47 protein-coding genes, 1 tRNA gene and 2 rRNA genes (1 of these 50 running past the window's edge) are annotated in these 57,671 nt (G+C 73.7%); 29 read left to right on the forward strand and 21 right to left on the reverse strand.

Annotated features, from left to right (window positions below; genetic code table 11):
- Positions 1 to 236 (forward strand): 23S ribosomal RNA (locus CK505_RS08540); the annotation flags it as partial.
- Between the two features lie 226 nt (positions 237 to 462).
- Positions 463 to 579, forward strand: a 5S ribosomal RNA gene (gene rrf, locus CK505_RS08545).
- Positions 580 to 712: 133 nt separating this feature from the next.
- On the opposite strand, the gene CK505_RS08550 is transcribed toward rrf, so the two are convergent.
- From CK505_RS08550 to CK505_RS08560, 3 genes are read right to left on the reverse strand one after another with little or no spacing between them, the layout of a single operon-like run.
- On the reverse strand, positions 713 to 2,386 hold the full coding sequence (locus tag CK505_RS08550) for an FAD-binding oxidoreductase (RefSeq protein WP_095650813.1): 1,674 nt from the start codon (positions 2,384 to 2,386) through the stop codon (positions 713 to 715).
- Between the two features lie 40 nt (positions 2,387 to 2,426).
- Positions 2,427 to 3,212 carry a 1-acyl-sn-glycerol-3-phosphate acyltransferase gene (locus CK505_RS08555; protein ID WP_017832787.1) on the reverse strand — a complete coding sequence of 262 codons (786 nt, stop codon included), beginning with the start codon at positions 3,210 to 3,212 and terminating at the stop codon, positions 2,427 to 2,429.
- Positions 3,209 to 3,997, reverse strand: coding sequence for an SDR family oxidoreductase (locus CK505_RS08560; RefSeq protein ID WP_035930281.1), 789 nt, complete (start codon positions 3,995 to 3,997; stop codon positions 3,209 to 3,211). The genes CK505_RS08555 and CK505_RS08560 overlap by 4 nt, the downstream gene beginning before the upstream one ends.
- A 148-nt stretch (positions 3,998 to 4,145) precedes the next feature.
- Here CK505_RS08560 and CK505_RS08565 point away from each other — a divergent pair, with 148 nt between their 5' ends.
- Positions 4,146 to 6,404 carry an HAD-IB family phosphatase gene (locus CK505_RS08565; protein WP_017832785.1) on the forward strand — a complete coding sequence of 753 codons (2,259 nt, stop codon included), beginning with the start codon at positions 4,146 to 4,148 and terminating at the stop codon, positions 6,402 to 6,404.
- Between the two features lie 36 nt (positions 6,405 to 6,440).
- On the forward strand, positions 6,441 to 7,016 hold the full coding sequence (locus CK505_RS08570; RefSeq protein ID WP_095650814.1) for a TetR/AcrR family transcriptional regulator: 576 nt from the start codon (positions 6,441 to 6,443) through the stop codon (positions 7,014 to 7,016).
- Between the two features lie 22 nt (positions 7,017 to 7,038).
- Here CK505_RS08570 and CK505_RS08575 read toward each other — a convergent pair whose 3' ends face one another.
- Positions 7,039 to 8,241 carry a DUF4032 domain-containing protein gene (locus CK505_RS08575; protein ID WP_095650815.1) on the reverse strand — a complete coding sequence of 401 codons (1,203 nt, stop codon included), beginning with the start codon at positions 8,239 to 8,241 and terminating at the stop codon, positions 7,039 to 7,041.
- Positions 8,242 to 8,402: 161 nt separating this feature from the next.
- Here CK505_RS08575 and CK505_RS08580 point away from each other — a divergent pair, with 161 nt between their 5' ends.
- Both CK505_RS08580 and CK505_RS08585 read left to right on the forward strand, forming a co-directional pair.
- Entirely contained in the window at positions 8,403 to 9,224 is an 822-nt protein-coding gene (locus tag CK505_RS08580) for a MurR/RpiR family transcriptional regulator (protein WP_017832782.1), read from the forward strand.
- Between the two features lie 168 nt (positions 9,225 to 9,392).
- Positions 9,393 to 9,596 (forward strand): hypothetical protein, encoded by a 204-nt coding sequence (locus tag CK505_RS08585; protein ID WP_035930283.1) that lies wholly within the window; start codon positions 9,393 to 9,395, stop codon positions 9,594 to 9,596.
- A gap of 80 nt (positions 9,597 to 9,676) precedes the next feature.
- Here the strand turns inward: CK505_RS08585 and CK505_RS08590 are convergent, their stop codons facing one another.
- The 3 genes from CK505_RS08590 to CK505_RS08600 all read right to left on the reverse strand — a co-directional run bounded on the left by CK505_RS08590 (position 9,677) and on the right by CK505_RS08600 (position 13,212).
- Positions 9,677 to 10,816, reverse strand: a complete 1,140-nt coding sequence (locus CK505_RS08590; RefSeq protein ID WP_095650816.1) for an ABC transporter ATP-binding protein — start codon at positions 10,814 to 10,816, stop codon at positions 9,677 to 9,679.
- Positions 10,817 to 10,951: 135 nt separating this feature from the next.
- Positions 10,952 to 11,758, reverse strand: a complete 807-nt coding sequence (otsB, locus tag CK505_RS08595; RefSeq protein WP_035930291.1) for a trehalose-phosphatase — start codon at positions 11,756 to 11,758, stop codon at positions 10,952 to 10,954.
- The gene (locus tag CK505_RS08600; protein ID WP_272027326.1) at positions 11,758 to 13,212 is read right to left on the reverse strand and encodes a trehalose-6-phosphate synthase; all 1,455 of its coding nucleotides are present in this window, start codon (positions 13,210 to 13,212) and stop codon (positions 11,758 to 11,760) included. Before CK505_RS08600 ends, otsB begins: the two co-directional genes overlap by 1 nt.
- 213 nt (positions 13,213 to 13,425) lie before the next feature.
- On the opposite strand from CK505_RS08600, the gene CK505_RS08605 reads away from it, so the two are divergent.
- From CK505_RS08605 to CK505_RS08635, 7 genes are all read left to right on the forward strand, one after another.
- Positions 13,426 to 14,289 (forward strand): thioredoxin domain-containing protein, encoded by an 864-nt coding sequence (locus tag CK505_RS08605; RefSeq protein ID WP_035930298.1) that lies wholly within the window; start codon positions 13,426 to 13,428, stop codon positions 14,287 to 14,289.
- Positions 14,290 to 14,508: 219 nt separating this feature from the next.
- Positions 14,509 to 14,585: transfer RNA gene (locus CK505_RS08610), tRNA-Thr, on the forward strand.
- A gap of 444 nt (positions 14,586 to 15,029) precedes the next feature.
- Entirely contained in the window at positions 15,030 to 15,614 is a 585-nt protein-coding gene (locus tag CK505_RS18435) for a hypothetical protein (protein ID WP_095650817.1), read from the forward strand.
- 283 nt (positions 15,615 to 15,897) lie between these two features.
- Positions 15,898 to 18,336, forward strand: a complete 2,439-nt coding sequence (gene opgC, locus CK505_RS08620; protein ID WP_095650818.1) for an OpgC domain-containing protein — start codon at positions 15,898 to 15,900, stop codon at positions 18,334 to 18,336.
- A gap of 232 nt (positions 18,337 to 18,568) precedes the next feature.
- Positions 18,569 to 19,624, forward strand: a complete 1,056-nt coding sequence (locus tag CK505_RS08625) for a glycoside hydrolase family 26 protein (protein WP_095650819.1) — start codon at positions 18,569 to 18,571, stop codon at positions 19,622 to 19,624.
- 156 nt (positions 19,625 to 19,780) lie between these two features.
- On the forward strand, positions 19,781 to 20,428 hold the full coding sequence (locus CK505_RS08630) for a hypothetical protein (protein ID WP_095650820.1): 648 nt from the start codon (positions 19,781 to 19,783) through the stop codon (positions 20,426 to 20,428).
- A gap of 20 nt (positions 20,429 to 20,448) precedes the next feature.
- Positions 20,449 to 22,641: a L,D-transpeptidase family protein gene (locus tag CK505_RS08635; protein ID WP_095650821.1), complete on the forward strand. Its 2,193-nt coding sequence runs from the start codon at positions 20,449 to 20,451 to the stop codon at positions 22,639 to 22,641.
- 70 nt (positions 22,642 to 22,711) lie between these two features.
- On the opposite strand, the gene CK505_RS08640 is transcribed toward CK505_RS08635, so the two are convergent.
- The 4 genes from CK505_RS08640 to CK505_RS08655 form a co-directional block, all read right to left on the reverse strand.
- Positions 22,712 to 23,314, reverse strand: a complete 603-nt coding sequence (locus CK505_RS08640; protein WP_017832772.1) for a TIGR03085 family metal-binding protein — start codon at positions 23,312 to 23,314, stop codon at positions 22,712 to 22,714.
- Positions 23,315 to 23,416: 102 nt separating this feature from the next.
- Positions 23,417 to 23,872, reverse strand: a complete 456-nt coding sequence (locus tag CK505_RS08645) for a DUF3817 domain-containing protein (RefSeq protein WP_095650822.1) — start codon at positions 23,870 to 23,872, stop codon at positions 23,417 to 23,419.
- Positions 23,859 to 25,817 (reverse strand): ABC transporter ATP-binding protein, encoded by a 1,959-nt coding sequence (locus CK505_RS08650; protein ID WP_017832770.1) that lies wholly within the window; start codon positions 25,815 to 25,817, stop codon positions 23,859 to 23,861. The genes CK505_RS08645 and CK505_RS08650 overlap by 14 nt, the downstream gene beginning before the upstream one ends.
- Positions 25,817 to 27,550, reverse strand: a complete 1,734-nt coding sequence (locus tag CK505_RS08655; RefSeq protein ID WP_095650823.1) for an ABC transporter ATP-binding protein — start codon at positions 27,548 to 27,550, stop codon at positions 25,817 to 25,819. Before CK505_RS08655 ends, CK505_RS08650 begins: the two co-directional genes overlap by 1 nt.
- A gap of 227 nt (positions 27,551 to 27,777) precedes the next feature.
- On the opposite strand from CK505_RS08655, the gene CK505_RS08660 reads away from it, so the two are divergent.
- From CK505_RS08660 to CK505_RS08685, 6 genes are all read left to right on the forward strand, one after another.
- On the forward strand, positions 27,778 to 28,569 hold the full coding sequence (locus CK505_RS08660; protein ID WP_017832768.1) for a DeoR/GlpR family DNA-binding transcription regulator: 792 nt from the start codon (positions 27,778 to 27,780) through the stop codon (positions 28,567 to 28,569).
- The gene (locus tag CK505_RS08665; RefSeq protein WP_095650824.1) at positions 28,566 to 29,540 is read left to right on the forward strand and encodes a 1-phosphofructokinase family hexose kinase; all 975 of its coding nucleotides are present in this window, start codon (positions 28,566 to 28,568) and stop codon (positions 29,538 to 29,540) included. Before CK505_RS08660 ends, CK505_RS08665 begins: the two co-directional genes overlap by 4 nt.
- A gap of 69 nt (positions 29,541 to 29,609) precedes the next feature.
- Complete coding sequence (locus CK505_RS08670) at positions 29,610 to 31,733, forward strand: fructose-specific PTS transporter subunit EIIC (protein WP_095650825.1); 2,124 nt, start codon at positions 29,610 to 29,612, stop codon at positions 31,731 to 31,733.
- Between the two features lie 69 nt (positions 31,734 to 31,802).
- On the forward strand, positions 31,803 to 33,503 hold the full coding sequence (gene ptsP / locus CK505_RS08675) for a phosphoenolpyruvate--protein phosphotransferase (protein ID WP_031282639.1): 1,701 nt from the start codon (positions 31,803 to 31,805) through the stop codon (positions 33,501 to 33,503).
- Between the two features lie 81 nt (positions 33,504 to 33,584).
- Positions 33,585 to 33,863: an HPr family phosphocarrier protein gene (locus CK505_RS08680; protein WP_017832764.1), complete on the forward strand. Its 279-nt coding sequence runs from the start codon at positions 33,585 to 33,587 to the stop codon at positions 33,861 to 33,863.
- 141 nt (positions 33,864 to 34,004) lie between these two features.
- A complete protein-coding gene (locus CK505_RS08685; protein ID WP_095650826.1) occupies positions 34,005 to 35,207 on the forward strand; it encodes a hypothetical protein in 1,203 nt (400 codons plus the stop codon).
- A 12-nt stretch (positions 35,208 to 35,219) separates the two neighbouring features.
- Here the strand turns inward: CK505_RS08685 and murJ are convergent, their stop codons facing one another.
- A complete protein-coding gene (murJ, locus tag CK505_RS08690) occupies positions 35,220 to 36,767 on the reverse strand; it encodes a murein biosynthesis integral membrane protein MurJ (protein WP_095650827.1) in 1,548 nt (515 codons plus the stop codon).
- Positions 36,768 to 37,071: 304 nt separating this feature from the next.
- On the opposite strand from murJ, the gene CK505_RS08695 reads away from it, so the two are divergent.
- Positions 37,072 to 38,154 carry a peptidoglycan bridge formation glycyltransferase FemA/FemB family protein gene (locus CK505_RS08695; RefSeq protein ID WP_095650828.1) on the forward strand — a complete coding sequence of 361 codons (1,083 nt, stop codon included), beginning with the start codon at positions 37,072 to 37,074 and terminating at the stop codon, positions 38,152 to 38,154.
- An 82-nt stretch (positions 38,155 to 38,236) separates the two neighbouring features.
- Complete coding sequence (locus tag CK505_RS08700; RefSeq protein ID WP_095650829.1) at positions 38,237 to 40,195, forward strand: threonine/serine exporter ThrE family protein; 1,959 nt, start codon at positions 38,237 to 38,239, stop codon at positions 40,193 to 40,195.
- 99 nt (positions 40,196 to 40,294) lie between these two features.
- On the opposite strand, the gene CK505_RS08705 is transcribed toward CK505_RS08700, so the two are convergent.
- The 4 genes from CK505_RS08705 to CK505_RS08720 all read right to left on the reverse strand — a co-directional run bounded on the left by CK505_RS08705 (position 40,295) and on the right by CK505_RS08720 (position 45,143).
- Positions 40,295 to 42,100 (reverse strand): HNH endonuclease signature motif containing protein, encoded by a 1,806-nt coding sequence (locus tag CK505_RS08705; RefSeq protein WP_095650830.1) that lies wholly within the window; start codon positions 42,098 to 42,100, stop codon positions 40,295 to 40,297.
- Positions 42,101 to 42,313: 213 nt separating this feature from the next.
- Positions 42,314 to 43,249: a siderophore-interacting protein gene (locus CK505_RS08710; protein ID WP_095650863.1), complete on the reverse strand. Its 936-nt coding sequence runs from the start codon at positions 43,247 to 43,249 to the stop codon at positions 42,314 to 42,316.
- Between the two features lie 30 nt (positions 43,250 to 43,279).
- The gene (locus CK505_RS08715; protein ID WP_095650831.1) at positions 43,280 to 43,957 is read right to left on the reverse strand and encodes a uracil-DNA glycosylase; all 678 of its coding nucleotides are present in this window, start codon (positions 43,955 to 43,957) and stop codon (positions 43,280 to 43,282) included.
- Positions 43,958 to 44,045: 88 nt separating this feature from the next.
- Positions 44,046 to 45,143, reverse strand: coding sequence for a YihY/virulence factor BrkB family protein (locus tag CK505_RS08720; RefSeq protein WP_095650832.1), 1,098 nt, complete (start codon positions 45,141 to 45,143; stop codon positions 44,046 to 44,048).
- Positions 45,144 to 45,253: 110 nt separating this feature from the next.
- Between CK505_RS08720 and CK505_RS08725 the strand changes: the two genes are divergently transcribed.
- From CK505_RS08725 to CK505_RS08755, 7 genes are all read left to right on the forward strand, one after another.
- The gene (locus CK505_RS08725; protein WP_017832753.1) at positions 45,254 to 45,961 is read left to right on the forward strand and encodes an SDR family oxidoreductase; all 708 of its coding nucleotides are present in this window, start codon (positions 45,254 to 45,256) and stop codon (positions 45,959 to 45,961) included.
- Positions 45,962 to 45,975: 14 nt separating this feature from the next.
- The gene (locus CK505_RS08730) at positions 45,976 to 46,305 is read left to right on the forward strand and encodes a DUF3263 domain-containing protein (protein WP_095650864.1); all 330 of its coding nucleotides are present in this window, start codon (positions 45,976 to 45,978) and stop codon (positions 46,303 to 46,305) included.
- Entirely contained in the window at positions 46,302 to 46,520 is a 219-nt protein-coding gene (locus CK505_RS08735; protein WP_017832751.1) for a hypothetical protein, read from the forward strand. The genes CK505_RS08730 and CK505_RS08735 overlap by 4 nt, the downstream gene beginning before the upstream one ends.
- Positions 46,521 to 46,647: 127 nt before the next feature.
- Positions 46,648 to 47,247, forward strand: a complete 600-nt coding sequence (locus CK505_RS08740; RefSeq protein ID WP_095650833.1) for a GNAT family N-acetyltransferase — start codon at positions 46,648 to 46,650, stop codon at positions 47,245 to 47,247.
- A 250-nt stretch (positions 47,248 to 47,497) separates the two neighbouring features.
- Positions 47,498 to 49,129: a chaperonin GroEL gene (groL, locus tag CK505_RS08745; RefSeq protein WP_035926880.1), complete on the forward strand. Its 1,632-nt coding sequence runs from the start codon at positions 47,498 to 47,500 to the stop codon at positions 49,127 to 49,129.
- Between the two features lie 150 nt (positions 49,130 to 49,279).
- Positions 49,280 to 49,987, forward strand: a complete 708-nt coding sequence (locus CK505_RS08750; protein WP_232035338.1) for an MgtC/SapB family protein — start codon at positions 49,280 to 49,282, stop codon at positions 49,985 to 49,987.
- A 60-nt stretch (positions 49,988 to 50,047) separates the two neighbouring features.
- Positions 50,048 to 51,070 (forward strand): RNase H family protein, encoded by a 1,023-nt coding sequence (locus CK505_RS08755; protein ID WP_095650834.1) that lies wholly within the window; start codon positions 50,048 to 50,050, stop codon positions 51,068 to 51,070.
- Positions 51,071 to 51,079: 9 nt separating this feature from the next.
- Here CK505_RS08755 and CK505_RS08760 read toward each other — a convergent pair whose 3' ends face one another.
- The 5 genes from CK505_RS08760 to CK505_RS08780 are packed head-to-tail and all read right to left on the reverse strand — an operon-like array spanning position 51,080 to position 57,363.
- A complete protein-coding gene (locus CK505_RS08760) occupies positions 51,080 to 52,546 on the reverse strand; it encodes a cell wall metabolism sensor histidine kinase WalK (RefSeq protein ID WP_017832746.1) in 1,467 nt (488 codons plus the stop codon).
- 12 nt (positions 52,547 to 52,558) lie between these two features.
- Positions 52,559 to 53,281: a response regulator transcription factor gene (locus tag CK505_RS08765; RefSeq protein WP_017832745.1), complete on the reverse strand. Its 723-nt coding sequence runs from the start codon at positions 53,279 to 53,281 to the stop codon at positions 52,559 to 52,561.
- A gap of 36 nt (positions 53,282 to 53,317) precedes the next feature.
- Positions 53,318 to 54,994: a DNA repair helicase XPB gene (locus tag CK505_RS08770; RefSeq protein ID WP_017832744.1), complete on the reverse strand. Its 1,677-nt coding sequence runs from the start codon at positions 54,992 to 54,994 to the stop codon at positions 53,318 to 53,320.
- Positions 54,982 to 57,108, reverse strand: a complete 2,127-nt coding sequence (locus CK505_RS08775; RefSeq protein ID WP_095650835.1) for a helicase-associated domain-containing protein — start codon at positions 57,106 to 57,108, stop codon at positions 54,982 to 54,984. Before CK505_RS08775 ends, CK505_RS08770 begins: the two co-directional genes overlap by 13 nt.
- Before the next feature lie 3 nt (positions 57,109 to 57,111).
- On the reverse strand, positions 57,112 to 57,363 hold the full coding sequence (locus CK505_RS08780) for a hypothetical protein (protein ID WP_081615734.1): 252 nt from the start codon (positions 57,361 to 57,363) through the stop codon (positions 57,112 to 57,114).
- Between the two features lie 154 nt (positions 57,364 to 57,517).
- Between CK505_RS08780 and CK505_RS08785 the strand changes: the two genes are divergently transcribed.
- Positions 57,518 to 57,671: the beginning of a cold-shock protein gene (locus CK505_RS08785; RefSeq protein WP_017832742.1), read on the forward strand. Its footprint extends 230 nt past the window's final position; the window shows 154 of its 384 coding nt (coding positions 1-154); the start codon lies at positions 57,518 to 57,520; its stop codon lies off the right edge, out of view.

Consider the following 57,671-nt stretch of genomic DNA (forward strand, 5'->3'; position numbering starts at 1 on the left):
CGGACGAACCTCTGGTATGGCAGTTGTACCGCCAGGTGCACCGCTGCTTCGCTACGTTCGGAAGAGATAACCGCTGAAAGCATCTAAGCGGGAAGCTCGCTTCGAGATGAGATTTCCACGCACCTAGTGTGTGAGAGGCCCCCAGCTAGACCACTGGGTTGATAGGCCGGAGGTGGAAGCACGAACCAACGACGTGTGCAGCCGACCGGTACTAATAAGCCGACAACTTACACCACACCCCCACCCCCAACACGTGTTGGGAACATGGGTGGGGTCACCACAGAACACCGCGTCCACTATACGGCTCCCAACCAACAACCCACCCGTCGCTTACGCGGCGGGCACAGGGAACCGCAATTGAATACCGCCCACCACGGGCGGACAACCACAGTGACTTACCCACCCCGTACACCGGCCCACGGCCGGCACGCCCCAGCGGCGCACGGGGTCGGGCACCAGAGTTACGGCGGTCATAGCGTGGGGGAAACGCCCGGTCCCATCCCGAACCCGGAAGCTAAGACCCGCAGCGCCGATGGTACTGCACCCGGAAGGGTGTGGGAGAGTAGGACACCGCCGGACCACACCACAAAGGGTCGAGCCCCCGCACCACACGGTGCGGGGGCTCCCCGCATTTAACACCCCGAACAACAACAGAGCAGGCCCCCACCGGCAACGGTGGGGGCCTGCTCTGCTCTGTACGGACCCGGGAGGGTCAGCCGACGATCTTGCCGGGGTTGAAGTTGCCGCCCGGGTCCGCCGCGGCGAACAGGCTGCGCAGGAGCTGCACGCCCTCGGGGGAGACGTCCTGCTCCATCCAGGGGCTGTGCTCGAGTCCCACCCCGTGGTGGTGGGACAGCGTGGCGCCGGCGTCGATGAACGCCTGCTGGATCGCGCTCTTGATCACGGCGTACTCGGCGTGGGGGTCCTCGCCGATCTCGTAGCCGAAGGTGAAGTAGAGGCAGGCGCCGGCGTGGTACGAGTGGGACATGTGGGACATGATCCACCCGGTCTTGCCCTGCGCCTCGAAGGCCCGGTGCGCGGCGTCGTAGACAGCCTGGTGCACCGTGGTGAGCTTGGACCACGGTGCGGCGGTCTCGGAGACGTCGCCGATGGTGTTCTGCTCGAGCAGGAAGTCGCGCAGGTACGGAGTGTCGAACTTCTTCTGGTCGTAGAGCGCGCCGGGGCCCGCACCGAGCACCAGGGCGCCCTGCTTCTTGACGATGCCGGCCACGGCCTTCTTCCGGCGCTCCACCTCGGGCTTGGCGCCCTCGAAGCAGACGTAGGCGATGCACATGGCGTCGGTGTCCCAGCCGCGGCGCCGCATCAGCTCCCACAGCACGTCCTGGCCCTTGGCCGTGACCTTCTTCTTCAGCGTGGCGGGGGCCTTCTGGGTGGAGAGCGAGAACGCGGTCTCGTGCGCGTCGGAGACGCGGGCGAACGTGGTGCTGATGCCGGACCGGGCGATCTCGCGCATCGCAACGAGCGCCTGCTGCCACGTGGGGAACATGTACGCGATGACCTCGCGGTGCTCGGCGATGCGGTGCACGTGCACGTCCAGCTGGGTGATCACGCCCAGCCTGCCCTCGGAGCCGATCATCATCTCCCGCAGGCTCGGACCCGTGGAGGTCGAGGGGAGGGGGCGCAGCACCACGGTGCCGCCCGGGCGCACCACGCGCAGCCCGCGCACGATGTCGGCGATGTCCCCGTACTTGTCCGACTGCATCCCCGAGGAGCGTGTGGCGGCCCAGCCGCCGAGGGTCGAGTGCGTGAAGGAGTCCGGGAAGTGGCCCAGCGTCCACCCGCGGGCGTTGAGCTGCTCCTCCATGTCCGGGCCCAGCACGCCGGCCTGGATGGTGGCCAGCCCCGACGTCTCGTCGAGCGAGAGGACCTGGTTCATCCGGCCCAGATCAAGGGAAACGATCGTTCGTTCCTCATGGGGATCCGGCTGGAGACTCCGCGAGATGCTCGTGCCGCCGCCGAAGGGGATGACCACGAGGTCGCGCTCCACCGCGAGCCGCAGCACCTGGGCGACCTCCTCCTCCGTGCCGGGGTACACGACCACGTCGGGCACCCGCGCGAAGTCCCCGGCCCGGGTGAGCAGCAGCTCGGTGACGGACTTGCCGGCCCAGTGCACGATCCGCAGCTCGTCGTCGAGGGTCAGGTGCTCTGCCCCGGTGATGGCGGCCAGCGCCTCCAGGAGGGGCTCCCCGGCGCGGGAGGCGGGGACGCTGACCGTGGAGAAGTCGATGGTGTCGCCCTGCCGGGGCCGCAGGTCCACGTCCAGGGCGTTCTTGACGAACGGGGCGAAGGCGGGCTTGTTCGCGTACTCGAAGTGCACGCCTTCCTCGCCCCACCCCCACCACTTCATGTGCTTCACGTGTGCCATCTGCGCAGTACTCTCCTGGTTCTCGGGGGGTGACGGTGGTTCAGGCGTCGATGCGCGGACGGTGCTCGGCGTAGAGCGCCCGCACCGAGGCCTCGATGCGGTCGTTGAAGGACGAGGTGGGCTCCTTCTCCCGGGCGACCAGCGGCTCGCCGACGGCCACCACCACGCGGGGGCGGCCGCGGCGCGGCCAGCGGGCGCCGCGGGGCATCGCCTCGTAGGCACCGATCAGGGCGACGGGGACCACTGGCACTCCCACGGCCTTGGCCAGGCCCGCGGCCCCGATCTTGAAGGACCCCATCTTCCCCGTGCGGGACCGGGTGCCCTCCGGGAAGATCAGCAGCGGGACGCCGGCCTTCAGCAGCTGCTTGGACAGCCCCCGGTTCGCTCCGGTGCCCGTCCGGTCCACCGGGAAGGCGTTGAAGATCAGCTCGGTGAACATGCGCTTGTGCGGGGCGGTGAAGAAGTAGTCCGCGGCCACCCCGGTGGCGAGGTCCCGGCGGATGCGGCGGGGCACCGAGCCCAGGACGAGCGGCGCGTCGAGGTGGCTCGAGTGGTTGGCCACCACGATGCACGCCCCGTCCAGGGCGTCGGCCGCGGGGTGCGTCACCACGGTCCGGCGGACCGTGCGGTACGCGAGGCCCTGCAGGAACACCCGCTGGGCGATCCGGCGGGCGAGGCGGCGCCGCGGGTCACGAAAGCGGTCGGGGCTCAGCTGCGCGGAGGACGCGGGCGGGGCCTCCGGCGCGGCCTCGGGGGAGGAGCCGGCGCTGCCGCCGTCGATGGAGCGCTGGACCGGGACCGGGTCCTGGGGGTCGCGGCGGGTCACGAGCCGGCCGCCCGTTCCTTCTGGCGGGCCGAGGCGACGAGCCCCGAGATCCGGCGCACCGCGGAGCGCGGCAGGTGCCGCAGGGCGAACCCGAGGAGCCGGTAGCGCTTGGTGGGCATCGAGAGCACCTTGCCGCGCGCGACGTCGTCGAGGGCCTCCTCGACCACGCGCTCGGGGCTGAGCCACATGAAGGAGGGGATCGAGGAGCCGCTGATGCCGGCGCGCTCGTGGAACTCGGTGCGCACCCAGCCGGGCAGCAGGGCGGTGACGTGGACGCCCGTCCCGTGGAGCTCCACGGCGAGGGCCTCGGTGAACGCGGTCGTGTACGCCTTGATCGCCGAGTACGAGCCCATCGTGACCAGGCCCGCGGTGGAGGAGACGTTGATGATCCAGCCGGAGCCGCGCGCCGTCATCGCCCGTGCCGCGGCCGAGGAGAGCACCAGGACGGCCCGGCACATGACCTCGAACGCGCGGTCGTGGGCGCCGGTGTCCGGATCGGCGAAGCTGGTCTTCACGGAGAACCCGGCGTTGTTCACGAGCACGTCCACGGGTCGCTCGGGGTCCTCGACCCGGGCGGCGACGCGGTCCACGTCGGTGCGGTCGGAGAGGTCCGCGGGCAGGACCTCGACCGGCACGCCGTGCTCCGAGCGCAGCCTGGAGGCCGTCTGCTCGAGGCGGTCCGCGTCGCGGGCCACCAGGACGAGTGCATTTCCCCGGCGGGCCAGGGCTTCGGCGAACGCGGCGCCGATGCCGGACGTCCCCCCGGTCACGAGAGCGGTAAGCATGAGATCTAGGCTACACTACGGTAGCCGTAGCGCAGCCGGGTGCGGTCCGCTCGAGGGCGTCGTCGTCGCCCGCCGGGCAGGGCCCGCCCGCAGCCCCCCCGCCCGCTCCGCACCGGCGGCGGACCAGCACACCACCGGAGGAACACCGTTGACCGAGACCCCCACCACGCGCGTCCTGCTGACGGGAGCCACCGGCTTCCTCGGGCAGGCGGTGCTCGAACGGCTGCTGTCCGCCCACGAGGGTGTGCACGTCACCGCCGTCGTCCGTCCCAAGGGCAGCATCAGCGGTGAGCAGCGGCTGCGGCAGCTGCTGCGCAAACCCGCCTTCCGCACCTGGCGGGAGAGCGTGGGCGACGACGAGGCGAAGCGGGTCTTCGCGGAGCGCACCGCGGTCCTCGAGGGGGACCTGTCGGCACTCGCGGGCATCACGGAGCCGTTCGACGTGGTGATCCACTCGGCCTCCACCGTGTCCTTCGACCCGCCCATCCACGAGGCCTTCAGCACCAACGTCGGCGGCGCCACCGGTCTCTACGACGCGCTCCTGGCCTCCGGGCAGGACCCGCACGTCATCCACGTCTCCACCTGCTACGTCGGCGGGATCGCGAAGGGCCTGCGCCCCGAGGCGGCCGTGGACCACGAGGTCGACTGGGCCGCCGAGTTCGAGGCCGCCCAGCGGGCGCGCGAGGAGGCCGAGATGGCCTCCCGCACCCCGGAGCGGCTGCAGGCCATCATCGACGCCGCCACCGCGGACCACGGCAAGGAGGGGCCCAAGTCGGTGGCCCGCGCCGCGGAGGCCGCGCGCGAGGAGTGGGTCCGCACCCGCCTCGTCGAGTACGGGCGCACCCGGGCGCAGTCCCTCGGCTGGACCGACATCTACACCTTCACGAAGGCCCTGGGCGAGCGGGTCGCCGAGCAGAAGTGGGCGGGCGCCGGCCACCGCCTCTCCGTGGTGCGTCCCTCCATCATCGAGTCCGCGCTGCGCCACCCGTACCCCGGCTGGATCGACGGCTACAAGGTGGCCGACCCGCTGATCATGGCCTACGCCAAGGGCGCCCTGCCGGAGTTCCCGGGGCTGCCGGACTCCGTGCTCGACGTCATCCCCGTCGACTTCGTGGTCAACGCGATCGTGGCGCTGGCCACGGGCGGGCACCGCGCCCCGTCGGGCGCGGCCACCCCCGACGGGCAGGCGGACCCCGCCCCCGCGTACTACCAGGTCTGCTCGGGCGCCTCGAACCCGCTCCCGTTCCACCAGATGTACGAGAACGTCCGCTCCTTCTTCCTCGCCCACCCGCTCGAGGACGCCGACGGCAAGCCCATCCGGGTGCCCGAGTGGAAGTTCCCGGCCAACAACGCCGTGGAGCGCTCGCTGGCGGTCAAGGAGCGGCTCTCCGCCGTGGGCGGCCGGATCACCTCCGCGCTGCCCGCGACCTCCCGCACCCGGGAGTGGTCGACCTCCCTGCACCGGATGCAGTCCGGCCTCGGCTCCCTGCGCACCTACGTGGACCTCTACCAGTCCTACACGCGCACCGAGATGATCTTCGACGACGCCAGCACGCGGCAGCTCAACGACTCGCTGCCCGCCGGCACGCCGGAGGACCGGACCTTCGACGTCCGGTCGATCGACTGGGCCGACTACTGGAAGAACGTGCACCTGCCGGCGCTGACCACGATGACCAAGGCCTACGGCCGGCTCCAGGCGGCGTCCAAGCGGCGCGGCACGACCCGGCGGGGTCTCAGCGAGGGCACGGACGTGCTCGCGGTCTTCGACCTCGAGGGCACCGTCCTGGACTCCACGGTCATCCGCCAGTACCTCCAGCTGCGCCGCCGGACGCTGCACCTGGCGAAGTGGCCCGCGGAGGTCGCCGACCTCGTCTCGAGCGCCCCGACCTACCTCAAGGCCGAGAAGCGGGACCGGGGGGAGTTCATCCGGGCGTTCATGCGCCGCTACCAGGGCGTGCCCGCCGGGACCGTGCGGGAGCAGGTGGCCGGGCCGCTCGGCGAGGACATGCGGCGCCTCCTGCGCCCCGGGGCCCTGAGCCGGATCGAGGAGCACCGCGCCGCGGGGCACCGCACGGTGCTGGTCACCGGGTCCATCGACCTGCTCGTGGAGCCGATCGCGCACCTCTTCGACGAGGTCGTGGCGGGCCGGATGGACGAGCGCGACGGCGTGATGACCGGCTACCTCGCCGCTCCGCCCCTGGTCGACGAGGCGCGGGCCCAGTGGCTCAAGAAGTACGCCGAGCAGGGCGGCTACGACCTCTCCCGCTCCTACGGCTACGGGGACTCCCACGCGGACGCCAGCTGGCTGCTGCTCATGGGCCACCCGTACACGGTCAACCCCGACCTGCCCCTGTACCGGCTGGCCCGGAAGAACCACTGGCCCATCGAGGACTGGAAGACCGCCTGAGCGCTCCGGCGGCGGACGGCGAGCAGGAGGGCACCGATGGGCGACGACGACCGGACCGATCCGCGGACCGTCACCACCGACAAGAAGATCACCGCGGCGGCACTGGCCCTCCTGCGCGAGGGCGGACCGCACCGGGTGACCATCGAAGCGGTCTCGGCGGCCTCCGGCGTGGCCAAGACGTCGATCTACCGCCGCTACGCGAACAGCCTGGAGATGCTCGAGGGGGCCCTCGAGGACGCCGTGGCCACGTACTCGCCGCAACGGCCGAGCGCCCCGGCGAGCTGGGACGAGGGCCTCGCCGAGGCACTGGACTTCCTGCTCCACGACATGGGCATCGGGGTGGCGGTCTCCCTGCTGAGCGACCCGGAATCGGAGACGTCCCGGATCCTGCGCGCGCACCTGGTCCGCCCGCGCGTGGAGCGGCTCAAGGAGCTCCTCGCGGCGGAGACGGCGGCTGGACGGCTGAGCCCGGACCTGGACGTCGACGTCGTGCTGGACTTCGTGCTGGGCTCCGCCTACTCGCACGTGGCCCGGTACGGGAGCCTGGGCGACGACTGGCCCCGGCGGGTGCACCGGACCCTGACCGGGGTCCTCGAGGCGCACCGGCCCTGACCCGTGCGGGCCGGCTCCCGGCTCAGAAGACCTCCCGCTCGTCCGGGCGCTGGGCCAGCTCCGAGGCCACGTAGTCCTCGACCGCCGTGTGCGTCGCCACGTCCTTGCCGGCGCGCTCGGAGAGGAACCACCGGTGCTCGAGCACCTCGTGCACGATCTCGGCGGGCTCGAGCTTGCGGCGCATCGGCGGGGTGACCGCCTCCATGATCGGGGAGAACACCTCGCGCATCCACAGCTGGGCCACGAGCTCCTCGGGCAGGCCGGGGTAGAGGTCCTGCCCGAGCTGGGCGATGTCGGTCAGCAGCCGGCGCGCCTGGTTCTCGTGGGCGCCGAGGCCGGTGAGCCGCTGCAGGCGGCGGGTGTGGTGGCCGGGCTCCACGACCTGCGGGCGCAGCCGGATCCGCCCGTCGACCGTGTCCATGGACGCCTCCTCGACGTCGAAGCCGAGCTCGTTGAGGCGGCGCACCCGCTCGACCACGCGCCAGCGCTCGTCCATGCTGAAGGTCTCCTCGACCGTCAGCTCGCGCCACAGGAACTCGTAGGTGGCCACGAGCCGGTCGGAGACCTCGAAGGGGTCCACCACGTCCGCGATGTCGTGGCCCTCCTCGACGGCGCCCGCGAGCAGGTCCATGATCTCCCCGGCCACGTTGGTGCGGGCCAGCTCGATGTCGTACCCCCGCTGGCCGCGCGTGAGCTCCGGGTGGATCTCGCCGGTCTCGGCGTCCACCAGGTAGGCGGCGAACGCGCCGGCGTCCCGGCGGAACAGGGTGTTCGAGAGCGAGACGTCGCCCCAGTAGAAGCCCGAGAGGTGCAGCTGCACGATGAGGGAGGCCAGCGCGTCCACGAGCCGCTCGACCGTGGCGGCGCTGGGGCCGGCGGAGAAGATGGCCCGGTAGGGCAGGGAGAAGCTCAGGTGGTCGGTCACCAGGGCGGCGGGCAGGGGCTCGCCCTCGGGCGTGTACCGGTCCGTGACCACGGAGTCCGGTACCACGGACGGGATGCCCATGCGCTGCAGCCGGCGCAGGGTGGCGTACTCGTGCCGGGCGTAGTGGGGGACGGTCTCCTTGACGGCGACGATCTTCTCGCCGGCGTGGGCGAAGCGCACCACGTGCCGGGAGATGCCGCGGGGCAGAGCGGCGAGGACGTCCTCCGGCCACTGCTCGAGGGGGGTGTCCCACGGCAGCTCCAGGAGCACGGGGTCCGGGAAGGCCGTCTGGATGGACACGCTCCCGGACCGTCCGCCAGGGGCGGTACCGTCCTGGGGTGCGAGGGGGAAGTGTGGGGCCAGGGAACCCTTCATACCTGGTCATGCTAGCAACCGGCACAGGCCGGAAGTCCCCGCGGGGCCTCCGGCGCCCGATCCCGGCGGTCGCTAGGGTGGGGAGGGTGTCGATCGAACAGCGCATCCATGCGCACTACGCCGGGCTCTCGCCCCAGGAGCAGCGTGCCGCCGACCTGATCCTGGACCACCTGGACGACCTCGCCCTGTACAGCTCGGCGGAGCTGGCGCAGATGAGCGGCGTCTCCCGCGCCACCCTCTCCCGGCTGTACCGGCACCTGGGCTTCGAGTCCTTCACCGACCTCCGGGAGACGGCCCGCACCCTGCGCCAGCAGGGCGTGCCGCTCGGCCCCGACGCGGACCCGGAGCTGAGCCAGCACCTGGAGCAGGAGCTCAAGAACCTGCGCAAGGTCCTGGACCCGGCGGGGGAGGACCGCCCGGCCCGGGCCGTGCGCGCGCTCGCCGACGCGGGAACGGTCCTGGTCGTGGGCCTGCGCAACAGCTACCCGGTCGCCCTGCACCTGAAGCAGCAGCTGCAGCAGGCGCGGGACCGCGTCCGGCTCGCCCCGCTGCCCGGCCAGACCCTCGGCGAGGAGCTCGTGGACGTGGGCGAGGGCGACGTCGTCGTCCTGCTGGGCTTCCGGCGGCGCCCCCGCGGGTTCGAGCGCCTGGTGGAGGTCTGCGCGGCCACGGGGGCGCGGACCGTGCTCGTCGCCGACAGCACGGCCCGGCGCCACGCCTCGGCCGTGGACCTGTGGATCGAGTGCCCCCTCGACGGCGTGGGCCCGTTCGACTCCTACGCGGCGGCCATGAGCCTCGTGTCGGTGCTCGCCGACGGCGTGCTGGCCGCCGCGGGTCCGGACGGGCGACGACGGGTGGGCCGCACCGCCGAGCTCTACGAGGAGCTCGAGGAGCTGGACCTGCGCTGAGCGCCCGGCGGTGCCGAGGAAAGGGCCACCGGGCGCCGCGTCCACCACGGCGGTCCCGGCCCGACCCTGGGTCGGCAGTGCGCGGCCCCGCAGCATCCACTAGAATTCGTCAGTTGGCTGATCACTCCGGGTCCTGAGCGACCCGGTCCGTCCCGAGAGGAACCCGCCATGCATGAACCCCAGGCGCTCGCCCAGGCCGAGACGCACCTTCTCCACGTGCTGGAGCACTCCGATCCGCCGCGCGACGCCAGTCGCTACAACGTGACGGCGGCCGCACGGGACTACCACGACCGCACCGGCACCTGGGACGTGCAGGACGCCGACCCGGACCTCGTCGAGCAGGTGCTCGCCGCTCACCCCGCCGACGGCTGATCCGGCCCCGGACGCGCCACGGCGCCCTCCCCGTCGGGGGAGGGCGCCGTGGCGTCGGTGCGGTCGGTCGGCCGCTGGGGTCAGTCGGGGAGGCGGTTGCCGGTGGCGGTGTCGAACAGGTGCACGTGCTCGAGGTTCGGGGCGACCCAGATCGTGGCCCCGGCCCTGGGCGGGGTGCGGCCCTCGACCCGGACGATGATCTCGTGGGCCCCGGCGGCGTCCTCCTCCACGGTCCCGGTCGGGTCCACCGTCACGACCGTGTTCGCCGCGGTGACCGGGGCGAGGTGGCCGTAGACGAAGGCGTCGGCGCCGAGCTCCTCGACCACGTCGGCCTCGATCGGCAGCCCGGTGCCCTCGGCGGCCGGGTGCAGGTCCTCGGGGCGGATGCCGACGGTGACCTTGTCCCCGGTCAGGGCTGCCTGCTGCTCCCGGGTCAGTTCCAGGCGCATGGTGCCGAAGGTCGCCGCCCCGCCCGCCACGGGCACCCGGAAGAGGTTCATTGCCGGGGAGCCGATGAACCCGGCCACGAACTCCGTGGCCGGCCGGTCGTAGAGCGCCCGCGGGGTGTCGACCTGCATGAGGTGCCCGTCCTTGAGCACCGCGACCCGGTCGCCCATGGTCATCGCCTCGACCTGGTCGTGGGTGACGTAGACGGTGGTGACCCCCAGCCGGCGGGTGAGGGAGGCGATCTGGGTGCGGGTCTGCACCCGCAGCTTCGCGTCCAGGTTCGACAGCGGCTCGTCCATCAGGAACACCTGCGGGGAGCGCACGATGGCACGGCCCATGGCCACGCGCTGGCGCTGCCCGCCGGACAGCGCCTTGGGCTTGCGGTCCAGGTAGTCGGTGAGGTCCAGGATCTTCGCCGCCTCCTCCACCCGCCGGCGGCGCTCCTCGGGGGAGATCTTGGCGATCTTCAGGGCGAAGCCCATGTTCTCGGCCACGGTCATGTGCGGGTAGAGGGCGTAGTTCTGGAAGACCATCGCGATGTCGCGGTCCCGGGAGGGGACGTCGGTGACGTCGCGGTCGCCGATGTAGATGTTGCCCCCGGTGACCTCTTCCAGCCCGGCGAGCATCCGCAGGGTGGTGGACTTCCCGCACCCGGAGGGGCCCACCAGGACGAGGAACTCCCCGTCGGCGATGTCCAGGTTCAGGTCGGTCACCGAGGGCCGCTCGGCCCCGGGGTACTGGCAGGTCACATTGGCGTAGCGCACAGAAGACATGGTTCAAGGCCTCTTTCCCGGCAGGCACGTGCCGGACGATCCGAAGGAGAAGAGCTGCCCCCTCAGGTGATGGGGGCCACAGTGATCCTAATCACCTTCGGGGCGTCTCCGCCATCGGCGCGCCGTCATCCGAGGTCACGGCAGCGCGCCCCGGCGCAGTTCGGACAGCCGGATCAGGGCCGCGGCCAGGTCCTCCGGGGACGCGACCCGGTGCGCGGCCACGCTCTGCCCCGTGCCCACCTTGATGCCGAGATCGGCGGGGCCGAGCTCGCGCATCGCGTTCTCGTCCGTCACGTCGTCGCCGGCGAACAGGGTGACGTCGGCGCCGGTGGCCTGCATGAACGCCGTGATGCCCTCACCCTTGGTCGCGGAGTGCACGGAGGACTCGACCACGTGCTGGCCCGGGGTGATCTTCAGCCCCTCGAGCTGCTCGAACTGCTCGACCATCTCCTGCTCCGCGCGGGCGCACAGGCTCTGGTCCGCCATCGTGCGGGTGTGGAAGGCGGCCCCCGTCGGCTTGAGCTCCAGCCTGGACCCGGGGTACCGGGCCACCTGTGCCTCCACGAGCGCGGTGGCCTGTGCCAGCAGCTCCAGCTGGGCCGGGGAGAGCTGCAGGGCGGTGTCGGCGGCGGCGTCCCCCAGGGCGTCGAGGAGCAGCTCCGCCCCGTGCGAGCCGGAGAGGAGCATCCGGCCGTCCGGGTCCACCACGGAGCGGAGGAACCGCATCGGCCGGCCGGAGATGACGGCCACGTACGTGCGGTCCAGCGTCAGGAGCTCCTCCAGCGCGGACCGGGCCTCCGGCAGCGCGCGGCTGTCGTCCGGGTCGTCCGTGAAGGGCGCCAGGGTGCCGTCGAAGTCGAGGGCGACCAGCAGGGTCCCGGCCTCCGCCGCGCGGGCGAGGGCGTCCTCGAGCGCCGGGCGGGTGTCGTCGTGCGGGGCCATCACTGCTCCTCCTCCTCGGTCGTCCCGGGGCGGGTGCGGGCGAGGTCCCGCAGGAACGCCTCGGACCAGTCGTTGACGTCGTTGCCCAGGACCTGCCGGCGCATCGAGCGCATCCGCTTCTTCGCCTCGGGCGCGGGCATGTCCTTGGCCCGCAGCATCGCGTCCTTGAGTCCGTCGATGTCGTGGGGGTTGACCAGCAGCGCCTGCTTGAGCTGCTCGGCGGCGCCGGTGAACTCCGAGAGGACCAGGGTCCCGGACCCGTCCGTCTTGGCCGCCACGTACTCCTTCGCCACCAGGTTCATGCCGTCCCGGAGGGAGGTCACGAGCATGACGTCGGTCGCCAGGTACAGCGCCACCATCTCCTCGAACGGATAGCCGTGGTGCAGGTAGCGGATCGCAGTGTGCGAGATGGTGTCGTGCTGGCCGTTGAGGTGGCCCACGAGGCCCTCCACGTCCTCCCGCAGCTGGACGTAGGACTCCACGCGCTCCCGGGAGGGGTTCGCCACCTGGATCAGCACCGACGGCCCCACCGTCAGCCTGCCGTCCTCGAGCAGCTCGCCGTAGGCCTTGATGCGGTGCAGGATGCCCTTGGTGTAGTCCAGGCGGTCGACGCCCAGGAACACGGTCTCCGGGTCGCCGAGCTCGTGCCGGATCTCCCGGGCCCGGTCCTTCACCTCCGGCCGGGAGGCCAGCTCCTGGATCGACTGCGCGTCGATGGAGATGGGGTAGGACGCCGCGCGCACGGTCCACGCGTCGTCGTCCGTGCCGAACCGGGCCGCTCCGTTCTTGAACGGCACGTCCAGGAACCGCCGCACGCAGCGCTGGAAGTTCTGGGCGTCACCCGGGCGCTGGAAGCCGATGAGGTCCGCGCCCGAGAGCCCGTCGAGGACGGCCCGCCGCCAGGGCAGCTGCGCGAAGATCTCCAGGGGCGGGAACGGGATGTGGTTGAAGAACCCGATCGTGAGGTCCGGCCGCAGCTCGCGCAGCATCTTGGGGACCAGCTGCAGCTGGTAGTCCTGCACCCACACCGTGGCGTTCTCGGCGGCGATCTCGGCGGTCCGCTCCGCGAAGCGGCGGTTGACCTGGCGGTAGCTGTTCCACCACGTGCGGTGGAACTCCGGCGGCGCGATGACGTCGTGGTAGAGCGGCCAGAGGGTCGCGTTGGAGAAGCCCTCGTAGTAGGCCTGCACCTCCTCGGCGGACAGCGGCACGGGGGCGAGGTGGAAGACGTCGTGGTCGAAGCGCTCGAGCGTCTCGTCAGGGGCCCCGTGCCAGCCCACCCAGGCGCCGGCGTTGCGGGCCATGACGGGGGACAGGGCGGCCACGAGGCCGCCGGGGGAGCGGCGCCAGGAGGACTGCCCGTGCTCGACGACGCGCTCCACCGGCAGCCGGTTGGAGACCACGACGAAGTCGTAACCGGCCTCCTGCGGCACGTCCGTCCGGGGTTCCGGCACCTCCTCCAGGTCGGCCGAGGAGGCGGTGGGGGGATGCTCTGCACTCACGGGATGTCCTTCCGGTAGGTCGTCGTCGTCCTCGTCCCAGTCTATTCATCAGCGTGCTCACGGTTCTGCCTGGGGATCTCCTGAGTCGGCGGCCCGGGAGGGGGTCCGATAATCTGGGCGACGACACCTCCCCGTCCACCCCCCAGGATCTTTCGAAGAGGACCCATGGCAGCCAGCAGCAGCACCACCCCCGATCCCCGGAACCGCGACGCCGCCCGGGAGCGGGCTCGGCAGGTCGCGGACCAGCACGCACGGCAGGACAAGCGCTCCCGCCGGATCCTGCAGCTGGGCATCCTCGCCCTGGTCCTCGTGATCGTCGCGGTGATCGGCGTCGTCGTGGCGCAGAACCGGGCCCAGCAGATCCCCGAGGCCGGGCCCGTTCCCGCCAGCGCCAACCAGTGGGGCGGCACGGTGCTGACGGCCGACGGGATCCGCACGGGCGAGTCCGAGGTCGAGGAGCGCGACCTCGCCGAGGTGCCCGAGGCCCCGGAGACCCCGGACGACTCCGCCGTCCCGCCGGGCGTCGAGGCCTCGGGCGACGGCGAGCCCGTGCAGGTCGTGATCTTCCAGGACTTCGAGTGCGTGCACTGCGCCGACTTCGAGGCCGAGAACGCCGATGCGCTCGAGAAGGCCGTGACCTCCGGCGACATCGTCCTCGAGTACCGCAACCTCAACTTCCTCGACCGCTCGACGCCGACGCAGTACTCCTCGCGGGCCGCGGCCGCCGCCTACGAGGTGGGCAACCAGTCCTCGGCCGAGCAGTACCTGGCCTTCGTCGAGGAGGTGTTCAGCCACCAGGGCACCGGTGGGCTGGACGACGAGCAGCTCGTGGAGATCGCCTCCTCGCACGGCGCCGACATCGCGGGCGCGCTCGAGGAGGACACGTGGCGGCCGATGGTCAACGTCGTCTCGCAGGAGTCCCTCGCCAACGGCGTGTCCGGCACCCCGACCGTCTTCATCGACGGAGAGCGGCTGGGCAACGAAGCGTTCCAGGAGGCCCTCGACGCGGCCGTGGAGGCCAAGGAGTAGGGTCCCCGCTCCGCCGGAGCAGCGCGACGGCGCCGTGCCCCCGCGCGGGGCACGGCGCCGGAGCAGCGCGACGGCGCCGTGCCCCCGCGCGGGGCACGGCGCCGTCGCGCTGTGCGGACCGTCCGGGCGCCCGGGGATTTCGGGGTCCTGCAACGCGTCCGATATCCTGAGGAACCGGCCGCCGGGGCCGCACCCGTGCGGAGGCCCGAGGGCCGATCCGCCTCCTTAGCTCAGCTGGCCAGAGCACCTGTCTTGTAAACAGGGGGTCACCGGTTCGAATCCGGTAGGGGGCTCCACCGGTCCGCGACGTTGCACTCGCGACCGCTCATGACGTCACATGTTACGCCGCGGTCTCGGTGCGGGGTGTGCGCATGCTGATGTCCGTGTCCCGGCCGGGCTGCGGCGAACTCGCTCCTGACCCCCTCGGAAGATGTGCGGTGGCAAGGGGTGAGCCGGAGATCCGCGCCGTCACGGGGATTCTGCCGGTCCGGCTTCCGGGGTTGCCGGCGGCCCGACCGCGCCGGGACCGCACCGGCGAGGGTCCGGACAGGACATGCCGCTCCGGGGATGCGACGAGACGGAACCGTGATCGTGATCGCCCCGGCCGGAGTCTTGAACCGTGACTCAGCTCACTCCTACGGTGTTCCTACCTATCTCATAGGTGAGACCTCTTGCCCAGGTCTCGGAACATCTCGATCGCATGACGATCCCCATGTCATGCCCTCTCCACAGGAGCAGCAATGAGCAGTCTGCGGAAGACCCTCGTCGGCGCGGCCATGGCCGCCGCCCTCGTGGGAGGAACGGTTGCCACCCCGGCGGTCGCGGGGTCAGATCAGGATAACGGCAAGAGCCGTGGAGACCACAGTGAATCGCATGAAAGTCGTCACGACCGCGGCGACCGCGGCGATCGCGGCGATCGCGGCGATCGCGAGGATCGCAGGGACCGCGAGGATCGCAGGGACCGCGGTGACGACGAGGAGCGGAAGTACGCATACCATCGCGGCGGCAACGGCGACGACGACCGGGGTCGCGACGACGACCGGGGTCGCGACGAGGAGCGCGACCGGGACGACCGGGACCGCAGGGAGCACCGGGACGACAAGTACGACCGGGACGACCACGACGGCAAGTACGACCGGGACGACAAGGATGACGAGTACGACCGCGACGACGGCGATCACCAGGACCACTGGTGGTACTGCGAAGAGCACGAGAAGTGGCACTTCTACGACGACGACGACTGGAGGAGCAGGAAGCACCACGACGACATGAAGGACGAGGGCGAGCACTCGCACCAGAAGGGCGATGACGACGGCGAGCACTGAGCGGCCCGGCACCGACGGATCCCGCCGGCGCGGTCCGCACGAAGCCGGGGGAGCCTGAGGGGGAGCCTCCGGGGACACGGCCCGAGCCTCCGCGCATCCGGAGCCGCACCGTGATGATATCGGTGGACGCACGCGGGGAGAGTCCTCCCGCGTGACGTCCGTCGTCCGCCGCAGGCCCCCCGGCCGCCTCGGCACCCCCGGGCGACGGTCCCCCCTGCGAGCGGACGACGCCGCACGCGGACCGACCCTGGAGGGCACCCTGGTACCCATCGTCCGAGGACGCGTGCGCCCCCCGGCCGCCGCGGCGCTGATCCTGCTCCTGCTCGCGCTCCTCCTCGTGCCGTCCGGGGCCGCCCGGGCCGCGGAGGACGAGGGCCCAGAGGGCCCGTACCTGGGGGCCCTGCTGGACTGGGGCACGGACACGGCGGCCGGCCACGCCGAGCGTCTCGGCGCGCCGGCGGCCGTCTACGGCAGGCCCGTCCCGCTGCCGATGGACGAGCAGGAGCAGGGCCACCTGCGGGACTACCTCTCCCAGGTCTCCGCGCAGGGCGCCCACGCCCTGCTCACCGTCCGCCCCGAGATCGCGCTGGACCGGGTGGACCAGGCGCAGGCCGCGGTCCTGGCAGGACAGCTCGCGGACGCCGCGGAGGGGTTCCCCGGCACGGTCTTCGTCCGCTTCGCCCCGCAGATGAACACCACCTGGGTGCCGTGGGGGCAGCAGCCCGAGGCGTACACGGAGGCGTTCCGCACGGTGGCGAGCGCGCTCGACGCCGAGCTCCCGGACCCGGTCATGGTCTGGTCGCCCACGGTCGGCACGGACTACCCCTTCCGGGATTCGTCCAGCGCCCCGGCGCGCAGCGGTGGACCGGCCGCCCCGGACACGAACGCCGACGGCGTCTGGGACCGGGAGGACGACCCCTACGGTCCCTACTACCCGGGCGACGACGTGGTCGACTGGGTGGGGCTGGTGGCCTATCTCGACGAGACCGGCACGGGTCCGGCCCGCAACGTCCTGCCGGAGGCCGGCTCGTTCGGCGCCATGCTGGGCTCCGGGGAGCCGGCCGGATCCGCGGGGCAGGACGACTTCTACGCCGCGTACGCCGTCGGCCGCGAGAAGCCGCTCATGGTGGAGACCGGCGCCTTCTACGATCCGGGGACGGACGGCCCGTCCGAGCGCGACATCAAGGAGGCCTGGTGGGACCAGGTGCTCGCGACGGTCGCCGCCGGCGACCACGACCGCATCCGCGCGATCGTGTGGAACGAGACGGTCGAGCAGCGCGACGACGGTGCGGTGACCGTCGACTGGCGCATCACGGCCGATCCCGGGCTGGCCGCGGCCGTCGGCGAGCGGCTCCGGGACTCCGCCCTGGTCAGCGGGCCGGTCACGGCGGCGGCGCCGCTCCCGGGCGCCGGTCCGGCGGCGGCGGGGGCCGTCCTCGAGGGGCCGGCCGCCTGGGGCGCGGCGGCGGCCGTGCTCGCCGCGGGCGCGCTCCTCTGGCTCCTGGCGCGGCGGGGGCCGGCCCGGGCCTGGGCGTACGCCGAGCCCGCCCCGCGCGACAGCCGGATCGACATGCTGCGGGGCCTCGCGATCGTGTTCGTCGTCGTCAACCACGTGGGCCTCACCTCGTTGTTCCAGCTGCTGACCCAGGAGACCGTGGGCGTGGTCTCGGGGGCCGAGCTGTTCGTCCTGCTCTCCGGGGCCGTGCTGGGGATGGTCTACGGGCCCCGGACGAAGGACGACCTGGGGACCGTCGTCGACCGCACCGCCGCGCGGGCGTGGAAGCTCTACGTCACCGCGCTGGTCGTCGTGCTGCTCGTCTACGGACTCAGCCTGCTGCCCTTCCTGGACGCGGGCGCCGTCACCACGTTCACCGACCAGGGCACCGGCGCCGCCGGCAGGGGGGCCTCCGGCGCCACGTACGACCTCTACGCGGGCATGGACGGGCTCCTCGAGTTCCCCGTCCGGGCCCAGCTGATCCCTGCCGTGCTGCTGCTGCAGGTGGGCCCGTGGCAGTTCAACATCATGGGTCTCTACGTGATCCTCCTCCTGGTGAGCCCCCTCGTGCTCGCCGCCCTGGCCCGAGGCTGGGCCTGGCTGGTCCTGCTGGTCAGCGCCGGGCTCTACGCCGCGGGCTCGGTCTTCCGGATCCGCCTTTTGCCCTCCCAGTTCGAGGACTCGTTCCCCCTGCTCGTGTGGCAGGTGCTCTTCGTGCTCGGCATGGTCACCGGGTTCTACCGGCGGCAGATCGTCACGTGGTTCGCCGACCGGCGCCGCCGGCCGCTGCTCGTCGCCTGCCTGCTGCTCGCCGTCGCCCTCGCCCTGTTCTCCTGGTCGAGTCCCTACGCCAGCAGCGCCTACGACGTCCGGCTGGCCCTGCTGCCGGAGCCGGCGTTCCGCACGGTCTACGACGCCTACTTCGGCCGGACCTACCTGGGGATCGGCCGGCTGCTGAACGTGCTCCTCGTGGTGATCGCCGGCTACGCCGTCCTCAGCGCCTACTGGAGGCCGCTCGAGCGCGCGCTCGGGTGGTTCCTCGTTCCGCTGGGACGGGCCACCCTCTACGTGTTCATCGTGCACGTGTTCCTGATCCTGGCCGTGGCCAACGTGCCCGCTCTCCAGCAGGGGGACGTGTGGCTCAACACCGCCGCCTACGTGGTGGTCCTCGGCCTGCTGTGGGTCATGGTCCGGACCCGGTTCCTCTTCCGGCTCGTCCCCCGGTGAGATGCAGCCGGCGGCCCCGGCCCGGCCCAGGCCGTGGTCCACTGCCGGCCCGCGTCGTTCCGTGACGGAGGGACCCCCCGTCCGGTCAGCGCGTATGACGCGGCCGGCGGGCGGGTGGGGGAGCGGCCGCCCGCGGGTGGTAGTTTGCGCTCGCTAATTCTCGTGGCCCCGTGCGAGACCCCCCAGCGCGCTCGCCGTCGGCGGGGAGCCCGCTCCCGTCGGAAGAACCCCCATGCCTGCTTTCGTTCCCCCACGTGTCCTGTGCTCCCTCACCGCGGCCGCCGCCGCCGTGGCCCTGGGGCTCGTCGCCGTGCCCGCGGCGCACGCGGCACCCTCGGTCCACCTCCCGGCCGGACCGGCGGCGCTCGCCCCGGCCAAGAAGCCGGTCCCGACGGCCGCCGTCGTGCCGGCCGAGCCCCAGGTCCGCACGTGCCCCCTGCGCTTCGGCGTCGGCACGGCCGGTGGTCCCGCCGCCTCCACCGAGCTCGCCGAGGTGGCGTCCCTGGCCGGTGAGAAGCCGTCGATCGTCCTCTCCTACAAGGACTTCGCCCAGCCCGTTCCCTACTGGGAGCTCGAACAGACCCGCGCGGCCGGGGCCACCACCCTGCTGACCTGGGAGCCGTGGGTCTGGGGCGGCGGGATCGACCAGCCGGCCCACTCCCTGGACGCGATCGCCTCCGGCGCCCACGACGCCCACATCACCGACTGGGCCACCCGCCTGGCCGACTGGGGATCCCCGGTGATGCTGCGCTTCGGCCACGAGATGAACGGGAACTGGTACCCGTGGGCCGAGGGGGTCAACGGCAACGGCGCCGGGGACTACGTCGCCGCCTGGCGCCACGTCCACGACATCTTTACCCGCGCGGGGGCCGACAACGTCCAGTGGGTCTGGAACCCGAACGTGCCCTACTACGGGTCCACGCCCCTGGACGGGCTCTACCCCGGCGCCGACTACGTCGACGTCGTGGCCCTGGACGGCTACAACTGGGGCACCTCCCAGAGCTGGTCCAGCTGGCAGCAGCCGTGGGACCTGTTCGCCTACGGCCTGTCCGAGATGCGGCGCCTGGCCCCGGGCAAGGAGATCGTCGTCGCCGAGACCGCCACCGCCGAGGCCGGCGGGTCCAAGGCCGAGTGGAACGCGCACCTGGTGTACTACCTCGCGCAGCAGCCCGACGTCACGGGGCTCATCTGGTTCCACCTCGACAAGGAGGTGGACTGGCGGATCAACTCCTCCACCGCCTCGGCCCATGCCCTGGCCGCCGAGCTCGCCAAGCGCCCCTGCCCCTGAGCACCGCGGCGCCGCGCGCCACACCGGGTCATGCGAATCACAAAAGCAAACCGCGCGTGTAGCGTGACCCTCAACGACCGGCGCCGCGCCACCGCTCATCCGGAGGCGGCGCGGCGCCGGTCGGTCCCCCCAGGACCGTGTCGAGGAGTCCCCCCCATGGCAGTTCCCCTCACCCCGCCCCCCGGCCGCCGGCTCGGACCCGTCTGCGCGGCGCTGCTCGTCGTCGCGCTGGCGGGCTGCGCCGAGGACCGGGGGACCGGCACCACCGCGGCGTCCAGCGCGAGCCCGCCGGCGGCCACGGCCGGTTCCGCGCCCGCGTCGGGGGCGGACGGAAGCACGACGCCGGAGACGCCCCGCGACAGCCCGGCCCCGCCGGGCAACGACGTGGCCCCCTACGACGACACCGCCACCCGGGACGCCGCCGGATCCTTCGGCGCCGCCCAGCGGCTCGAGGACTCCCTCGAGGCGGTCGTGGAGGGCCCCCGCCCCGGCACCACCGGCGAGCGCCCCGTCCGGGCCGCCCCCGGCACCCCGGTGCAGGTGTTCACGCTGACCCTCACCAACACCGGGGCCGCCCCGGTGGACGCCGTGCCGTGGTCCTTCCCGGTCGCCGTCGACGGCGAGGCCCCGGCGCCCCCCGTCTTCGACGACTCGCTGGGCGTGCCGATGGAGACCTTCCCGACCATCGCCCCCGGCGGGAGCGCCTCCCTCGAGGTCGCCTTCTCCGCGGAGCACGACGCCGACCTGGCCGTCCGCGTCTTCGACAACACCACCCCCGACCACTACGTCGAGTTCACCGACTGAAGCCCAGCAAGGGACCCCCCATGAAGATCTCAGCTCTGCGCATCCCCGCCGCGGTCGCGGCCTGCTTCGCGGTCGTCCTCGCCGGTGCCCCGGGGGCGTCCGCGGCGCCGTCCGCGCCCGCCCCCGGCGTCTCGGCCGGTCCGACGACGACCCCCGGACCCACGGCGGGTGCCGTCGCGGCGACCGTGCGGCTCGAGCCGGTGGACGACGAGTCGACCGTGCCCGAGCGGGAGACCTCGCTCGTCGACGTCCTCGCCAACGACGGCCTCGAGGACCCCGCGACGGTGCGGCTCCTGCTCGTGGACCCCGCGGCCCGCGCGGCCGAGGACGAGCTCGTCGACGAGCTGCGCACGGACCTCGGGTCCCTGCGCGTGGTGTCCCCGGACACGGAGCCCGACGCCCTGCCCGAGGGCTGGGAGGTCCCGGACCACCCGGTCCTCGCCCTGACGCCCGCTCCGGATCGGCCCGCCGACGCCGCCTCGGTGGAGGTGGCCTACGCCGTGCTGGGCGCCGGGGGCGAGGCGGCCCGGGCCGTGCTCACGGTCGCCCCGGACCAGGAGCCCCCCGGGGCCTCCGCCGCGCCCACCGCCTCGGGGGAGCCGACGGAAGCGGCGGTCCCGGCCGAGCCGACGGACGGCGCCGAGCCAACGACGGAGCCCTCCCCGGGCGCGGAGCCCGCCGAGGAGCGGCCGGCCGCACCGCGGCCGGAGTCGCAGGAGACCGCCGCCGCGGCCGCCGCGGAGAACGCGGACGTGCCCGCCGAGGTCCGGCAGGCCCTGGAGGCCGCCGCGGCCCGGGCGTCCGCCAGGACCGGGGAGCCGACCGGGGAGATGCGCCCCTGGAAGGGGGGCTGGGAGTGGCCGCACCAGAGGGGCGTGGTCCTCTGGTCCGAGGCGCACGGCGCGCACTTCGTGCAGCTGCGGGGCGCGATCGGGCACCGGTGGAGCTCCACGGGCGGCGTGGACGAGCTGGGCTGGCCCGTGGACGACGAGTCCTGCCTCCTGACGGGCGGCGGGTGCCGGCAGTCCTTCTCGAAGACCCGCACGATCTACTGGAGCTCCTCCACCGGGGCGCGGACCGTCAACACCCGGGGGGCGATCGGCCACCAGTGGGTGCTCGGCGGGCGCGAGGCCGGGGCCTACGGCTACCCCACGACCGACGAGGTCTGCGGGGCGGCCGGCGGGTGCCGCCAGTCCTTCGCGGGGGACCGGACGATCTACTGGACCTCGTCCACCGGGGCGCGGACGGTCAACACCCGGGGCGCGATCGGCCACAAGTGGGTGCTCGGCGGGCGCGAGGCCGGGAGCTACGGCTACCCCACGACCGACGAGGTCTGCGGGCTGGCCGGGGGCGGGTGCCGCCAGTCCTTCACCAAGGCGCACACGATCTACTGGAGCCCCGGGACGGGGGCCCGGGCGGTCAAGACGAAGGGCGCGATCGGGCAGCGGTGGATCGCCACGGGACGCGAGCGGGGGTCGCTCGGCTACCCCGTCACGGACGAGGTCGGCACCGGCACCGTGCACCAGAAGTTCCAGCGGGGACTCGTCACCTGGAGCCGCGCCACCGGCGCCCGGACGCACCTGTTCCGCGGCGAGTGCCACCACCTCAACACGGGGCGCTCCGTGCAGCCGACCCGCAACGCGGCGCGCGTGTCCCTGACCATCGCCGAGGGCTACGGGCGCTCGCAGGCCACGTTCGTCAACTGCGTGCGGATCGGCGGAAGCTACGTCGAGGAGTGGCGGACGTCCGCCTACGTGGGGGCCAGCGGGTTCAAGCGGCCCGGGGTGCCCTCGGGGCACACGCAGTACCTGTTCTCCCCGCAGGGCTCGTACTCGGTCACGGAGTCCTTCGGGGTCTACAACCCGGGCACCGCGCTGCCCTACCGGCAGCTCAACCCCAACTCCCGGTGGGGCGGCCGCCTGGGCACGCTCTACAACAAGTACTTCGAGTCCACCGGCTACACCTGGCCGGACGAGAACATGTGGTACTTCTCGCTGTCCGGCGACTACCGGCTCGGCGTGGTGATCAACTACAACCGCCCGCCCGACTCGTCCATCGTCCAGGGCAACGGGTTCGCGATCTTCCTGCACGCGAACAAGAAGCCCACGGCGGGGTGCATCGCCCTGCACGAGCACGAGGTCGCCCGGTACATGCGCACCGCGCGCCCCGGTGACCGGATCATCATGGGCGTCCGGGCGGACCTGTTCCGCTGACGGGCCGGGGACGTCAGGAGGGGGACCGCGCGGCGCGCGGTCCCCCTCCGTCGTCGGTGCGGGTCACGGGCTACTCGACGGACTGCTCCACCCGGGCCTGCTCCCGGCGGCCCAGGGCCCACAGCACCAGCTCGCTCGGCACGGCGCGCAGCACGCGCACGGTCCCCGTCCTGCCGCGGCCGCCGCGCACCGCGCCGTAGGACGGGGCGATGAGCACCACGGTGTCCTCCTCGTCCTTGAGCACCACCTTGGCCAGCAGGCTCAGGGACCGCCACAGGGCCTGCTCCTCGTCGTGCAGCAGCGGGCGCTCGTGCCAGTCGGGCTGGGCCCGGCGGACGTCCTCGTGGTGGACGAAGTACTCCACGGTGTTGATCCGCTTGTCCACCGGTCCGAGCCGCGCGGGCGAGTACAGCGGCGGGTGCTCCACCTTCCGCACGAGCTCCTCCCAGGGCTGGCCGGCGACGGCCTGCTCGGCGCGGCGGGCGCGCTCGCCCAGCACGGGCACCCGCGGGAGCACCTGGCCGGCGAGGACGTCCGGCCGCCCGGAGCGCACGACGAGGTGCACGGCGAGGTCGCGGGTCCTCCAGCCCTCGCACAGGGTCGGGGCGTCGGGGCCCAGTCGGCGCAGGAGCGCGGCGAGGTGCCGGCGCTCGACGTTGGCGAAATTGGTCACGTGGATCCTCCTCGTGGCGCCGCCGTCGGTCGGCGGGGCCGTCCTGGCGTCCACGCTATACCGGGTGCGGGCCCGCCAGGAACCGGCGCGGCCGGGCCGGGCTCAGCCGCGGGGGACGGGCGGTCCCAGGTACAGGAGCACCGAGGTGAGGCCCGCCACCACGACCGCGCCCGCCGCCACGGCCAGCCACGGGCTGCGGAGGGACCAGGCCTCCAGCCGCTCCGGCACGGTGGCGGGACGGTCGCCGCCGGGGGCCAGGCGCCATCCGCCGGCGAGCCGGCCCGTGCGCTCGGCGCGGCGCTCGAAGGGGATCGTGGCCCAGGGGGCGACCGCGCTGGCCAGGCCCAGGGCCCCGAAGCCCGCCGACCACCGCTGGTCCACCCAGACGAAGCAGGTCACCACGCAGTAGCCCAGGAACACGACCCCGTGCAGCATGCCGAAGACCGGCACGAAGGACTCCGAGACCCCCGTGTACTTCAGGACCATGCCGAGGATCAGCAGCGTCCAGGTCACCGCCTCCGCGAGGGCGAAGCGGCCGTAGAGTTCACGGGGTGTCATGGGTGGTGCTCTCCTGCACGTCGAGGGGCTGCTGGTCGGTGGGGGCGTCGTCGGGGACCGCCGGAGCCGCGAACTGGCTCGCGTGCAGCGCGGCGTAGGCGCCCCGGGCGGCGAGCAGGTCGTCGTGGGCGCCCCGCTCCACGATCCGGCCGTCCTCCATCACCAGGATGATATCCGCGTCGCGGACGGTGGAGAGACGGTGCGCGATGACGAACGAGGTCCGGTCGCTGCGCAGCGCGGCCATGGCCTGCTGCACGAGCACCTCGGTGCGGGTGTCCACCGAGGATGTCGCCTCGTCCAGGATCAGCAGGGAGGGGTCGGACAGGAAGGCCCGGGCGATGGTGATGAGCTGCCGCTCGCCCACGGACACGTTGCTGCCCTCCGGGTCGATCACGGTGTCGTAGCCCTCCGGCAGCGCGCGCACGAAGCGGTCCACGAGGGTCGCCCGGGCGGCCTCGAGCACCTCCTCGTCCGTGGCGTCCAGCCGTCCGTAGCGGATGTTCTCCCGGATGGTCCCGCCGAACAGCCAGGCGTCCTGCAGGACCATCCCGACCCGGGAGCGCAGCTCGGCGCGGGAGAGGTCGGTGATGTCCACGCCGTCCAGCGTGATCCGCCCGGCGTCGAGCTCGTAGAAGCGCAGCACCAGGTTCACGAGCGTCGTCTTGCCGGCGCCGGTGGGCCCCACGACGGCCACGGTCCGGCCGGGGAGCGCCTCGAAGGTCAGATCCTGGAGGAGCGGGGTTCCCGGGACGTAGGAGAAGGAGACGTGCTCGAAGCGCACCCGGCCGGGGGAGCGTGCGGGCAGGCGGGCGCGGGTAGCGTCGGCCTGCTGCTCCGGGGCGTCGAGCAGCTCGAAGGCGCGCTCCGCGGAGGCCACCCCGGACTGCAGGGTGTTGGCCATGCCCGCCATCTGGGACAGGGGCTGGGTGAACTCCCGCGAGTACTGGATGAACGCGGTCGCCGCCCCGAGGCTCAGCTGCCCGGAGGCCACGCGCAGCCCGCCGAGCACGGCGATGCCCGCGTAGGAGAGGTAGGAGATGAACTGCATGACGGGCATGATCGTGCCGGAGACGAACTGTGCCCCGAAGGCCGCCCGGTACAGCTCCTCGTTGCGCTCGTCGAAGCGCTCGGCCATCTCCTGCTCGCGGCCGAAGACCCTGATCAGCTCGTGGCCGGAGAACGAGTCCTCGATGTGCCCGTTGAGGGCGCCGGTGGCGCGCCACTGCTCCGTGAACAGGCGCTGGGCGCGCACCCCGATGAACCCGGCGGCCCCCGCGGACAGGGGGAGGGCGACGAGGGCCACGAGCGCCAGCTGCCACGACACCACGAACATCATGATCACGATGCCCACCACCGTGAGCAGGGACTGGACCAGCTGGGCGAAGGAGTGCTGCAGCGCCGTCTGGACGTTGTCGACGTCGTTGGTCACCCGCGAGAGCACGTCCCCGCGCTCACGGGTGTCGAACCACCCCAGCGGCAGCCGGTTCAGCTTGTCCTCGACCGCGCTGCGCAGGTCGTGGACCACCTGCATGACCAGGCGGTTGAGCAGCCAGCCCTGCGCCCACATCAGCAGCGAGGCCACCAGGTACATGACCAGCACCGCCGCGATCAGCCGGGCGAGCGCGGAGAAGTCGATGCCCGCCCCGGGGACGACGTCCGCGGCGGAGACCAGGTCCGCGAGGTTCTGCTCGCCCCGGTCCCGCAGGTCCTGGGCCACCTCCTCCCGTGTCGCGCCCGCGGGCATGTCCCGGCCGAGCACCCCCGTGAAGATCACGTCCATCGCCCGGCCCAGGACGAGCGGGGCCCAGACGTTGAGCGCCACGGACACGGTCCCGGCCAGGAGGACGAGCGCCAGCGCCCGCCGCTGCGGGGCGAGCAGGCCCAGCAGCCGTCCGGCGGAGGACCAGAAGTGCTGGGGCCTGCGCGGCGGGGCGGGCGCGGCCATCAGGCCACCTCCTCCGCGCGGGTCTGCGACTCGACGATCTCCCGGTAGGTGCCGGAGGAGGCCAGCAGCTCGTCGTGGGTCCCGCGCGCCGTGATCCGCCCGGCGTCCAGGACGAGGATCTGGTCCGCGTCCCGGACGGTGGACACGCGCTGGGCCACGACCAGGACGGTCGCGTCCCGGGTGGCCGGCACGAGGGCGGCGCGCAGCCGGGCGTCGGTGGCCACGTCCAGGGCGGAGAACGAGTCGTCGAAGAGGTACACCACCGGGCGGGCCACCAGCGCCCGTGCGATGCACAGCCGCTGCCGCTGCCCGCCGGAGACGTTGACGCCGCCCTGGGCGATCGGGGCCTCGAGCCCCCCGGGCATCCGGCGGACGAAGTCCTCCGCCTGCGCGGTGCGCAGCGCGGTCCAGAGCTCCTCGTCCGTCGCCCCGGCGTCCCCGAGCCGGAGGTTGGAGGCCACGGTGCCGGAGAACAGGTACGGCCGCTGCGGCACGAGGGCCACCCGGGCGGCGATCTGCTCGTGGGACAGCCGGGGCAGCGGGACGCCGTCGAGCTCCACCGTGCCCCCGGTGGGGTCCAGCAGCCGGGGGACGAGGTGCAGGAGGGTGGACTTGCCCGACCCGGTGGCGCCGACGACGGCGGTCGTCCGGCCCGGTCCGGCCCGGAAGCCCACGCCCTCCAGCACGGGCAGCTCCGCCCCGGGGTACCGGAACGTCACGTCGCGCAGCTCCACCACGCCGGTCCGGGAGGCGGGGACCACGGGCGCGGCGGGCTCCCGCAGGGAGGGCTCGGTGCGCAGGACCTCGGTGATGCGCTCGGCGCACACCATGGCGCGCGGGACCATCATCACCATGAAGGTCCCCATCATCACGGCCGTCAGGATCTGCAGGAGGTACTGCAGGAACGCGGTGAGCGAGCCGACCTGGATCTGCCCGGCCCCCACCCGCTGGCCGCCGAACCACAGCACGGCGGCGGTGGCCAGGTGCAGGATCATGGTGATGACCGGGAACATCAGCACGAACAGGGAGCCGATGCGCACCGACACGTCGGTGAGCTCCCGGTTGGCGGCCGCGAAGCGGCGGCGCTCGTGGTCCTCCCGCACGAAGGCCCGCACCACCCGGATGCCGACGATCTGCTCGCGCAGCACCGCGTTGATCCGGTCGATCCGCCCCTGCATGAGCCGGAAGAGGGGCATGAGCAGGCCCACCAGCACGCCCACCGCGATCCCGAGCACGGGCACCGACACCCACACGAGCCAGGAGAGCCCGGCGTCCTCCCGGAGGGCCATCACGATCCCGCCGGCGCACATGATGGGCGCCGCCACCATGAAGTTGAGCCCCATGAGCACGAGCATCTGGATCTGCTGGACGTCGTTGGTGCCCCGCGTGATGAGGGTGGGGGCCCCGAAGCCGTTGACCTCCCGGGAGCCGAAGGAGCCGACCTGCCGGTGCACGGCGCGGCGGAGATCGCGGCCGGTGCCCATCGCCGCCCGGGCCGCGCAGTACACCGCGGCGACGGCGGCCGCCACCTGCAGGAGCGCGACGCCGAGCATCACCTCCCCGACGCGCAGGATCAGGCCGGTGTCGCCCCGGACGACGCCCTCGTCGATGATCCGCGCGTTGAGGCTCGGCAGCAGCAGCGCGGCGATCGTGGCGACCAGCTGGAGCGCGACGACGGCCAGGACCCACGGCAGGTAGCGGCCGGTGTGCTGCCGGACGAGACGGAGAAGCATGGGCGTCCGCTCCTGGTGGCGGGACGGGCGGGGCGGACCGGGCGGTCCGTGATCCAGGCTACGCCGGGGCGCGGACACCGTGCCCCGCCCGGTCGGCCGGGGCCTCGCCGCCGATTGTGGCCTTTCGTGAAGTGGATCACCACAACCCCTGGTAAAACCACACGAACTCACATAAACTCAAGGGAACGCAAAGACAGCCCATCGTTCCCGTCCGTGAGGTGCATGCCATGTTCGCAGAAGAACGCCAGGCCGAGATCGCCGAGCTGGTGCTCACGACTCGCCGGGTCAACGGCGCGGACCTGGCACGCCGCTTCGACGTCACCATGGAGACGGTCCGGCGCGACCTCGCGGCCCTCGAGGCCGCGGGCAGGCTCCGCAGGGTGCACGGGGGCGCCGTCTCCGCGGACCAGTCGACGTCCGACGAGAAGGCCATCTCGTCCCGCAAGCACCTGAACACCCCGGAGAAGCGGCGGATCGCGCAGGCGGCGTTCGACCTCCTGCGCACCAGCGGGGCCGGGGCCGTCGTGCTCGACGCCGGCAGCACCGTCGAGGCCCTGGCCGACCTCATCGTCCGCACCGACTCCACCCTGCCGGACGGGCAGGAGCAGCTCATCATCACCCACGCCCTGCACATCGCCGCCAAGCTCGCCGACGCCTCGGGCATCGGGCTCGAGCTCGTCGGCGGGCGCGTCCGCAAGCTCACCTGGGCCGCCGCCGGCGGACGGGCCGCGGAGCACTACACCCGCCTGCGCCCGGACCTCGCGTTCGTGGGCTGCAACGGGATCCACGCCGCGTTCGGGCTGAGCACCCCGGACCCCATCGAGGCGGTCGTCAAGACCGCCATCATCCAGACCTCCCGCCGGGTCGTGGTCCTCTGCGACTCGGCCAAGCACGATCAGGAGACCCTCATGCGCTTCGCGTCGCTCGACGAGATCGACACCCTCATCACCGACCGGGCCCCCGGCCCCGAGCTGGCCGCCGCCCTCGAGGAGGCCGACGTCGAGGTGGTGATCGCGTGATCCTCACCGTCACCCTCAACCCGTCCCTCGACCGCACGGTCGAGCTCCCGGCGCCGCTGCGCCGCGGCGCCGTCCAGCGCGCCGACGGCGCCCGGCAGGACGCCGGCGGCAAGGGCGTGAACATCTCCCGGGCGCTGCGGGGGAGCGGCGTCCCGACCCTGGCCGTGCTGCCGGGCGACCCCGGCGATCCGCTGCTGGCGGAGCTCACCGCGGCCGAGGTCCCCTACGAGGCGGTCCCCGTGGGCGCCCCGATCCGCTCGAACATCACGATCACCGAGCCGGACGGCACCACCACCAAGATCAACGCCCCGGGTGCGCCGCTGGGCACCGAGCACGTCGACGCCGTCGTCGAGCTCCTGGTGCACCGCGGCGCGGACGCCTCCTGGGTGGTCCTGGCCGGCTCGCTGCCGCCCGGCGCCCCGGAGGACGTCTACGCCCGGATCGTCCGCCGGGTCCGCACGGCCCTGGGGGAGCGCTCGCCCCTGTTCGCCGTGGACACCTCCGGGGCGGCGCTGCGGGGCGCCGTGTCCGGCGACGACGCCCTGCCCGACCTCATCAAGCCCAACGGCGAGGAGCTCGCCGAGCTCGTCGGGACGGTCGACGGCGAACGGCTCGAGGCGGACCCCGACCTCGCGGCCGCCACCGCCGCCGCGCTCGTGGACCGCGGCCTGGGCGCGGTCCTCACGACCCTCGGGGCCGGCGGGGCCGTGCTCACCGTCCCGGAGGGCTCCTGGCACGCCGTCCACGCCCCCGTGGCCGTGCACTCCACCGTGGGCGCCGGCGACAGCTCGCTCTCGGGCTACCTCATCGCCCAGGAGCGCGGGGACGCGGCGCCGGAGTGCCTGCGGCAGGCCGTGGCCTCCGGGTCCGCGGCGGCCGCGCTGCCGGGCACCCGGGTCCCCACCCTCTCCGAGACCACCCCCGAGGCGGTCACCGTGCGGGAGCTCCCCGCGCGCGCCGTCTCCGGCTGAACCGAACCACTCCACCCCACCTCATCCGAACCACCCGGGCCACCGGCCCGGCCGCTCAAGGAGGACATCGTGTCCGAGCTCATCACTCCCGACCTGGTCTCGCTCGACCAGGACCTGGGAGCAGACAAGGAATCCGTCATCGGCCGGCTCGCCGCCCTGGTGCAGCGCACCGGCCGCGCCGAGCAGCTCGACGGGCTGCTGGCGGACGCCATCGCCCGCGAGAACAAGACCGCCACCGGCATCCCCGGCGGCATCGCGATCCCGCACTGCCGCTCCGCCGCCGTGACCGAGCCGACCCTGGTCATGGCCCGGCTCGCGCAGGGCGTCCCCTGGGGCGCCAAGGACGGCCCCGCCGACATCGTCTTCTTCATCGCGGCGCCCGAGGGCGCCGACCAGACGCACCTGAAGCTGCTGGCCAAGCTCGCCCGCTCGCTGATGAAGAAGGACTTCGTGGCCGCCCTGCGCGCCGCGCGGTCCGAGCAGGAGGTCGTCCGGATCGTCGACGACGCGCTGGGGCTCGGCGGGACCGCCGAGGGCGCCTCCGCGACCGGCCCGGCGACCGCCGGTGCCACGTCCGCCGCCGCGGTGCCCGCCTCGGTCGACGCCCGGGCCGCGGACGGGGGCGCCGCGCCGGCGTCCGCCGCCCCGGCCGCGGGCGACGCCGGCCCGCACGCCGGCAAGAAGATCGTGGCCGTCACGGCCTGCCCCACCGGCATCGCCCACACCTACATGGCGGCGGACGGGCTGACCTACGCCGCCGAGGACATGGGGGTCGACCTCCAGGTCGAGACCCAGGGCTCCGCCGGCTTCACCAAGCTGGACCCCGCCACGATCGCCGCGGCGGACGCGGTGATCTTCGCGACCGACGTCGACGTCCGGGACCGCGCCCGGTTCGCCGGCAAGCCCTTCGTCGCCTCGCCGGTCAAGCGCGGCATCGACGAGCCGAAGGTCATGATCGAGGAGGCCCTCGCCAACGCCGGGAACCCGAACGCCCCGCGCGTGCAGGGCGGGGCCGGCGGGGACGCCGACCAGGGCGCCACCGGCGGCGCGAACGAGGGCTGGGGGACCCGCATCCGCAAGGCCGTGATGACCGGTGTCAGCTACATGATCCCGTTCGTGGCCGCGGGCGGGCTGCTCATGGCCTTCGGCTTCATGGTGGCCGGGGCGGACATCGCCAACATCGCCGACGACGTGCTGACCGGCTCCACCATCTGGAACCTCGGCGAGTTCACCCTCGCCCAGTACATCGGCGCGGTCCTGTTCAAGATGGGCAACCTGGCCATGAGCCTGCTGGTGCCCGCACTGGCCGGCTACATCGCCTACGGCCTGAGCGACCGTCCCGGCATCGCCCCGGGCTTCGCGGCCGGCCTGGTCGCGAATTTCATGGGCGCCGGGTTCCTCGGCGGCATCGTCGGCGGTCTGCTGGCCGGTCTCGCCGCCTACTGGCTGGCGCAGCCCCGGCTGCCCCGCTGGCTGGGTTCGCTGATGCCCGTGGTGATCATCCCGCTGCTCGCCACGATCTTCGCCGCGGGTCTGCTGCTGCTGGTCCTGGGCGGGCCGATCGCCACCTTCATGGCGTGGCTGACCGAGGTCCTCAACGGCATGACCGGTGCCAGTGCGCTGGCGCTCGGCGCGATCCTCGGCCTGATGATGGGCTCGGACCTGGGCGGGCCGATCAACAAGGTCGCCTACACGTTCGCCGCCGCAGGCCTCGGGGCCGCGACCGTCGCCAACACCGCCCCGCAGGAGATCATGGCCGCGGTCATCGCCGCCGGCATGGTGCCCCCGCTGGCCATGGCCCTCGCCTCGACGGTGGCCAAGCGCTACTTCACGGTGGCCGAGCGGGAGAACGGCAAGGCCGCGTGGCTGCTGGGAGCCTCCTTCATCTCCGAGGGCGCCATCCCGTTCGCCGCGGCCGACCCGCTGCGCGTGCTCCCCGCATCCATGGTCGGCGGCGCCGTGACCGGCGCGATCAGCATGGCCACGGGCGTCACCTCCGCCGCGCCGCACGGCGGGGTGTGGATCCTGCCGGTGATCGGCAACCCGCTGATGTTCCTGCTCGCGGTGGTTGTCGGTACCGTGGTCACAGCAGGCATCGTCGTCGCCCTCAAGCACGTGGGCGGTGCGCACGGCCGGGTGGCCGACGCCACCCGCTCGCGCGAGGACGCCGCCGCTGTGCCGACCACCGCCTGAGCGGTGCGCACTGGCCCCGCCCGGGGCCCGTGCGCACCGATCCGAGCCTTCTCGAGGAAGAGGAACACGATGCAGACACTGACAGGCGTGGGGGTGTGCGCGGGCCGCGTCATCGGCGAGCTCGTGAGCATGCCGGAGCCGGTCTCCGAGCCGGCCGCGGGGCTGATGCTGCGGGACGAGGAGCCCGAGGCGGCGGTGGCCCGGCTGCACACGGCCGCCGCCGCGGTCAAGGCCGAGCTCAAGCGCCGCGCCGAGGTGGCGACCGAGAAGGACGCCGCGGACGTGCTCAAGTCCACCGCGCTCATGGCGGGGGACAAGGCACTGCTGAAGAACGCCGCGAAGCTCGTCAACGGCAAGGGGCTCGCCCCCGAGCGCGCCCTGTGGGAGGCCGCGAGCGACTACGCGGACCAGATGCGCGCCCTGGGCGGGTACATGGCCGAGCGCGCCGCGGACATCGAGGACGTCCGGGCGCGGCTCGTGTCCCAGCTCCAGGGGCTGCCCATGCCGGGCGTGCCGCAGCGGGACGTCCCGTTCGTGCTGACCGCCGAGGACCTCGCGCCCGCCGACACGGCGACCCTGGACCCCGAGATGGTCCTGGCCCTCGTCACCTCCGGCGGCGGCCCGCAGTCCCACACGGCCATCCTGGCCCGCAACCTCGGGCTCCCCGCGGTCGTGGCGGCCCGGGGCGTCGAGGCGCTCGCCGACGGCACCCGCGTGTTCGTGGACGGCGCCACCGGTGAGATCCGCACCGAGCCCGGCGCGGACGAGCAGGAGCTCGTGGAGGCCTGGGTGCGCAGCGCCGCGGCGCGCGAGGCCTTCGACGGCCGCGGCGTGCTCTCGGACGGCACCGAGATCCCGCTGCTGGCCAACGTGGGCACCCCCGAGGACGCCCGCACGGCGGCCGCGGCCGGGGCCCAGGGCGTGGGACTGCTGCGCACCGAGTTCTGCTTCCTGGGCCGGGACAAGGAGCCCTCGGTCGAGGAGCAGGTGGAGCAGTACACCGCGATCCTCGAGTCCTTCGCCGGCAAGAAGGTCGTGGTCCGCACGCTCGACGCCGGGGCGGACAAGCCGCTGCCCTTCCTCACCGACACCGCCGAGCCGAACCCCGCGCTCGGGGTCCGGGGCTACCGCACGGACCGCTCCGTGCCGGGCGTGCTCGCCCGGCAGCTCGAGGCGATCGCGCTGGCGGAGAAGGCCACGGACGCGGACGTGTGGGTCATGGCGCCGATGATCGCCACGCCCTCCGAGGCCCGGGACTTCGCCGTGATGGCGACGGCCGCAGGCCTGCGGGTGCCCGGGGTCATGGTCGAGACGCCGTCCGCGGCCGTCACCGCCGACCAGATCCTGCGCCACGTCAAGTTCGTGTCCCTGGGCACCAACGACCTGACCCAGTACACGATGGCCGCCGACCGGATGATGGGCTCCCTCGCGGAGCTCAACAACCCGTGGCAGCCCGCCGTGCTGCGCATGATCCGGTACACCGTGGAGGGCGCCCGCCGGGCCGAGTCCGAGGGCGCCGGCCCGCGCAACGTGGGCGTCTGCGGCGAGGCCGCGGCCGACCCCGCGCTCGCCGTGGTGCTCGTGGGCCTCGGGGTGCACACCCTGTCCATGAGCCCCCGCGGACTGGCCGCGGTCGCCGCCGTGCTGCGCAGCGTCGACCTCGCCACCGCCCAGGCCCTCGCCGAGGTCGCGATCGAGCAGCCCAGCGCGGAGGAGGCCGCCGCCGCCGTGCGGACCGAGCTCAGCGTGCTCGCCGAGCTCGGCCTCTGACCCACCGACCGCACCGTTTCCGCACCACCCCAACCACCGGGGCCCGTCACCCAGGGCCCCGCAACCCGAAGGAGCACCACCATGGCAGAACGCACCGCCACCATCGCCTCGTCCGTCGGCCTGCACGCCCGTCCGGCCGCGATCTTCGCCGAGGCCGCCGGGGAGTACGACCTCGACATCACGATCGCCGCCGAGGGCGAGCCCGAGGACGAGGCGATGGACGCCTCGAGCGTGCTGTCCCTCATGTCCCTCGGCGCCGGCCAGGGGGACAAGGTCGTCCTCCGCGCCGAGGGCGCGGGCGCCGACGACGCGCTCGACGCGCTCGTGCAGATCCTCGAGACGGACCACGACGCCGAGTAGGACCCCGCCGCACCGTCCAGCCACGGCGCCCGCCCACCGCACGGTGAGCGGGCGCCGTCGCGCGTGCCGACCCGCCGCACCGACCTCTCACGTGCCCCGACTACGGTGGAGGGGACGCCCGCACACTCCGATGGAGGACCGATGACCGCCGCTCGACCACCGCTCGACCACCGCCGCCGGGAGCCGGAGCGCGCCGCGCAGGCCCCGCGGCGGGCCCTCGTCGTGGGCACGGGCCGGGACCGGGGGGCCCTCGCGGCGGCGCGCGCCCTCGAACGGGCGGGCTGGCACGTGGGCGTCGGCACCCCCGACGGACCGGGCATGCTCGGCGCCACGCGGGCGGCCGCGACCTGCCACGAGGTGCCCCGCCCGCGCGGGGACGGCGCCCGCTTCATCGACGGCGTCCGCCGGGCGGTCGCGGAGGGGTCCTACGACGTCGTCTTCGGCGCCGGCGACGACTGGATGGCCGCGGTCTCGGCCTACCGTCAGCACCTCCCGGCGGCGGTGGCGCACCCGGGCCCGGACGTGGTCGCGGAGGCCCTCGACAAGGTCGGGCTCGCGGACCGGGCGGCCCGGGCGGGCCTCGCTGCCCCCCGGACGCTGGCGGCCACGGACGAGGCGCTCGCCGCCTGGGACGGCCCGGTCGTCGTCAAGTGCCGGGCGCACTGGGCGCCAGGGCAGACCCGGCCCCACCGCATCGAGGCCAAGCTCTTCCCGGACGCCCCCGCCGCCGCCGGACAGGTGCGGCGGATCCGCGAGGCCGGTGCCGAACCGGTGCTGCAGGTGCCCGTGCGCGGCACCCTCGGGGCCCTCATCGGGGTCCACCACGACGGTCGCCTGCGCGGCCGGGTGCAGCAGACCACCTCCCGGCTGTGGCCCACGCCCAACGGCGTCTCGGCCCGTGCGGAGACGGTGCCCGTCGACGAGGAGCTCGCGGCGCGCGCCGAGGTGCTGCTGCGCGACCTGGGCTGGTGGGGCCTCGTGGAGCTGCAGTTCCTCACCGGGGACGACGGCGTCCCGCAGCTCATCGACCTCAACGGCCGCTTCTTCGGCTCGATGGCCCTGGCCGAGGCCGCCCGCCCCGGGCTGGCCGACGCGTGGGGCCGGCTGGTGCTCGGCGCGCCCGTGCCGGAGCTGCCGGACGCCCGCCCCGGGGTCCGCTACGCCTGGCTCGCCGGGGACCTGCGACGGGCCTCCGTGGAGCGCCGCGGCGGTCTGGCCGCGGACGTCGCCGACACCCTCCGCTGGGGCCGCGGCGCCCAGCACAGTGTGTGGGACCTGCGCGATCCCGGGCCCACGTGGCACCTGGCCACCTGGCGGCTCAGGAACGGCGCCCGCTCCGGGTAGGGCGGCGCCGCGTCAGCGCCGGCGCAGCGTCCGCAGCGTCTCGCCCACGAGCAGGCGCTCGGGAGCCCGCAGCACGACGAGCCCGAGCAGGTACGTCCCGCCCACCACGGCGGCGCAGAGCGCCGCGAGCACGAACGAGGGCAGCTCCGTCAGCGCCTCCCGCGCCCCCAGCCCTGCGGCGCCGGCGACGGCCGCCAGCACGAGCGCCCGCGCCACCAGGGCCGTCGTCGCCCTGGCGTCCAGCCCGGCGTGCCGCCGGTGCAGCAGCCACGCGTTGAGCAGCGCCGCCACGACCAGGGACGCGGTCGTGGCCGCGGCGATGCCGGCGAGGCCCAGCACCGGGGCCAGCAGGACGTCGCCGACCACGTTGACGACCATCGCCAGCACCGCCACGACCACCGGCCCGCGGGAGTCGCCGATGGCGTAGGACGCGCGGACCACCACCTGGCGGAAGCCGAGCGCGAGCAGCGCCGGCGCGTACCAGGCGACCGCGGTGGCCGTCGCCGCGACGTCCCCGTCGTCGAACGCGCCGTGCCCGAAGGCCGTGGCGACGAGGGGTCCGGCCGCGACCACGAACACCGCGCACACCGGGGCGAGCACGGTGACGACCACGGACAGCCCTCGGTCGACGAGCCGGCGCAGCTCGGGCCGGTCGTCCGCGGAGGCGCCCAGGGCCGGGTACAGGGGGACGAGCAGGGCCGCGATGACGACGGTCTCCGGCAGGTCGACCAGGCGCCAGCCGTAGGTCAGCGCCGTGATCGTGCCGTCCTCGAGGGTGGAGCCCACCGCCCGGTCGACGAGGGTGTTGATGTTGACCACGGCGTTGCCCACCAGCATGGGCGGCACGAGCCGGGCGATCTCCCGGAAGCCCGGGTCCCGCAGGTCCCACCGGGGCCGGAGCCGGGCGCCGAGCGCCCGCACGGGGGGCACCTGCATCAGCAGCCGCGCCGCCGAGCCCACCACGTAGCCCACGGCGAGCGCCGAGACGCCGTAGCGGGGCCCGAACAGACCTGCCGCGGCGATCATGACGAGGTTGAACGGGACGCCCTGCAGGGAGGACCACGCGAAGCGGCCGTGGGCCTGGACGAGCGAGGCCAGCAGGTCCGTGCCGGCCACGAGCACCGTCGCGACGAGGACGATCCGGGTGAGCGAGGCGGCCGTGGCGGTCTGGGCGTCGTCGAACCCGGGGGCGAGCAGGGCCGTCACCGGTTCCGCGAGCAGCCCCGTCACCACGGCGGCCAGGCCGAGGACGACCACGGTGACGGTGAGGGAGACCTCGAAGCCGCGGTGGCCGCGGCACCCCGTGCCGTCGGCGCGCTCCCGGGCGGCCTCCCGCGAGGTCACGGGGGTGACGGAGCGCGCCATCGCCCAGGCGATCAGGCCGAGGACGACGTTCAGCACGCCCTGGGCCACCAGCCACGCGTCGAGCTCGGCGCCCGCGCCGAAGACGGCGCCGACGACGACGTCCCGGGCGAAGCCCAGCACGGTGGAGACGGCGGTCAGGCCGGTCACGAGGACCGCGGCGCGGGCGATGCTCCAGCGCCCGCCCGGTCCACCCACGGCTCCCGCCACCTCCCTGGTCCGGACCGCGCCGGGGATCGGAGCGGACCTGCCGGTGCGCGCCGCGGACCTGCCGGTGCGAACCGCCTGAACAGAATACACAGCGCGGCACCCGGTGCCGCCCCCGGCCCCGTCCCGGGCCTGCCGCGGGGACGGGAACGGGGGCGCGGCGCCCGACCGGCACGGCTCAGAGGCCCCTCAGGCCCGCGCGGTTAGACTGACCGGGGCCGGCCCCCGCCGGCGCACCGGCCCGCCGGCCACCCCCGGCCGGCCGGCCCCGACGACCCCGACGATTGAGAGAGCCTTGCGAGAGTTCACCGCACGCTTCGCCACCGCCCAGGAGATCGAGGCCTGGGACACCCACGTCACGGCGAACCCGCACGGCGGCAATCTGCTGCAGTCGGCGTCCTTCGCGGACGTCAAGGCGGACCACGGCTGGCGGCCCCTGCACCTCGTGCACGAGCCCGCCGACGGCGGACAGGCGTGCTACAACCTCGTCCTCGAGAAGGCGGTGCCCGCCCTCGGCAAGCTCTGGTACATGATCAAGGGCCCGGACGTCGCCTCCGTCGACGACATCCCCGGGATCGCCGCGGCCAGTGCCCGGCTCGTGGCCGAGCAGCGGCTGAACGTCTTCGCGATCAAGATCGAGCCGGACGTCCTGGACTCCGACTACGCCCGCGGCGTGCTCGCGCGGGCCGGGCTGAAGAAGTCCTTCAACATCCAGCCCAACGACTCCACGGCGGTCCTCGACACCGACCGGGACGAGGAGACCGTGCTGAAGTCGCTGCACTCCCGCGGGCGCAACGCCGTCCGGCGGGCCCTGCGCGAGGGCTGCACCGTCGAACGCGTCGAGCTGACCGAGCAGAACATGCGCCGGATGTACGCGCTCATGGACACCGTGGGGCAGGGGGACGCGAACGTGAACCTGCGCTCCTACGAGTACTACGCGAAGTTCTGGACGGCGTTCGAGCAGGCCGGCCAGGGGCGGCTGTACTTCACCTACGAGGACGGCGAGCCCTCGGTGGGCGCCTACGTCATCGCCTACGGCACCAAGGGCACCTACAAGGACGGCGGCTCGAAGCCCCGGCGCCGCCAGTACGGTGACTCCCACCTGCTGCAGTGGACCGCGATCACGGACCTCATGCGGGAGCACGGGATCGTCGAGTACGACTTCTGCGGCACCCCGCCGAGCGACCAGCTCAAGAACAAGGAGCACCCCTACTACGGTCTGGGGCTGTTCAAGACGAGCTTCACCAAGACCGTGGTCGACTTCGTGGGCGTCCACGACCAGGTCCTGAGCCCCGCCAAGTACGCGGTGTGGACCAACGTGGCCGAGAAGGTCCAGCGCCAGCTGTGGGTCCGCCGCACGGGCCAGCCCTTCTACTGATCCGACCCCGACCCCGACCCCGACCCCGACCCCGACCGCCCGCCGGGCCCCCGCCCTCGCGCCCCGGAAGGAGGAACGCCGCGTGGTGACCGACCAGCGCGCCCCCCTGCGCCCGTTCGCCGCCTACCCCTCGTCGGACGGTGCCGAGGAGCCCGACCTCCACGTCGTCGAGCCCTTCGGTCCGGGCGGGGACACGACGCTCACGGGCGCCGCCCGCCCGGTCGCCCGGCACGGCGCGGGCCTGCCCGCGGTGCGCCCCACCGAGGACCAGGCCCAGCACGCCCGGCGCCGCGCCGGGACCACCGTGCTCGACATCGTGCCCGACGCCCCGCAGGCGCTGCCCGTGCTCAGCACGAGCCTGATCCGCCGGCACGGGGACACCCCCGAGCCGGAGAAGCGCCGCGAGCTGCTCTCCGCCGCCGAGACCGTGCCCCTGCCGGCGTCGGCGCGCCGGCGGCGCCGCACCGGCACCGACACGGTCCCCGTCTCCCGCCCGGAGACGACGACGATCGGACCGCTCCCGGCTCCCGGCAAGAGCTCCGACCGGATGCAGCGGGGCGCCTACCCGTCCACCCGGGCGCAGGGGGCCCGGCCCGGCGGGCGCGCCCGGCTGCGCTCCATCCTGCAGGGGGAGGCCGCCCCGACCGCCCCCATGCGCGTGGTGGAACGGCTCAACGCCTCGCCCTTCGCCAATCTGCGTCGGTTCGGGGAGTCCACCAGCCGGCAGGCCCGGCGCACCCTGAACTTCGCGCTGCGGCTCGCGGAGACCATGTTCCACTACGGCGCCGACGCCCTCGACGTCGAGAACGCCATCATCGCCGTGTGCGCCACCTACGGGGTCGAGAACGTCGAGGTGGACATCACCAACCAGGCCGTGACGATCAACTACATCGCCGACGACCAGCCGGACGGCGGGGACACCCGGACCCGCGAGGACGTCTTCAACGACCCGGACACGAACAGCCACACGGTCATGCGGGTCGTGCGCTCCTGGACGGACAACTACGCGGGGCTGGCCGAGACGCACCAGCTGGTCGCGGACATCACGGGCGGGGAGATGCCCCGCGGGGAGGCGGAGCGGCGCCTGGAGGCGATCAACGCCAAGCCCAAGCCCTATCCGCGGTGGATGGTGCGGGCCGCCACGGCCGCCGCGGCGATGACCATCACCGTCGGCATCGGCGGGGGAGTGCTGGGTGCGCTCGTGGCCGGTCTGTCCTCGGTCGTCAACCAGGCCGTGGCGCACCGGCTGGGCGTCTGGCGGATCCCCGAGTTCTTCACCATGGCTGCCCAGTCGGGGATCCTCACCACGATGGCCCTGCTGATGTCCTGGGCCGGTGTCGACCTGTCCCCGGCACGGGTCATCGCGGGCGGGATCATCCTGCTCCTGCCCACCACCCGCATGGTCTCCACCATGCAGGACGCGATCAACGGGTTCCCCGTCACGGCGGCCGGGCGGCTGCTCTCCACGTCCATGGCGTTCCTCGGCATCGTGGCCGGCATCGCCGGTGGCATCTCCGTGGCCGGCTACGCCGGCATGCCCCGGGTCGACGTCTCGCAGAGCGCCTTCGACCCGGTGGGCCCGCTGACCAACTCCGTGTTCATGCTGATCGCCACCGGGCTCATCGCTGTCACGATGCAGGCCAAGCCCCGTCACGTGCTCTCGACCGTGGTCGCCGCCCTCGGCGGTCTCGTGGTCTACCACACCGGCGTGGCCGCCGGCCTGGGCTCCCGCCTGGACACGGCGCTCGCGGCGATCACCAGCGGGTGCGTGGCGACCGTGCTGGCGGCCCGGCACCGGATTCCCCAGCTGGTCCTGGCGATCCCCGCGATGACCTTCCTGCTGCCCGGGCTGTCCATCTTCCGCGGCATGTACACCATCACCGTGGAGACGGACACCTACGGCCCCGGGATCGTGGGGCTCGTCAACGCGATGGCCTCCATCGTGGCCCTGGCCTCCGGAGTGGTGCTCGGCAAGTACCTCATGCGGCCCTTCGTGGGGCACCTCAACGGCACCAGTTCCCGGCGCAACCGGCGCCGCTGACACGCTGACCAGTGTCAGCACCGTAGGGCGCTGTGGGCCGGGCCGGCACCGTGGTGGGCTGTGGGCCGGGGCATCGCCGGGGTGGATCGTCGGTGCGGCTCAGAACGGGGGCGGGTCGTCGTCCTGCCGGACCCCGTGGGGGCGGACCTGGTGAGGTCGGGCGCCGGAGGGCACGGTCCTGCGGGATGTCCACAGGACCGCAGCCGGTGACGGCTCGTCCGGTGCCTGCTCTGCCGGGGGCCGGCCGTCGACGGGCAGGTCGTCGGCGATCCGCAGCGGCGAGAGCACGGGGTGGTGGTGCTGCTGGGGGTAGGTCACGTGGACGCGTCCGGCCGGTGAGGTCCATTCCAGGACGCCCTCCGGGGACTCCCGGCGGCGGTGCCGGACCCGCCAGCGCCCGAGCGGGCCGTCCCGGTGCTTGAGGACGTGGTGGTGGCGGCACAGATGGGCGAGGTTGTCCGCGGCGGTCGGCCCGCCCTCGACCCAGGCCACGGTGTGGTCGAGGTCGCAGCGCTCGGCACGGCGCCGGCATCCGGGGAACCGGCAGGTGCCGTCCCTCGCTCGCAGCCGGCGCTTGAGATCGGCCGGTACGGCGTACGTGGTGCGGTCGTGGTCCAGGACAGTGCCGGTGACCGGATGTGTCAGAACCCTCGACCAGGACCCGGCGCCGGCGGCGATCTGCTCGGCCACGCTCACCGGGATCGGCCCGTACCCGGCCAGCTCCGCGCAGCCAGGGCTCCCAGCAGGCCCGCCGCCGGTCGTTCCGCCGGCGCTGCGTGATCGGCCGGGGAGCCCGTCTCCGTCGGGTGATCGGCCGGGGACCGCGTCCCCGTCGGGTGATCCTCCGGGAAGCCCGTCTCCGTCGGGCGACCGGCCGGAGGATCCGCGGCCGGGAGTCTGTGCGCTGTGCTCCAGCAGCGAGAGCACGGGAACGGTGACCGTGACCTGCCCGCGGATCCCGCGCAGGTGCTCCGGCATGCAGGAGGGCTCGCCGTCCAGCAGCAGTGCGGCGAGCACGTCCGCGCGCAGCTGCCCTGCCGTGCGCGGCCCGTCCTCCCAGCAGCTCCGGTCGTCGTCCGGGCCCCGGCCCTCGGCGACGCCCTGGCCGCCACACGCGGACCCGGCCAAGTCCGACGGCGGGCTGTGCGGATCCACACGGGCGGCGATGGACGCGAGACGGGCGTGGACCGCGTGGGCGGTGGCCGCGTCCAGGAGCGCGCACAGCCGCGCCATGCCGTCCTCCTCGGGTTCTATCCACACCCTGCGCCCCCGGCGGGCCAGCCGGTGACGGTCCTCCTGGGACCCGGCCAGCAGCCAGGCCCGCCGCCTCCGGGCCAGCGCCCGGAGCTGCGACGCGGTGGCCGTCGGGGCCTTCTCCAGCAGCTCGTCCACGACACGGGACACGGCCTCGCCGAGCGGCCGCTGCTCGGGCGGCCGACCGGTCACACCCACCAGGTCCCGCCACAGGTCCACGATCACCTCGGTCTGGCGCGGGGCGATCGCCCCGGACTCGAGAGCCTGCAGGACCCGGGGCAGGCTCTCGGCGAGCAGGACCGCGTTCTCCACCCGGCGCACCGCCGTACCCGCCGGCAGCCGCAGCGCCGGGCCGATCTCGTCGGCCACGTCCAGCACCGTGCGCTTCTCCGGTTCCGGGACGTGCTGCCCACGACTGCGGGCTCGCTCGTTCGACCAGCGTGCCCGGGCCGCCCGTTGCCGATCGTGCGCCTGCTCCTGCAGCTGCCACATCCGGTGGATCACCCGCAGCTGCCGGCCCGCAGCCCGTGCCTCCGCCCGGGCGTCCTCGACCAGCTCCGTCACAGCACCGGCGTACTCACGGTCGGCAACGGCCGTGTCCTCCCCGAGGACCTCCTCCGGGCTCCGCGGCCGGCCGGCGGTAGTGGTCATGTCTCATGATCCCCACCGGGTCCGACACCACAAGGGCGGTGCGGAGCCGGAGCCCGTGGCCCGGACCGTGACCATGCCCTGGGGCGGGGAGGAGCGGCCGTGAGACGCGGAGGGACGGCACGGCTCCCGGGCGCGTCCGAGAACCGGTGCCCGATCTCGGGACGAGCAGCTCAGCGCCGCGCAGTCCGAAGGATCACCGCTCGCGGGTCCGGCTCAGAGGATCTGGCCGACCGGCAGCTTCTTCTCCGCCTGGAACACGTCCTCGGTGCGGCCCCTCGCCCAGTAGCCGGACAGCGAGACCTGGTCCCGCTCCAGCCGACGGCGCGTGAACAGCTCCTCGCGCAGGGCCTTCATGACCTCCCGCTCGCCGTGGGCGAAGACCTGGACCCCTTCCGGGTCGGTGGGCCACCCGGCCTCGCGAACGGCCCGCACCAGGGCAGGGTCCTCTCCGGGACCGCTGTCCGCCCGGAACACCCAGCGCACCGCCATCCCGGCCGGGGCGGACACCGGTTGGACGTCGGAGGGCGTGTCCACCTCCAGCAGCACCTCTCCCTGCGCGGAGGCCGGGAGGGTCTCCAGGACGGCGAGGGCGGCGGGGATCGCGGCGTCGTCGGCGGCGATCAGGGTCCACGCGGCGTCCGGGGCGGGCGTCCACCTGCCCCCGGGGCCGAGGGCGATGATGCGGTCCCCGGGCTCGGCGCGGGCCGCCCACGGGCCGGCAAAGCCGTCGTCACCGTGCAGCACGAAGTCCATCCACAGCTCGTGCCGCTCCGGCACGTACCGGCGGATGGTGAGGTGGCGGGTGACGGGCTGCCGGTCGCCCGGCAGGGTCTCCTTGAGCTCCCAGTAGTCGGGGTTCCGGCCGGGCTCCGTCCCCAGCCGCGACGAGCCTGTGGTCTCGACGTCAGGAGCGTCCGTGCCGGGGATCGAAGTCCCGGGGAGCGCGGTGCCGGCTTCGCCCGTGCCGGGCCGGAGGAAGACGAGCTTCACGTACTTCTCGGGCGGGACGATGTCCGCGTAGCGCTCGGGCTCGTCGATGCCCAGGACCACCCGGACCATCGACGGGGACAGCAGCTCGCGGGAGCGCACCGTCAGGTTCAGCTGCGGCTTGCGGGGTCTGGCGGGCCGGGCCCCGGAGGTCGTCGTCATGCCGCCCACCCTAACGGAGGCCTCCTGGTGTCACAGCCGCCAGTCGACGGGCTCCGCGCCCTGCTGCTCGAGGAGCTGGTTCGTGCGGGAGAACGGCCGGGACCCGAAGAAGCCCCGGGACGCGGACAGCGGGGACGGGTGCGCGGACTCGACCGTGGGGAAGCCGTCCAGCCACGCGGCAGTGCTCCGCGCGTCCCGGCCCCACAGGATGGCCACCAGCGGGGTCCCGCGGCCGGCGAGGGCCTTGATGGCGCGCTCCGTGACCGTTTCCCAGCCCTTGCCCCGGTGGGAGGCCGGGGCCCCCTCGCGCACGGTGAGGACCCTGTTCAGGAGCATCACGCCCTGCCGGGACCACGCGGAGAGGTCCCCGTGCTCCGGCGGGTCGACGCCGAGGTCGTCCCGCAGCTCCTTGTAGATGTTCTGCAGGGAGCGGGGCACTGGACGCACGTGGGGCTGCACGGAGAAGGACAGGCCCATGGCGTGGCCGGGAGTGGGGTAGGGGTCCTGCCCGACGACCAGCACCCTGACCTGCTCGAGCGGCTCCTGGAACGCCCGCAGGACCGCCGGGCCCTCCGGGAGCGTGCGGTGCCCGTCGGCGTGCTCCTCGCGCAGGAACTGCCCCATCCGCCGGATCTGCGGTTCCACCGGGGCCAGGGCCTCCGCCCAGTCGGGGGCCATGATCCTGTCCAGGGGCTGGGGCTCGCTCACGGTGCTCCTCGGTGCGGGTGCGGGGTCGATGCGGGTGCGAAAACGGGTGCGCCGTGCACCACTCTAGGCCGGTGCCGTGCCGTCCCCTCTAGGCCGGTGCCGTGCCGTCCCCGGCGCGGGCGTGCTCCGTGGGGTCGGGACCGGCGTGCCGACGGCGCAGCGCGCGGCCCTCCTCGACGAGCTCCTGCTCCTTCGCCTGCATCCGCCGCACGCCCCGGAGGTCCCGCGGCGGCAGCCGCAGGTTCTCCTCGGCCTCGATCCCGGCCTGGAGCTGGCGTCCGCGCTCGATCTCGGCGTTGAGCTCGGCGCCCGCGAGCAGCACGATGTTCATGATCCAGATCCACAGCAGCAGGACGATCACTCCGCCGATGGCACCGTAGGTGGCGTTGTAGTCGTTGACGTTGGACACGTAGAAGCTGAACCCTGTGGTCGCAGCGCTCATGACCAGGATGGCGACCACCGAGCCGATGCTGAGCCACCGGAACCTCGGCTGCCGGATGTTCGGGGTGGCGTAGTAGAGCAGGGCGATCACGAAGACGAGCAGCAGCAGCAGGGCCGGGATCCGGGCGGCCTGCCAGAGCCGGAGCGCCGCCTCGCCGAGGCCGATCAGCCCGCCGAGCCGCTCGGCGACCGGCCCGGAGAGCAGCAGGAGCAGCATCATGCCCACCACCAGGACCACCAGGGACAGCGTCACCGCGATCATCAGGGGGTAGAGCTTCCAGACGGGGCGGCCCTCCTCGACCTCGTAGATCCGGTTCATGGACCGACCGAAGGCCCGCACGTAGCCCGAGGCCGTCCACAGGGCGCCGACCAGACCGGTGGCCAGTGCCAGGCCCGCGGACGGGAAGCCGGTGAGCTCGCCGATCGGCCCCTCGAGCACGGCCACGGCCCCCTCCGGGACCCCGAACTCGTCGAGCAGGCGCAGCAGGGTCCTGGTGGTCGCCTCGGCCTGACCGACGACGCCGAGCATCGACACCACCGTGAGCAGCCCCGGGAAGATGGACAGCACGGCGAAGAACGTCATCACCGCCGCCGAGTCAGTGCACTCGTCGCGGCGGAACTCGTGCACGGTCCGGCGCAGGATGTAGCTCCACGAGGGTCTCGTGATCTGTGCCGGCGACGAGGGCTTCTCCGCGCTGTCCGGGTCCGCCCCGGGATCTCCCGCGGCGTGGGGGTCGGCTGCCATGGGGCTCCTCCGTGTGGTCGGCTGCGGGCCAGGATACCGGGGCCGCCACCGCCCCGGCCCGTTCCGTCCGGGGCGGGCGGGACCGGCGGCGGACTGGCTAGAGTGGGCGCATGAGCGCTTCCTCCACCGAGACCCGACCCCTCGCCGTCGTCACCGGGGCCACCGGAGGCATCGGCCGCGCGTGCGTGGTGGACCTCGCCCGCGACCACGACGTCCTGGCCCTGGGCCGGGACGCCGGCCGGCTGGCCGAGCTCTCCGGCCTCCCGCACGTCACCGTCCGCGCCGCCGACCTGACCGACGTCGCGGCCCTGCCGTCCGTGGTGGCCGGCCTGGACCGGGTCGACGTCCTGGTGCACTCGGCGGCCGTGGCCGGGCGCACCACGGTGGAGGCCGCCTCCGTGGCGGACTGGCGGGCCCAGCTCGAGCTCAACGTGGTGGTCCCCGCGGAGCTGACCCGGCTCCTGCTGCCGGCCCTGCGAGCGGCCCGGGGGAAGGTCGTGTTCCTCAACTCCGGCTCGGGGCTCAACGCCCGCGCCGGGGACGCCGTCTACGCGGCCTCGAAGTTCGCCCTGCGCGCGCTCGCCGACTCGCTCCGCCAGGAGGTCGAGGCCGACGGCGTCGTGGTCAGCTCGGTGCACCCCGGCCCGGTCGACACGCAGATGCAGCGGGACATCCAGGCGGGCCTGGGCCACGAGTACGTCCCGGAGCGCTACCTCCGGCCGGAGTCCGTGGCCGCGGCGGTGCGCGCCGTCGTGGACGCGGGCGAGGACGCGCAGCTGACCACCCTCTCCCTGCGGCCGCGGGCCGAGTCGCGGTGACCGGCGAGGACGCGATGCCCGACGACGCGGTGCCCGCGGACGCCCGGGCCGACGACGCCGCCGTTCCCGGCGCGGAGCCGGTGCCCGATGGGGAGGCCGCCCCCGGCCGGGAAGAGCCCGGGGAGGGGGCCGGTCTGGACGCCGTGGACCGCGAGATCCTGTCGCTCGAGAACCTGCAGTGGAAGTACCAGGGGGCGAAGGAGATGGAGATCCGCCGCCGCCTGAACCTCTCGCCCACCCACTACTACCAGCGGCTCAACGTCCTGATCGACACCCGCGCCGCCCTCGAGCACGACCCGATGCTCGTGGCCAGGTTGCGCCGGCAGCGAGGAGACCACGGATGACCCAGTACCCGCACGACGAGTTCGACGACGTCCCCGAGGACGGGCCCCGCCAGGGCGCCCACCGCGGTGTCCGGCCGACCGTCCGCGTGGGCGCCCGGGAGCTCACCGCCATCGTCCTGGCCGGGGTGCTGACCCTCGGCGTCGGGGTGTTCTCGTTCCTCAACGCCCCGGGCGAGGCCGCCCCGGCGCCGGGCGCCACGTCCACGGGGTCCTGAGCCGGCCCGGTCCTCGAGGCGTCCCCCATCGGGCACCGGTCCCGGAGCCCGACCGCTCCGACGCCGTTCACCACGACGTCGTCCACCACGACGTCGTCCACCCCTGACGCCACCGGAAGGAACCACCGTGCAGATCGAAGGAAGCCGCGTCCGCGTGCGCGACTGGACCGAGGAGGACCTCGTCGACTACGAGGCGTGGATCATGCCGCCCGCCGGCGGCGGCGAGCACGAGTGGCAGCGCACGGACGGCCCGTTCTACCCGAACTTCACCGCCGAGGGCGCCCAGCGCTGGCTCGGCACCCTCCGGGAGCACGTGACGGCCGGGGACTGGCCGGATCCGCGCGAGACGATGGTGATCGCCGACGCCGCCGACGACCGGTTCATCGGGCAGGTGTCCTGGTACTGGTCGGAGAAGCCCACCGAGGACCCCGGTGACGGCACGCACCTGCTGCCGCTGCGCTCCCTGGGCATCACCGTGTACTCCCCGGAGCACTGGAGCGGCGGCTACGGCACCGAGGCGATGCGCCTGTGGATCGACTACCTCTTCGCCCACTCCGACTCCCACCGCCTCGACCTGGAGACGTGGAGCGGCAACGCGGGCATGTGCCGCGTGGCGGTGAAGCTGGGCTTCACCGAGGAGGCCAGGATCCGCCGGGCCCGCAGGGTCGGCGGCGAGTACTACGACCGGATGGTCTACGGCGTCCTGCGCGAGGAGTGGCAGGGCTGAGCGGAATCGGCTCAGGGGTTTGCACTCTCCGGGGACGAGTGCCAAGATTGCGATTAGCACTCAGTCGTGTGGACTGCTAATGGCTCGGTCCCCGGCCCGACCCGGGCAGCCACCGGCACAGGAGTGACACCTCAACCACCACGGTGAGGTGCCGCACGGCGTCGGGAAGAGTCCGCCGTCGTGCGCGCCGTCCGTCGCGGGCACCGTGGAGGTCGACCGTTTGTCTACCGTCCAGGAGGGACGAAGTCACATGGCAAAGATGATTGCTTTCGACGAAGAGGCACGCCGCGGACTCGAGCGGGGCCTGAACACCCTGGCCGACGCCGTCAAGGTCACCCTCGGCCCGCGCGGCCGCAACGTGGTCCTCGAGAAGGCCTGGGGCGCCCCCACGATCACCAACGACGGCGTGTCCATCGCCAAGGAGATCGAGCTCGACGAGCCGTTCGAGAAGATCGGCGCCGAGCTCGTCAAGGAGGTCGCCAAGAAGACCGACGACATCGCCGGCGACGGCACCACCACCGCCACCGTGCTCGCCCAGGCGCTCGTCAAGGAGGGCCTGCGCAACGTGGCCGCCGGCGCCGACCCGCTGAGCCTCAAGCGCGGCATCGAGAAGGCCGTCGCCGCGGTCACCGAGGAGCTGCTGGCCTCCGCCAAGGAGGTCGAGACCGAGGAGCAGATCGCCGCCACGGCGTCGATCTCCGCCGGCGACCCCGAGATCGGCCGCCTCATCGCCCAGGCGATGGAGAAGGTCGGCAAGGAGGGCGTGATCACGGTCGAGGAGTCCAACACCTTCGGGCTGGACCTCGAGCTGACCGAGGGCATGCGCTTCGACAAGGGCTACCTCTCGGGCTACTTCGTCACCGACGCCGATCGCCAGGAGGCCGTCCTCGAGGATCCCTACATCCTCGTGGTCAACTCCAAGATCTCCGCGGTCAAGGACCTGGTCCCCGTGCTCGAGAAGGTCATGCAGGCCGGCAAGCCGCTGCTGATCATCGCCGAGGACGTCGAGGGCGAGGCCCTGGCGCTGCTGGTGCTAAACAAGATGCGCGGCTCCATCAAGTCCGTGGCCGTCAAGGCCCCCGGCTTCGGCGACCGCCGCAAGGCGCAGCTGGCCGACATCGCCATCCTCACCGGTGGCCAGGTCATCACCGAGGAGGTCGGGCTCTCCCTCGAGACCGCCACCGTGGACCTGCTGGGCCAGGCCCGCAAGGTCGTCGTGACGAAGGACGAGACCACCATCGTCGACGGCGCCGGCACCGCCGAGGAGATCGAGGGCCGCGTGGCCCAGATCCGCGCCGAGATCAACAACTCGGACTCGGACTACGACCGCGAGAAGCTGCAGGAGCGCCTGGCCAAGCTGGCCGGCGGCGTGGCCGTCCTCAAGGCCGGTGCCGCCACCGAGGTCGAGCTCAAGGAGCGCAAGCACCGCATCGAGGACGCCGTGCGCAACGCCAAGGCCGCCGTGGAGGAGGGCATCGTCGCCGGCGGCGGCGTGGCCCTGATCCAGGCCGGCCAGAAGGCGTTCGACAAGCTGCAGCTCACCGGCGACGAGGCCACCGGCGCGAACATCGTGAAGGTCGCCATCGACGCCCCGCTGAAGCAGATCGCGATCAACTCCGGCCTCGAGGCCGGCGTGGTCGTGGACAAGGTCCGCGGTCTGGCCCAGGGCCACGGCCTCAACGCCGCCACCGGCGAGTACGAGGACCTGATGGCCGCCGGCATCAACGACCCGGTCAAGGTGACCCGGTCCGCGCTGCAGAACGCGGCGTCCATCGCCGGGCTGTTCCTCACCACCGAGGCCGTCGTCGCCGACAAGCCGGAGCCCGCGGGCGCCGGCGCCGGTGCCGACGACGGCATGGGCGGCATGGGCGGCATGATGTGATCGACGGCTGACCCGTCGAGCGTGCCCAGCACGCATCCGGCACGGGCCGGGCACCTCGCGGAGGTGCCCGGCCCGTCGTCGTCCCGCACCTGGTGCCGCAGGGCCGGAAGTGGTGTTCAATCGTGAGCACCAGCTGCCGGAGGAGGTGCCGTGGACGTCGTCGTGTGGGACGCGGTCCCCGTCCAGGTCTCGCTCGTGCTGATCGCCTTCGGGCTCACCTCGCTGGTGGGCCTCGAACGGCGGCTGCGGCGCAAGAGCGCCGGACTGCGCACGCACGCCCTGGTCGGCACCGGGTCGGCGGTGTTCACCCTCGTGTCCGCCTACGGCTTCGGTGTCCTGCCCGGCATCGACGCCGGTCCCGACCCCTCCCGCGTGGCGGCCCAGATCATCACGGGCATCGGCTTCCTGGGCGCGGGCGTGATCTTCACGAACCGGGACGTGGTGCACGGCCTGACGACGGCCGCGAGCATCTGGCTCTCCGCGGCCATCGGGATGGCCTGCGGGGCCGGGCTCGTGCCGCTCGCCGTCGTCGCCACGGGCCTGCACTTCGTCTCCGCGATCCTGCTGACCCCGCTCTCCCGCCGCCTGCCCGGGATGGTGGCCCCGCAGGGACTCCGGCTGCGCTACGAGGACGGGCACGGCGTGCTGCGGGAGGTCCTGACGGTGGTCGACGAGCTGCAGCTGAGCGCCTCCGTGGTCTCGAGCCGGACGGTCGAGGGGTCCGAGGGCACCGAGGTGGAGCTGCTCCTGCGGCTCGAGGGCAAGACGGACCTGCGCACGGCGGCCGTGCAGCTGTCGAGGGTCGCCGGGGTGCGCGACGTCGCCCAGCAGCAGCTCGATCAGGAGCCCGGCGACTGAGCCGGGGGCGCACAGGACCCGTGGCGCACGGCGTCCGGGCGCCGTGAAAAGATGAGTGCCATGACGATCACTGCTGCCGCCGACGGCTCCGCGCTGGGCAATCCCGGTCCCGCGGGATGGGCCTGGTACATCGACGACAACACCTGGCGGGCCGGCGGGTGGCCGCACGGCACCAACAACATGGGCGAGCTCAAGGCCGTCCTGGACCTGCTCGAGGCCACGGCCCACCGCCCCGACGAGCCCCTGCGGGTGCTGTGCGACAGCCAGTACGTCATCAACTCGATCACGAAGTGGATGCCCGGCTGGAAGAAGAAGGGCTGGAAGAAGAGGGACGGCAAGCCCGTCCTCAACGTGGAGCTCATGAAGGCCCTGGACGCCGCGATGGCGGGCCGCGACGTGCGCTTCGAGTGGGTCAAGGGCCACGCCGGCCACGAGCTCAACGAGGCCGCCGACGTCCGTGCCCGGGCCGTGGCCACCGCGTTCCAGACCGGTCGCCCCGCGCCCGAGGGACCCGGGTTCGACGGCGCCGCCCGGCACCCGGACGGAGCGGGCACCCGGACCTCGGCCCGGGAGCTGCTGGACGCCCCGGAGCCGGTGGACGCCGCGCCGCTGGTGGAGGCCCCAGGGCCGGGGGAGGACACGGATCCCGGCGCGTTCGAGGACCGGCACGACCCCGATCTGCTGAGCGAGCTGCTCGCCCACGAGGAGGAGCTCGCCCGCGGCCGCACGGCGGGGGAGACCGTCCAGGAACTCGAGCGGGACCTGCTCCGCCCGGAGGTCAGGGCGGACCCGGGCCGGCTGGGCCAGCTGCTGCACGAGGCCTTCGCCGAGGTCGGTGCCTCGGGGTCGTGGCGCTCCCGGGCGGACGTCCTCGACCGGCTGCCCCGCGAACCCGGGCTCGGCGCGGTGGACGTGCACGTGCTGGAGGCCACCGAGCTCGGCCCCGCGGCCGTGCACCTTGTCTACCGGCTCACGGCGGGGGACCGCACGAGCCTGCGCAGCTCCCTGTGGGTCCGGGAGGACTCCCGCAACGAGCTGGGGCCCTGGCAGCTGCGCTTCCACCAGGGCACCGACGAGTCCTGACGGGCCCGCTCACACCTCCGGGGCGTCGTCGGCGGGCTCGATGCCCGGCACGCGCACGGTCATCGTCGCCCCGCCGCCGGGGGTCTCGGTGAGCCGCACCGTGCCGTCGTGCTGCTGGACGATCGCGGCCACGATGGACAGCCCCAGCCCCGTCCCGCCGGTCTCGCGCGTGCGGGAGGAGTCGGCCCGGTAGAAGCGCTCGAAGACGCGCTCCGCGTCCTCGCCCTGGATGCCCGGGCCGTGGTCGCGCACCTGCAGGACGGCGTTGAAGGAGTCGTCGACCGAGCGCTCCACGCCCACCGCGATCTCGATCGGCGTGCCCTCCGGGGTGTAGCGCAGGGCGTTGGTCACGAGGTTCGCCACGACCTGGCGCAGCCGGAACTCGTCGCCGTGCACCCATGCCGAGACCGGGCCCCCGCCCCCCAGGCCGCCGACCTCGATCCGCCGGTCGGGGGCGGAGGCGCGGGCGTCCCCTGCCGCGTCGAACGCGAGGTGGAGCAGGTCCACGTCGACGTTCTCCGCGGGCCGCCGCTCGTCGAGGCGCGCGAGCATCAGCAGGTCCTCCACGAGCTGCGTCATCCGCTTCGCCTCCGACTCGATCCGGGACATCGCCCCGGCCACGTCCTCGGGCTCCTGCAGGGCGCCGTGCCGGTAGAGCTCCGAGTAGCCCCGGATGGTCACCAGGGGCGTGCGCAGCTCGTGGGAGGCGTCGGCCACGAACCGCCGGAGCTTGGTCTCGGACCGCGTGCGGGCGTCGAAGGCGTCCTCGATGTGGCCGAGCATCGCGTTGAGCGACGCCGAGAGCTGGCCGATCTCGGTCTGCCGGTTGTAGCCCTCCATGCGCTGGGAGAGGTCGCCCTCGGCGATCCGGGCGGCGGTCTGCTCCACCCGGTGCAGGGGCGCGAACGCCCGGGTGACCAGGATCCAGCCGACCGCCATGGCCGCGAACAGGGTCGCCACCCCGAAGCTCAGCGTCAGGAGGGTCACCGCGCTGAGCATCGCGTTCATGTCGTCGAGCGGCTCGGCGACCGCCACCACGAGGTTCAGCCGTTCCGTCTCGGCCGCGACCACCCGCCACCGGCGGTCCGGGGCGTCCACGGAGCCCACGGTCGTCGGCTCGAAGGGGTTCTCCCGCACGTGCTCGAGGTCGACCTGCGACAGGTCCGGCCGCCGCTCGAGCACGCCCTCCGGGGTGTGCACCGCCTCGGCGAGGGTCTCGCCGTCGGCGTCGAGCAGGAACCCGGCGTGCGGCACCTGGACGCCCTGCGCCCCGCCCATGTCGGCGACCAGCACGGTGGAGACCGGCCGGACGGAGTCCCGCAGCCCGCGGTCGATGTCGTTCAGGAGCGAGGTGCGCAGCACCGAGATCGCCACGAAGCTCGTCACCAGGATGGACAGCGCCAGGAGCAGGCCCGTGAGCACCATGAGCTGCGAGCGCAGCGATGCCGAGCGCCACCGGGAGGACAGGGTGTGCATCCCGGGGCCGGGTCAGTGGTTCTTGTGCTGGGAGCGCAGGAGGTAGCCGACGCCGCGCTTGGTGTGGATCAGCGGGGGCAGCTCGGGGTCGTTGTCGATCTTCCGGCGCAGGTAGGAGATGTAGGACTCCACGATCGAGGCGTCCCCGTTGAAGTCGTACTCCCACACGTGGTCGAGGATCTGCGCCTTGGACAGCACGCGGTTCGGGTTGAGCATGAGGTAGCGCAGCAGCTTGAACTCGGTGGGGGACAGGTCGATCTCCCGCTCTCCCCGGAACACCTCGTGCGCGTCGTCGTCGAGGACCAGGTCGTCCACGCGCAGCCGGGAGTCGTCCTCCTCGGCGGGCTGCGTGCGGCGCAGGACCGCGCGGATGCGGGCGACGACCTCGTCGAGGCTGAAGGGCTTGGTGACGTAGTCGTCGCCGCCCACGGTCAGACCGGTGACCTTGTCCTCGGTCTCGTCCTTCGCCGTGAGGAAGAGGATGGGGAAGTGCTGCCCGGACGCGCGCAGCTTGCGGGTCACGGTGAAGCCGTCCATGTCCGGGAGCATGACGTCGAGCACCGCGAGGTCCGGGTTCTCGGACTCCGCCTTGGCCAGGGCGTCACGGCCGTTGGCGGCGGTGACCACCTCGAAGCCGGCGAAGCGCAGGGACGTGGCCAGCAGCTCGAGGATGTTGGGCTCGTCGTCGACGACGAGCAGTTTCGCTTCGGGGTTGTCGTTCTTCACGCCGCCCATTTTCTCGGAACACCCTGAACGCCGCCTGAACGGCGCTCACCGGTCCTCGGGGAGTTCGCCGGGGGCCTCGACGGCGGCGGCGTCGACGATCCGGTAGGCGTAGCCCTGCTCCGCGAGGAAGCGGCGGCGCCGGGCCGCGTAGTCGGCGTCCACGGTGTCGCGGGCCACCACGGTGTAGAAGGTCGCCGGGCGGCCGTCGTGCTTGGGCCGCAGCAGTCGGCCCAGGCGCTGCGCCTCCTCCTGGCGGGAGCCGAAGGCCCCCGAGACCTGCACCGCGACCGAGGCCTCCGGCAGGTCCACCGAGAAGTTCGCGACCTTGGAGACCACGAGCACCGGCAGCTCCCCGGCCCGGAACGCGGCGAAGAGCTTCTCCCGCCGGGCCGTGCCGGTGCTGCCGTTGAGCACCGGGGCGGCCAGCAGCGCGCCCAGCTCGTCGAGCTGGTCCAGGAACTGCCCGATCACGAGCACCGGCTCCCCGCGGTGGCGGGCCACGAGCCGGGCCACGACGTCGAGCTTGTGCGCGGAGGACGAGGCGAGGCGGTGCCGGTCGGCGTCCTCCGCGGAGGCGTAGGCCATCCGGTCCGCGAGGGGCAGCTCCACCCGGACCTCGACGCAGTCGGCGGGGGCGATGTGGCCCTGGGCCTCGATCTCCCGCCACGGCGCGTCGTAGCGCTTCGGGCCGATGAGGGAGAACACCTCGCCCTCGCGGTGGTCCTCGCGCACCAGGGTGGCCGTCAGGCCCAGCCGGCGCCGCGCCTGCAGCTCGGCGGTCATCCGGAACACGGGGGCGGGCAGCAGGTGCACCTCGTCGTAGACGATCAGCCCCCAGTCGTGCCCGTCGAGCAGCTCGAGGTGCGGGTGGATCCCGCCGCGGCGCGCCGTCAGCACCTGGTAGGTGGCGATCGTCACCGGACGGACCTCCTTGACGGCTCCGGAGTACTCGCCGATCTCGTCCTCCGTCAGGGTGGTCCGGCGCAGCAGCTCGGCCTTCCACTGCCGCGCCGAGACCGTGCTCGTGACCAGGACGAGCGTCGTCGTCGAGCTCGCGGCCATCACCCCGGCACCCACCAGCGTCTTGCCGGCGCCGCACGGCAGGACGACGACGCCGCTGCCGCCCGCCCAGAAGTTCTCCACCGCGTGGCGCTGGTAGGGGCGCAGGGCCCAGGCCTCGCCCGTCACGGGGTCCGTCTCCGTCAGGGCGACGGGGTGGGGCGTGCCGTCCACGTAGCCGGCCCGGTCCTCCGCCGGCCACCCCACGGTGAGCAGCAGCTGCTTGAGCTGGCCGCGGGCGCTCGCGTGCACCACCGTGGTGGCGCCGTCGATGCGGGGACCGAGCAGCGGGGCGATCTTCCGGTGCCGGGCGATCTCCTCCAGGACGGGGGCGTCGTGGCAGCGCAGCACGAGCCCGTGCACCGGGTCCTGCTCGAGCACCAGGCGGCCGTAGCGGGACATCGTCTCGTCGATGTCCAGGAGCAGGGCGTGGGGGACCGGGAAGCGGGAGCGGGTGAGGAGGACGTCGAGCACCTGCTCGGCGTCCAGCCCGGCGGCCCGGGCGTTCCACAGGCCCAGCGGGGTGATGCGGTAGGTGTGCACGTGCTCCGGGGCGCGCTCGAGCTCCGCGAAGGCCGCGAGCTCCCGCCGGGCGTCGTCGGCGTCCTCGTGGTCGAGCTCGAGCAGCACGGTCCGGTCGCTCTGGACGATCAGGGGTCCCACGGGGTGGCTCCTCCGCTGTCGGTCGGGTCGTCGATCAGGTCCTCGGCCGGGTCGTCCGGCGGGCGCCGCGCGCGGTCCCGGCCGGTGAGCCGGTCCACCAGGTCCTCGATCTCCTCCGCGGAGGGGACGGGCAGGCGCGGGGTGGGCACCTCGAGCAGCAGGGTCGGGTCCGCGGCGGGGGCCTGCGGCGCGGACTCCGCGGGGGCGACGTCGAGGGCCGGCTCCGTGCCGGTGGCCCGGACGGCCGCCGCGAGCTCCCGGAGCCCGCTCTCCCGGCCGGCGGGTCCCCGGCGCCGGCCGGGGGCCTCCTCCCCGGCGTCGACCACGAGCACGCCGGGGGCGGGCCGGCGCAGCCGCCGCCCCGCGAGGTCCGGGGAGCCGGCGAGCGCCTCCAGCAGCTCCTCCTCGCCGGTGAGCACCCAGTCCGCCCGGGTGATCCGGATCCGCCCGTGGCCCCGGCCGGCCTCCTCGACCAGGTAGGCCAGGGCCTGGGGCACCGGGCCCCGGCCGTGCTCCTCGAGCCAGGCCAGGATCGAGGGCGGGGTCCAGCCGGCGTCGAGCGCCCGGTGCAGGGAGCGCTCGCTGAAGCGGTGCCGCGGGACCGGCCCGTGGCCCTCCGGCTCCGCGAGCCGGTCGAGGGCGCGCGCCACGTCCGGGGCGAGGTGGCCCGTGGCCGTCGCCGTGAGGTCGCTCTGCAGCAGCACCGTCCGCGAGGGCGCGGGCAGCCACCCGGCCACGGAGCGGACGGCGTCCTCGGGCCGGTCCTCCGCGAGCGCCCGGCCGGGCTCGGTCAGGGCGTCGGCGCCCACCAGGCCGAGTTCGGCGGCCTCCGTCAGCATCCCCGGGCCCCACCGGTCCAGGGCGCGGGCCAGGCGCGGGCGCCGCCAGCGGGCGAGCGCCAGCACGTCCTCGGGGCCGTGGCCCCCCGGCGCCCGCTCGGCGAGCTCGGCGTGGGCGGCCAGCAGCGCCCGGCGCACCACCGGGGCCTCCGGGGCGTGGGTGCCGCGGGTGAGGACCCCGACGACCGTGCCGTCCGCGAGGGGCAGGCCCACCGCGGAGGGGACGACGTCGGAGGCCAGCCACGACCGGACCACGTGCCACCACTGGCCGGCGCGCTCGGCGTCCTCGAAGGGCGCCGGCGCGGGACGCCAGGCCGAGGTGTCCGGGTCCAGCCGCACGAGCCCGGCCAGTTCGCCCAGACCGAGGAGCCGGACGAGCTCGGAGTGCTCGATCCCGAGGGCGGAGCGCAGCCGGCGCAGCTCGCGCACGCCGATCCCGCCCGCCCGCAGGGTGGTCAGCGGGCGGGCCCGCAGCTCGGCGCGCAGGGCCGCGGTCCGGCGCAGCAGCTGCTCGACCGCCGCCGCGGCGGCGTTGTCCCGCAGCCGGTCGGGCACCCGGAGGGCCGGCCCGACCGGCGGCTCCGGGGAGGTCGCGGCCCATGGGTCGGGCCCGCGCAGGAGCAGCCCGACCTCCCTCGGGAGCTCCACGTGGCGGGAGTCCACGGGGAGGAGGATGCCGTGGGCCAGGAGCCAGTCGACGGGCCGGGCGCCGGCGTCGACGGCCGGGTCGACACGGCGCAGGGCGTCCGGCAGAGCACCCACGGGACGGGAGCGGAACCGTTCGAGGACCTCCCGCGCGGGGGCGGGCCACTGCGCGAGGTCCTCGGCGGTGCGCGGCAGGGCCGCGGCCCCCGCCGCGTCCGGCGCCCCGCCGCGCAGCCGGGCGGCGAGGGCGGCGAGCACCGGCCGCGGACGGCCCAGGCCCGCCGGATAGCGGCCGAGGGCCTCCGCCAGGCCGGGCACGAGCCGGAGCGCGTCGTCGTCCCGGTGGACCAGGCCCAGACGGTGCAGCCGGTCCCAGGGCGGGCCGGCCAGCAGCCGCGCGGCGGGATCCTCCGGCGGGCCCAGCAGCACGGCGCGCTCGACGGCGTCCAGCTCGGGCCGGGAGAGGGCGTCGAGGGCCCGGCGCAGCCCCGCCCGGGACAGCAGGGCCTCGGCGAGGTCCTCGAGGGACTCCGTGCCCGGGCGCGCGGCGTCGGGCCGGGCCGCGAGCAGCTCGCCCAGCTCGGCGGGGGAGCGGGACGCGAGATCCCGGAGCAGCCCGTCCGGGAGCACGGATCAGGCCCGGCGGCGGCGCAGCAGGGAGCGCACGAGGACCGCGCAGAACAGCAGGAAGGCCACCGGGAACGCGAACCACGGCACCACCGTGAGCCCGTCCCAGGGGTCCGCTCCGACGGCCGTGAGCACGAGCAGCAGGGCGAGGCACACGGCGCACACCAGGCCGAGCACCACCGCGGAGACGCCGAGGACGTCGATCCCGGGGCGTCGGGCAGTGCGGGGCGCGGGCGCACGGTCGTCGGAGACAGGCATGGCTCCAGGGTACCGAGCGCAACGGTGTGCCGCTGACCGCGCCCCGGCGGTCCCCGCCCCCGGAGCAGGGCTAGAATGGGAGGTTCCACAGGGTGGCTCGGCGGCAGGGACCGACGGGCCGCCCCTCCACGAACACGAGGACGAGGGAGACAGCGTGCCCACCGGCAAGGTCAAGTGGTTCGATGCGAAGAAGGGCTTCGGCTTCCTGGCGGCCGACGACGGCCAGGAAGTGTTCCTGCCCTCCTCGGCGCTGCCCTCCGGTGCCACCACGGTGAAGCCGGGCACGCGGATGGAGTTCGGGGTGGCCC

It is taken from the genome of Kocuria sp. WN036 (genome assembly GCF_002287015.1).
Classification (GTDB): Bacteria; Actinomycetota; Actinomycetes; order Actinomycetales; family Micrococcaceae; genus Kocuria; species Kocuria rosea.

Bases quoted from the DNA above. Each gene is read 5' to 3' on its own strand.
- CK505_RS08550 (WP_095650813.1), bottom strand. From the start codon at position 2,386: ATGGCACACGTGAAGCACATGAAGTGGTGGGGGTGGGGCGAGGAAGGC.
- CK505_RS08560 (WP_035930281.1), bottom strand. From the start codon at position 3,997: ATGCTTACCGCTCTCGTGACCGGGGGGACGTCCGGCATCGGCGCCGCG.
- CK505_RS08570 (WP_095650814.1), top strand. From the start codon at position 6,441: ATGGGCGACGACGACCGGACCGATCCGCGGACCGTCACCACCGACAAG.
- CK505_RS08585 (WP_035930283.1), top strand. From the start codon at position 9,393: ATGCATGAACCCCAGGCGCTCGCCCAGGCCGAGACGCACCTTCTCCAC.
- CK505_RS08590 (WP_095650816.1), bottom strand. From the start codon at position 10,816: ATGTCTTCTGTGCGCTACGCCAATGTGACCTGCCAGTACCCCGGGGCC.
- otsB (WP_035930291.1), bottom strand. From the start codon at position 11,758: ATGGCCCCGCACGACGACACCCGCCCGGCGCTCGAGGACGCCCTCGCC.
- CK505_RS08605 (WP_035930298.1), top strand. From the start codon at position 13,426: ATGGCAGCCAGCAGCAGCACCACCCCCGATCCCCGGAACCGCGACGCC.
- CK505_RS18435 (WP_095650817.1), top strand. From the start codon at position 15,030: ATGAGCAGTCTGCGGAAGACCCTCGTCGGCGCGGCCATGGCCGCCGCC.
- CK505_RS08625 (WP_095650819.1), top strand. From the start codon at position 18,569: ATGCCTGCTTTCGTTCCCCCACGTGTCCTGTGCTCCCTCACCGCGGCC.
- CK505_RS08630 (WP_095650820.1), top strand. From the start codon at position 19,781: ATGGCAGTTCCCCTCACCCCGCCCCCCGGCCGCCGGCTCGGACCCGTC.
- CK505_RS08635 (WP_095650821.1), top strand. From the start codon at position 20,449: ATGAAGATCTCAGCTCTGCGCATCCCCGCCGCGGTCGCGGCCTGCTTC.
- CK505_RS08645 (WP_095650822.1), bottom strand. From the start codon at position 23,872: ATGACACCCCGTGAACTCTACGGCCGCTTCGCCCTCGCGGAGGCGGTG.
- CK505_RS08650 (WP_017832770.1), bottom strand. From the start codon at position 25,817: ATGGCCGCGCCCGCCCCGCCGCGCAGGCCCCAGCACTTCTGGTCCTCC.
- CK505_RS08655 (WP_095650823.1), bottom strand. From the start codon at position 27,550: ATGCTTCTCCGTCTCGTCCGGCAGCACACCGGCCGCTACCTGCCGTGG.
- CK505_RS08660 (WP_017832768.1), top strand. From the start codon at position 27,778: ATGTTCGCAGAAGAACGCCAGGCCGAGATCGCCGAGCTGGTGCTCACG.
- ptsP (WP_031282639.1), top strand. From the start codon at position 31,803: ATGCAGACACTGACAGGCGTGGGGGTGTGCGCGGGCCGCGTCATCGGC.
- CK505_RS08680 (WP_017832764.1), top strand. From the start codon at position 33,585: ATGGCAGAACGCACCGCCACCATCGCCTCGTCCGTCGGCCTGCACGCC.
- CK505_RS08685 (WP_095650826.1), top strand. From the start codon at position 34,005: ATGACCGCCGCTCGACCACCGCTCGACCACCGCCGCCGGGAGCCGGAG.
- CK505_RS08705 (WP_095650830.1), bottom strand. From the start codon at position 42,100: ATGACCACTACCGCCGGCCGGCCGCGGAGCCCGGAGGAGGTCCTCGGG.
- CK505_RS08710 (WP_095650863.1), bottom strand. From the start codon at position 43,249: ATGACGACGACCTCCGGGGCCCGGCCCGCCAGACCCCGCAAGCCGCAG.
- CK505_RS08720 (WP_095650832.1), bottom strand. From the start codon at position 45,143: ATGGCAGCCGACCCCCACGCCGCGGGAGATCCCGGGGCGGACCCGGAC.
- CK505_RS08725 (WP_017832753.1), top strand. From the start codon at position 45,254: ATGAGCGCTTCCTCCACCGAGACCCGACCCCTCGCCGTCGTCACCGGG.
- CK505_RS08730 (WP_095650864.1), top strand. From the start codon at position 45,976: ATGCCCGACGACGCGGTGCCCGCGGACGCCCGGGCCGACGACGCCGCC.
- CK505_RS08735 (WP_017832751.1), top strand. From the start codon at position 46,302: ATGACCCAGTACCCGCACGACGAGTTCGACGACGTCCCCGAGGACGGG.
- groL (WP_035926880.1), top strand. From the start codon at position 47,498: ATGGCAAAGATGATTGCTTTCGACGAAGAGGCACGCCGCGGACTCGAG.
- CK505_RS08755 (WP_095650834.1), top strand. From the start codon at position 50,048: ATGACGATCACTGCTGCCGCCGACGGCTCCGCGCTGGGCAATCCCGGT.
- CK505_RS08760 (WP_017832746.1), bottom strand. From the start codon at position 52,546: ATGCACACCCTGTCCTCCCGGTGGCGCTCGGCATCGCTGCGCTCGCAG.
- CK505_RS08765 (WP_017832745.1), bottom strand. From the start codon at position 53,281: ATGGGCGGCGTGAAGAACGACAACCCCGAAGCGAAACTGCTCGTCGTC.
- CK505_RS08780 (WP_081615734.1), bottom strand. From the start codon at position 57,363: ATGCCTGTCTCCGACGACCGTGCGCCCGCGCCCCGCACTGCCCGACGC.